The sequence below is a fragment of the Roseburia sp. AF42-8 genome, from assembly GCF_003435965.1.
Taxonomy (GTDB): Bacteria; Bacillota; Clostridia; order Lachnospirales; family Lachnospiraceae; genus Roseburia_C; species Roseburia_C amylophila.
Genome location: NZ_QTVB01000004.1, coordinates 57,672 through 115,342, shown reverse-complemented (window position 1 = coordinate 115,342; position 57,671 = coordinate 57,672). Strand labels below are relative to the sequence as shown.

Below are 57,671 nucleotides of genomic sequence, written 5' to 3'. Positions count from 1 at the left end.
TGTAACTTCTTTTTATTAAGTTCTTTTTCCATCACTTTAGTATACTACCATGATAAATCAGTAATGTAAATCATTTTCTATATTAATTTCAGGTTGTCAGCCGATAAATTTTAGACTAAAATTGGGCATATACCTGAATAATCCATAGGTACTTGCGAATGGGGAGAGTTTTTAAGGATAAAGAAATTTTGTGGCATTCGATGTACGTTTGATTTTTTTGGATGTGAAATGCCAACTGTTCTTAGTAGTCCATTTTTCTTTATTATAAACTGTCTTTTCACTTGCTTTGACAGAATATCGGCACTGTCTGTCAAAAGCGGATGCCACATAATGTCTGCAAGGGGCACTAGGAATTTCGGCATAATTCTGATTTCATCTGGCAACCGGCACATATTCACATCCATGTTCAAATGTGCCTCGCTGGTACATCCCTGCACCAGCGTTGCCTGTTGCCAGACGAAATTCCAAGTGCCCCTAACAGCCCTTAAAAGGCATCCGTACTTTGACGGACAGTACCAATATTCTGTTAAACATGGAAAAGACTGTTTTTATCCGAAAAAGAAAAATGGGCTACTTAGAACTGTGGCATTTCATCATCTTAAAATCAAATGTGCCACGAATGCCTTAAAACTTTTTTATCAGGAAATCCTCCCTCCCCTTTCACAAGCGCCTATGCAATCAATGATAAAGGAGACATTACACCATGAATATACCAAATGACCCAGTCATGTTATTAAGTTACATCAACACACAGCTTCGGGACTTCTACCCTACCTTGGACGAACTCTGCTCTGCCTTAAATCTTTCGAGGAACGAGCTTTGCAATAAGCTTTCCGCCATCGACTATGAATATGACGAGAAGGCAAACCAGTTTGTATAAATGTGGTCTGTTATGGTGGTAGGAAAGCCATATCTGCTGCAGCTACTTGGAAAATGTTCTTTCCCTCTCAGCATCAAAAATAACCACATTTATACCAACCGTTCTGATACACATAATGAAAGGAGTATCCCATGTCACTTTACGAAGACCTCTTGCAAAAACAGTTTCTGCCCCACGCCTACGAAGACTGGACAGATTATCGCAATGCCATCAGCAATTATCTGATTGCCTCTACTGCTGCTGACAGCTCCCTTGCCATCTTTGGTGCCGGCGGTTGTAACGACTGGGATTTATCGCTACTTGCCGGACACTTTTCATCGATTACTTTAATTGATAATAATCTTCCTGCCATGAAACAGGCTCTTAAACGCTATCAGTTGGAATCTTATCCTACCATTCACCTTGACGAATGCAATCTTACCGGTTTATACGGCAGTGATTACGAAAAATTCTGTGATACACTCTTTGAGCAGAAAAAGCTCTTTGGTGCATCCATTGATACGGAGCTTCCGGTCAGTACGGCACTGGCATATCTGCATCAGACTTATGAGAAAGCCAAAAAGCATGTCATACGCTATGGCAGTCATGCTTTTGATTATTCTGTAGCTTTTGGTCTTCACAGCCAGCTTAATAATATGGCTGCATGGATCTGGGATACCATTGCAGAAAGCTTTCGCTGGCAGGATGAACGGGTAACGGAATATATTGCCTCACAGACCGATAAGATTGTAAAACGGGTTAATGATACCATTTTGCTTTCTACCGGGAAAGACGCTTTCTTTGGAAATGAACGGACTTCTTCCCTTAATGATTCTCCCATAAGCGGCGCCATGGAATGCATTTTAGACATCAAAAAACGTTACCCCGGCTGCCAGGCAGCTCTCGTTCCATGGAATTTTAATCCGGAACTTGGGGTAACGTACGAAATGCTGTTACAACATGTAACACTATAAATCAATTCTATGACTGTACGAACTGGCTGTTATAAAGGGCTGCATAGAAGCCGTTCTTCCGAAGCAGTTCTTCATGATTGCCCTGTTCGATAATATGTCCGTCTTTCATAACCAGAATAATGTCTGCCTCTTCAATGGTAGACAGACGATGGGCAACGATAAAACTGGTTCTTCCCTTCATCATCCGGCCAAAAGCTTCCTGAATCTTCATCTCAGTTCGTGTGTCAATCGATGAAGTTGCTTCATCCAAAATCAGCATTGGCGGCAGGCAAAGCATAACTCTGGCAATGCAAAGAAGCTGTTTCTGTCCCTGGGAAAGATTGCCACCGTCCTCTGCAATTACCGTATCATAGCCCTTGGGCAGACGTTTGATAAAATTATGGGCATGGGAAGCTTTTGCTGCCTCCATGATTTCTTCATCGGTAGCATCCGGTTTTCCCATACAGATGTTCTCACGAATGGTTCCCTCCTTTAACCAGGTTTCCTGCAATACCATACCATAGCTGCTGCGCAGGCTGCTTCTTGTCATATCTTTAACCGGCACGCCGCTGACACGGATGATTCCGCTGTTGACATCATAGAACCGCATCAGAAGATTAATCAATGTTGTCTTACCGCATCCGGTCGGTCCGACAATTGCCACACGCTCACCCGGATTGACATGGAGATTAAAATCCTCAATCAGCTTCTGCCCCGGCTCATAAGAGAAGTAAACATGCTCTAAATCCACATCTCCCTTTACTTCCTCTAATACCACTGCATCTTCTGCATCCGGTACCTGTGCCTCTTCATCAATCAGCTCAAATACTCTTGCTGCACAAGCCAGTGCATTCTGTAACTCAGTTACGACACCGGAAATCTCATTAAAAGGCTTCGTATACTGATTTGCATAACTTAAGAAACAGGATAACTGCCCAACACTGATTCCACCATGGATAGCTGAAACTGCGCCAAACACGCCAACACCTGCATAAACTAACGCATTGATAAAACGGGTACTCGGATTGGTAATGCTGGAAAAGAATAAGGCACGAAGGGAATATTTTTCCAGTCTTCCATTAATTTCATCGAAACTTTCCAACGCCTCATCTTCATGGGAAAATGCCTGGACAATTTTCTGGTTTCCAATCATTTCATCGATTAAAGCAGTCTGCTCTCCTCTTGTTTCCGACTGCAGCTTAAACATGGAGAATGTTTTCTTTGCAATGAATCCTGCTACCACAAAAGACAACGGTGTTAAAAATACTACCACTGCCGTAATCTTTACATTGACGCTCAACATAAAGCCTAATGTTCCGACAATTGTTACCACACCGGTAAACAACTGGGTAAAACCCATTAGAAGTCCGTCTGCGAACTGGTCTACATCCGCAATTACGCGGCTGACTATTTCACCGTAGGAATGAGCGTCTAAATATTTCAGTGGAAGAATCTCTATTTTGCGGATAGCATCCTTACGGATATCCCGGACAATATTATAAGTCATCTTATTGTTGCAGACATTCATAATCCACTGGGCAGCTGCCGTAATCAGAATGACTACCACCATTTTCTTAAGGATCGGTGTAATATAAGTAAAATCCACTTTTCCTTTGTCTACGATATAATCAATGGCATCTCCGGTAAGAATCGGAATGTATAAGGTTAAAATTACACTGAGCACCGCTAATGCAATGGACAAACCTAAGAATAACCAGTACTTTTTCATATACTTAAGGATTCTTCCAAGGGTTTCCTTCTGTCTTGATTCCTTTTTCATATCAGTGTCCTCCTTCCGTCCTCTTAAACTGCGAATAATAGATTTCCTGATATACGCTGCAATCCTTTAACAATTCTTCATGGGTGCCGGTTCCTGCAACAGTTCCATCATCTAATACGATAATCTTATCGGCATACATAATGGATGCGGCACGCTGTGATACGATAAATACGGTCGGACGGTTTGGCATATTATGAATTGCCTGACGCAGTTTAGCATCGGTAGCATAATCCAGTGCAGATGAGCTGTCGTCCATGATAAGGATTTCCGGCTGTTTTACCAGTGCTCTGGCAATTGTAAGACGCTGCTTTTGTCCACCGGAGAAATTCTTTCCACCCTGTTCTACTTCCGCATCCAGCTTACCGTCTTTCTTATCTACAACTTCTGCTGCCTGTGCAACGGAAAGTGCCTGCTGCATCTCTTCTTCCGTCGCATCCTCTTTGCCCCAGGCAAGATTGCTTCGGACGGTTCCCGCAAACAGCACTGCTTTCTGCGGCACAATACCAATCTTATCTCTTAAATCCGTAATCTTATATTCCCGGACATCCATGCCATCTACCATAACCTGTCCCTCCGTGACATCATAGAAACGAGGAATCAGATTGACCACAGAGGACTTCCCGGAACCGGTTCCACCGATAATACCAATGGTATCTCCTGGCTTTGCTTTAAAATCAATGCCGGTTAAGGTATCTGCTCCGGCACCTTTATAACGCATGGAAACATTGCGGAATTCTACGGTATATCCGGTATCTTCCTTTTTGCTTCCATTTCCATCCACCAGGGAAGTCTCCATCTCAAAAATACTCTGCACGCGGTTTCCACAGGCAATTGCCTTGGTTACCGTAATAATCAGGTTTGCAAGCTTTACTAATTCCACCAGAATCTGGGACATATAGTTTACCAATGCTACTACTTCACCCTGGGAAATCTTTCCGATATTTACCTGAATTGCACCTGTCCAGATAAGAATAACCAGTGCCACGTTGATGATAATATAGGTAAGCGGATTCATCAATGCTGAAATTTTTCCTACGAAGAGCTGTACATCCGTCAGCCTCTCATTACTCTCATCAAAATCTGCAATTTCTTCCTGCTCTTTATTAAAGGCACGGATAACACGGCTTCCGGTCAGATTCTCCCTTGTTACTCCAAGGACTTTATCTAAAGATGCCTGCACCCGGCGGAACAACGGAATTGTAATTATCATAATTCCAAATACCACAACGGATAAAACAGGAATCGTTACCACAAAGATAAGCGCTGCCTTTACGTCAATGGTAAATGCCATAATCATGGCACCAAATACAATAAAAGGAGAACGCAAAAACAGACGGAGTACCATATTGACACCGGACTGTGCCTGATTGATATCACTGGTCATTCTGGTAATCATGGTATCCGTTCCTGCGGTATCCATCTCTGTATAGGACAATTTCTGAATATGGTCAAATAATGCATGACGTACCTTAGTTGCAAAACCTACTGCCGCTTTTGCTGCAAAATACTGTGCAGTAATGGAACAGGTCAGTCCCACTAATGCCAGCAAAATCAAGATTCCACACATTTTCAAGATGAATCCGCCATCTTTATTGCCAATACCGGTATCAATGATTGCTGCCATAACCAAAGGCACAAACAATTCAAAGGATGCCTCTAATAATTTAAATAATGGACTTAAAATGCTCTCTTTTTTGTAATCCTTTAAAAAACGCAATAACTTTCTCACTGTACCTGCTCCTAATTAACGATAATCTAATATTCCCTTTTTCCCATCTTTCTATGGCTGAATCTTATCTTTTTTAATCCATCCATATAAACTTTGGTTTCAGCCACAACCACACCGCTCAATGCAGTAACTGCAATCAGGTTCGGCAGAGCCATCAGTCCGTTGAAAATATCTGCAATGGTCCATACAGCAGATACTGTCATAAACGGTCCGATAAATACCGCTAAGATGTATAACCAGCGGTATGCTTTTACAACAGCCTTCTTATGTCCGGTCAGATACTCCAGACAGCGCTCACTGTAATAATCCCATCCTAAGATTGTGGTAAATGCAAAGAATACCAGACATACCATCAGGATAAAGGATGCTACCTGATTTGGGAACGGAAGTCCGAGCTGGAATGCCTTGGTTGTAACAGCAACACCTTCCAAGCCCATGTCCCATGCACCGGTAAGTACGATTGCAAGACCTGTCATGGTACAGATAATCAGTGTATCAATTACAGTTCCAAGCATGGAAACCAGTCCCTGTTTTACCGGATAATCGGTCTGGGCTGCTGCAGCCGCGATTGGTGCACTACCAAGTCCTGCTTCATTTGAGAAAATACCACGGGCAATACCTTTCTGCATTGCTACAATAATACTTCCCATTGCACCACCGGCTACCGCCTTAAATCCAAAGGCACTCTTTATAATAGTTGCAAATGCTGCTGGAACCTCTGTAATATGCATCACAATAATAATTAATACAACAACCACATAAGTCAGTGCCATAAATGGTACAATGACCTGTGATACTGTAGAGATTCTCTTAATTCCACCGATGATAACAAGCGCCACACAGATGGTAAGAATAATACCTGCAATAATTACAGTCCAGGAATAAGTTCTTCCAAAGAGGTCAACTGTCCAGGTGGTATCCGGGTCAAAGAAACCCTTTACTGCACTGGTAATACCATTAATCTGTGTAAAGGTTCCGATTCCAAATAAGCCTACACCTACACCAAAGAAGGCAAATAATTTTCCAAGCCATTTCCACTTTGATCCCATTCCATTTTCAATATAATAGAATGGTCCGCCGATGATATGACCATCTTCTGCCACCACACGGTACTTGATTGCCAGTAGACACTCACTATATTTTGTGGCAGTTCCAACCAGTGCTGCTATCCACATCCAGAATAACGCACCCGGACCACCTTCTACCAATGCAGTTGCTACTCCGACAATATTTCCGGTTCCTATGGTTGCTGATAATGCAGTGCAAAGTGCTGCAAAACTGGATACTTCGCCGGATTCGCCACTCTTTTCATTTTCAAACAAATATTTTACTGCTAATGGTAATTTTCTAATCTGAAGTCCCTTCAGGCGGATGGTAAGAAAAATTCCCACCAGAAGGATCAATACAATAAGTGGTACACCCCAGACAAAATTATCAATTTTACCAAGAATGCTGTTAATCTGGTCTAACATTTTTGTTCGCTCCTATTCTCTTTTGATTCCAATTTAAATGGTTAAATACACTTTAGCATAGCATAGTTATCAAGTGCAATCAATAATTCTATCTTTTTTTTCGCATAATTTGTATAAAAATACTCCTTTCGGGTTATATTACGGATGAGGTGATGACAAAATGATTTTAACCGAACAAGAGACTATGCTGTTAAATGATTTAAAACAGCAGGAAGAACTTTGCCGCGACAAATATGCCTTTTACAGCAGCGAAGCAAAAGACCCTGAATTAAAACAATTATTTGAGGTCATTCAGAAAGAAGAAGCAGAACACTATGACACCATCAGCAGTCTGCTTTCCGGTGATACGCCTGATGTTGGTATTGCTGCCCCGAAGAACTATCAGCCAAACGCTGCTTACCATGCATCCAGTGAAAATGCCGACAAGAAGCACGATGCATTATTGTGCAGCGATTCCATTTCCAGTGAAAAGTATGTATCTTCTGCATACAACAACGATTTATTCAGCTTTGCTTCTCCAAAAGTCCGTCAGATTTTAAACCATATCCAGACGGAAGAACAGCAGCATGCAGAAATGATTTACCGCTATAAAACTGTAAATCAAATGGCTTAACCTGCAGATGCATTGCAACTGTCAAAAAGGCATCGGAACAGGAAATTTTTCTGCTCCAATGCCTTTCATGCTTTTTATACTTATTATTTATTTTCGCTGCTCACGGTTCTTACATTTCATCTCATACATTCGCTCATCTGCCCAGTTAATATACTGTTCCATGGATGCCTCGGTATCCGGCTCCTTCTGGTAATAACCAATACTCATAGACAGACGGTACGGCAGCTTCTCATCCCTCTGCCACTGCTTTAACAAGGCTGTTATCTGAGCTTTCTTTTCTTCAGCCTGTTCCCAGCTTAAAGCATCAGAAACCACTAAGAATTCGTCCCCTCCATAACGGATAATCAGTTCCTTTTCACAGAACGCCTCCTGCAATGCCTCTGCTGCAAGGCAGATTGCCTGGTCACCCGCTTCATGACCAAACTCATCATTGATTTTCTTTAACCCATCCATATCAGCAAAGATAAATAACAATCGACGTCTGCTGGTATTTGCCTGTTTTACCATATCTACCACAAAACGGTTGATTCCCATCCGGTTATAAACTCCTGTCAGGCTGTCGCGGACTGCCATATTATCAATGTTACGGGCAGCATTCCGAAGTTCTGATACATTCTTTAACTTTTCCAATGCATTACTGATATTACGAATCCAGACATAATAATTTGGAATATGTTTTGTATCCAATGTACCGGTCAGTATCATATATCCCAGGCAATTATCCCTGAAATGAACCGGCATATAGAGATATTCCCCTGAACCTCTGCCATTCCACATTGCCGGGAACATCTGCTCACTGGTAAAAGAATAAAATTCCGGCATGCCGTCCTCATTATTTAATTTGGTTATGTATATCTTGTTTTCATAATCCCGGGTAATTGTGCGGTTACGTAAAATGCTGTTACCACGGCCGGTCATCTCATAATAAATACTCTTATTCAGGCACAGATATACATCCTCTGTCGTAAACTTTCCAATATTCTGACGGATACAGAAGATTAATTCTTCCAATGATTCGCACTCCATCATCTCATCTTCCATATTGTGTATCTGATAAGTATATTTTTCATTTTCTTTTTTTTCAAGGTATAACGTCTCTATCGCAGATGCCACACGCTTTTTGTCCTCTAAAACACAGCCACAGCTTTCATCCACTGCAACACGTGATGTCAAAATCAGTTTCTGTTTCTTCCCTGTCTCAATTTCCTGCAAAAGCAACTGCATAGCGGTATATCCCAGTGTCTCCTTGGGTCTGTCTACCGTAGTAATTCCCGGAATATAGCGCCGGGTATCATAAGAGCCATCAAATCCTGTTACTGCTATGTCCTGTGGCACCTGATATCCCAACTGTTTCAAACGGTTGCAGGCACCTAATGCCATCTCATCATTGGCACAGCAAAGTGCCCGTGGCATCCTTCCAGCCTCTTCCATGGCATCCACTACCTGTACGCCACTGTCAAAGGAAAAATCCCCATGCCATACCGCATAATCTTCTGCAGAATAGTTCTTTTCTTTCACAAAATCTTCAAATGCCTTCTGGCGGATATTACTCTCTTCATTTGTTGCATTTGCAGCTACAAAATGAATCGGATGATAGCCATGACTGTCAACATGTTCTACCATCTCCCGCATTGCCTTATAATTATCTATTCCAATCAGGCTTAAGCCTTCTACCTTTTCCTCAAAGCTTACTGCAGGAATGCCAGCGTGATGTATTCTTCGAATAATTTCCTCTTTTGTTGTTTTCTCCCAAATTGTATTGGTCGCAAAAATTACGCCATCAAAACGCGAAAGATTAGCCAGCGAATATATTTTATTTTCTCCAAGCACATGCTTGTCCGAAATCTCACTCCCTGCCTGACAGGTAAAAATAGAGATTGCATAGTTTGCTTCCTTTGCCTTACGAATAATACCATTGATTAATCTGGTCTGATATTCACTATTCCATCCAGCTAAAAAGACTGCAATATTACCCAGTTCTTCCATTATGTTCCCTCCAGCATATTTCTTTTATTTTACCACAAATATTCCGACTTTCCACCTGCTTTTTATGAAACTCTTTAAATTTATTTACCAGACATTTATCCCACATTCTCGTGCCTGCGACGGTCGCTTGCGGCATCTACCTTATACGCCGCAGTGTGCATCCTCACGGAGCGTTTTTTACTTTACAGGAAAGCAATTTCCTGTAAAGCAAAAAAAGACCTGCAAAATAACAGGTCTCTTTTTCTACATCTTCTTTATATATTTTCTTATAACTGCGTTGTTACGAAAATATCGTAAATTGCCTTGATGGCATTTTCAAAATCAGAATTACTTACTCCAATGATAATATTTAACTCAGATGACCCCTGGTCAATCATCTTAACATTGACATTTGCATGTGCCAGTGCTGAGAAGATTCTTCCGGATGTTCCTCTGGTGGAACGCATACCGCGTCCTACAACTGCAATCAGGGCGATGTTAGACTCTAATTCTACGCTGTCCGGCTTTGCAAGGCGGTGAATTGCAGATACAACTGCCTGTTCCTTGCCTTCAAATTCCGGCTGATGTACAAATACGGTCATGGTATCAATACCAGATGGCATATGTTCAAAATTAATACCGTTTTCTTCAAATGCAGAAAGCACTTTACGTCCAAAACCAACTTCTGAATTCATCATATCTTTATCAATATTTACAGATACGAAGCCTTTCTTTCCGGCAATACCGGTAATGGTATATTTGGACTGGTGACAGGTTGTTTCCACAATCCATGTTCCCTCATCTTCCGGTGCATTGGTATTACGGATGTTGATTGGAATACCGGCTTTACGGACCGGGAATACTGCATCTTCATGTAATACGCTTGCTCCCATGTAGGAAAGTTCTCTTAACTCACGGTATGTAATTACTTTAATTGGTTCCGGATTGTCAATAATTCTTGGGTCTGCAATCAGGAAACCGGAAACATCCGTCCAGTTCTCATATGCTGTAGCATGAACAGCCTTTGCAACAATAGATCCTGTAATGTCAGAGCCGCCTCTGGAGAAGGTCTTAACACTTCCGTCCGGCATGGAACCATAAAATCCAGGAACTACAGCACGTTCAACCTTGGAAAGACGTTTGCTCAACACTTTATCTGTCTTGTCTGCATCAAAGTTACCATCTTTATCAAAGAAGATTACTTCTGCCGCATCCACAAATTCATAGCCTAAATAGTTCGACATTACAATTCCATTTAAATATTCGCCTCTGGAAGCTGCATAATCAGAACCTGCCTTAGCTGCAAAGTTCTTCGCAATTACTTCAAACTCATCTTTCAGAGAAAGCTTTAAGTTCAGTCCGTTAATAATGGAATCATAACGTTCTGCAATCTTTTTTAATTCCTTATCGAAATCCTCATCATTTTCCGCCAGAGCATAACATGCATATAACATATCTGTTACCTTGGTATCTTTGGAATTTCGTTTTCCCGGTGCACTTGGTACAACATAGCGGCGTTCCGGGTCTGATGTGATAATCCTGCCTACTTTTGCAAACTGTGTTGCACTTGCAAGTGAACTTCCACCAAATTTAACTACCTTAATCATCGTCATTTGCTCCTTTACTATCTCATAACTCAAGATTGTATCTTATTTTTCCCCATTTGAAAAGAAGTAAATGTAATTTCCATTTAAAAATTTCAATTTAATTTCTATTCAATTTATGCTTCTTCCTGTTTTTTGGTCTTTAACAGTTTGGTAAAGCAGCTTGCTGCTACCATAACACCTAATACCATCAGAAGAACTGCAACAACGAGCTGCAAACCATCTACTAAGAATACTGCAGTTCCATTCATTACATTGCTTACCAGTGCAATGAATTTCTGAACCAGTGCAGTAAAAGTTACTGCCAGCATGCTTACCATTGGTACATACAGTGTCCAGCCGGTACGTCCGGTAGTCTTTAAGAATACAGCCAGTGCAATCAGAACAAGTGCTGCAAGTAACTGGTTTGCAGAACCAAACAGCGGCCATACATTGTTGTATCCGCCCAGTGTTAATAAGTATCCAAAGAATAAGGTTACGATTGTTGCGAAATATTTATTGGTTAATACTCTGCGGACACCACCCATTTTTGCAGGGTCTGTTGTATCCTCATAGAATAATTCCTGGAAGGACATTCTTCCGATACGTGCTACAGAATCCAGTGAAGTAAGTGCTAATGCAGATACACACATGGTCATAAATACAGTTGCCACATCATTTGGTACACCTAACATTTCAAGGAAACCGGCAACACCGGATGAGAAGATTGCAAATGGTGTTCCATCTGGTTTTGTACCATTTACAGCTACTGCACCAACAACGACCAATACGATAATTCCAAGTAATGACTCTACTACCATTGCACCATAACCAACCATAGGCATATCTTTTTCATTGCGGATGGTCTTAGATGATGTCTCAGAAGATACCAGACTGTGGAATCCGGAAACAGCACCGCAGGCAATGGTTACAAATAAGGTCGGGAACAGATAAGATTTGCTTCCGTCTGCTCCGGTTAAAACGAATCCGTTAAATGCATTTAACTGCATTGCAGGATGTGCAACTACTACACCAACAACTGCGCCAATAATCATACCAAGAAGCATAAAGGTTGTCATATAATCTCTTGGCTGCATCAAAAGCCACATTGGAAGTACCGATGCTAAGAATAAGTAAATCATGATAATGTAGATCCACATGGTCTTATTGGTATAGATTGGAAGTTTCATACCTACTGCAAACATTACTACGATTAATGCAATTGCAACGATACCTTTTACGATTTCGTTCATCTTTGGTGCTTTCTTTAAGATAATACCAAGGATAACTGCAACACCAATAAATAACATGGAAACGGTTGCTGCTGCACCGTTAGCATATACAGCATTACCATCACCTGCCGGATATGCATTGAAGGTTCCGGCAACCATATCTGTAAATGCTGCGATTACCAAAAGGGTAAATAACCAGCAGAATAACATGAAAAGTTTTCTTCCCATCTTACCAATGTACTTTTCAATAATCATACCCATGGATTTTCCCTCATTCTTAACTGATGCGTACAGAGCACCGAAGTCCTGTACTGCTCCGAAGAACAATCCACCAACTACTATCCATAAGAATACAGGTACCCATCCGAACACACTGGCAAGGATTGGTCCCGTTACAGGGCCTGCACCAGCGATAGATGAGAACTGATGTGAGAATACGGTAAATCTGGATGAAGGAACAAAGTCCTCTCCGTCTTCATATTTTACTGCAGGGGTTTCAGCTTTCGGGTCGATTCCCCATTTCTTAGCCAGCCAGCGTCCATAAAGTAAATAACCGGCAGCCAACAATACGATGGCTATTAATACAATAACTAAACCATTCATTTTCAAATTCCTCCTCATATGAATTATTTAATTATTGTTTTTACTCCCTTTTAAATTTAATGTCAAGGTCTAAATTTAATCAATTTTGTATTACTTTTTTAATCTATCCCTCCTTTAATCGTTGCTCTGTAATGCGTCATAGCCGGTCTCTCCGGTACGGATTTTCTGGGCGGAGCGAATCTCATAGCTGAAGATTTTGCCATCGCCGACCTCCCCGGTAAAGGCTGCCTTCTGTATGGCTTCGATGGTTTTCTGTTCCCATTCTTCGGAAGATACTACGATTTCAAATTTAATTTTCGGAAGCATCTGCACTGCCACTTCCATGCCCCGGACGATTTCTTTATATCCTCTCTGCACACCGCAGCCCATAACCTGCGATACCGTAATACCGTTGACTCCGATGGCATTTAATGCTGCTTTTACATCTTCGAATTTTTCTTCCCGCACAATTGCATCTATTTTAATCATCATATCTGATTATCTCCTTTTCTATCCTACTGGTCTAATCCGTTGAAGCTTGGATAAGCATTTTCTCCATGCTGTGTTACATCCAGTCCAAGCTGTTCTTCTTTTAAGCTCACACGAAGTGGAGTAAAGATTCTTACCACTGCTACACAAAGCAGGGTACCAGCCACTGCAATTACAATGGTAATTAAAATTCCTTCCAGCTGTGCCAGGAAAAGACGGTAATCTCCAAACACCAGTCCATCCCATTTTGCAGTACTGTTAATGGATTTCTGCGCAAAAATTCCGGTGGCAATTCCACCCCAGATACCGCCGATTCCATGGCATCCAAATGCATCCAGCGCATCATCAATTTTCAGTTTTTTCTTAATAAGTGCAACTCCGAAGTAACAAATCGGACTGACCAAAGCTCCGATAATAAATGCTGACCAGATTGGAACAAATCCTGCACCCGGTGTAATTGCCACAAGTCCTACTACAAGTCCGGTGGATGCGCCGACCAGGGTTGGCTTTCCTTCTTTTACAACATCAATAAACATCCAGGATAATAAGGCTGCTGCTGCAGAAATTGCAGATGTCATAAATGCATGGGCTGCCAGTCCATCGGCTGCCAGTGCACTTCCTGCATTAAATCCAAACCAGCCAAACCATAAAAGGGATGCTCCCAATACAACAAACGGGATATTATGAATACGATAAGTTACCTGCTCATAGCCACGTCTTCTTCCAAGTATGATTGCCAGAACCAGTGCGCTGATTCCGGAACTGATATGTACCACATCTCCTCCTGCAAAGTCAACAGAGCCAATCGCTGCTAAAAGTCCGCCCTCTCCCCAGACCATATGTGCCAGTGGATAATATACAACAAAGGACCATAGTGTTACAAAGAGAAACAGTGCCTTAAACTTCATTCTTCCTACTAAGGAACCGGTAATCAGTGCCGGTGTAATCATGGCGAACATCATCTGAAATGCACAGAATAAAAGATGTGGAATGGTATCTGCATAAGGTCCTGCCTCCCAGCCTACACCATTCAAGGCTATCCAACGGAAATCTCCGATGATACCTCCGTGGTTGCCACCAAATGCAAGGGAATAACCAAACAGTGTCCAAAGCACTACCGACAATCCCATGATTGCCACACATGCCATCATCGTGTTACATACATTCTTTCTTCGTACAAGACCTCCATAGAAAAATGCAAGTCCCGGTGTCATAAAAAACACAAGTGCTGTTGCAATCAGCATAAAGGCTGTATCTCCAGTATTCATATCTAATCCTCCTTCTTTTCACTTGAGAAACTCTTTATGCGAGTAGCGCACGAAGCAAAGCATGTGCCTTGGCACATTCTCGTGCCTGCAGCGGTCGCTTGCGATATCTGCCTTATACGCCGCAGTGTGCATCCTCGCGGAGCGTTTTTTACTTTACAGGAAAGCAATTTCCTGTAAAGTAAAAAAAGATGCCAAAAACACGTTTCCGTGTTTTTGACATCTTCGTCTACAGCTAGGACTATAGCACTTTTTTATCCCTATTGCAAGGGTATTTTTAAATCAATTAATTATTTTTTGTTCTTTTGCTAGTTTTTTTGTGATGTTTCCGGCTGTTTTCTCACCCAAAAGGATGCTTTATTTCATCCATTTATCTGCTTCTTCTTTCAGCCAGGAGTACCATGCTTCCATTCCCTCTCCGGTCTTTGCGGAGATTGGGAATATCTTAAGATTCGGATTCCGTTTCCATGCATACTCCTTTACCTTATCCATATCAAAGTCAAAATATGGCAGCACATCAATTTTATTGATAATAAGTGCATCGCATACAGTAAAGATTAATGGATATTTCAATGGCTTGTCGTGTCCTTCCGGTACGGACAAAATCATTGCATTCTTCACTGCTCCGGTATCAAACTCTGCCGGGCAGACAAGGTTTCCTACATTTTCAAGGATAGCAATATCTACATCCTCCGTGCCAAGCTCCTTCAAGCCCTGTCTGGTCATGTCTGCATCCAGATGGCACATACCGCCGGTATGAAGCTGCACAACCTTTGCCTTTGTCTTATCAGCAATCGTCCATGCATCTACATCGGAATCAATATCCGCTTCCATGACTCCTACCCGGTAGTCCTTTAACAGCTCATTGACCGTTGGCACCAGGGTAGAAGTCTTGCCACTTCCCGGTGAAGACATCAGATTTAAGAGAAATGTTTTCTCTCCCTTCAACTGTTCTCTTAAGCTGGCAGCATCCTTATCATTATTTTCAAATATACTTCTTTTTACTTCAATTACTTTCATTTCCAGTTCCTCAATTATATCTTATTTTACATCTGCTCTTGCCAGTGCATCTTTATAATACTTGAAGTCTGTAAATACTTCGTTGGTATACGGATTCTTCTTGTTCTTTACAGATTTGTAAATGATGTATCCTAAAGCAATGGCATTTACAATCAGTGCCAGTGCGCTGACGATTGTCATTGCGGTCGGATCTGCATTGTTCGAAGTTCCTGCTACAATGCCATTTACCGTTCCGTCTGCATACTGTCTGGAAATGGTTGCCCATGGATAATAGGTTGTTCCATCGGCAGCAGTCTCCTGAAACAGTGGAAAAATCTGGGCAAACATACACCAGATTGCCAGTGTATTTGCACGGTTCATAATCCAGCCACCCTTGTTCCAGATTAATGCTGCAATAGTAGGTGCTAAAAGCAGTGCTACACCACAGAACCAGGAGTGGGTTGGCAGACAATTGTAGGTATAAGCGAAGTTCCAGATATCATATACTACAATGTAAACCCAGATCATATCCGGCCAGATCATATCTTTCTTGTCTTTGGAGGAATATACTTTCCACCAACCTGTCATGCAAAGGATATTTAAGATTCCTGCGATTCCGTTCATTACGTTGTGCCAGCCACCATAGAGCCATACATCTTCGGAAGATAACCACCAGGAATACCAGCCGTTGATTGCAGATTCGAAATCGCTGGCTACTGCAATCAAAATATTAATTGCTACAATTACAAATGGGAATGCGCGGAACCACTGTTTCTTTCCAATGCCCCATTCATACTTAATCATCATAAAGCCGATACATCCGGCAAGTGCTGCATACAGTTTCGCATAATGGAACCAGCCATTCATATAAAGATGTGTCTGGTTATTTACTGCCCAGTCGATTCCCTGTCCGGCACATACTGCAATTACGATAAAATATACGGTAAGTGCAAGTGGAATTATACCGAACATAACAAGACCACCAAATTTGGTTCTTCTGGCGAACTCATTTAATAAAATAAGTCCGGCTAAGACCGCCAGCATGGCAATCCATTGATAAACTGCATTTCCTCCATAAACATGAAACAACATTTTTAACCCCTTCTTTCTTTTGTAATACTTTTATTCAGAAAATCTGCCTCAACAGGCTTCCATTTCTTTGATACTGCATTCATTTCCCGTCAGCAGATAGGTGTCATCACTCTTACAGTACGGACATTGTCTGCCGAATTTTACAGTCGGATAAGTCTTTTTGCAATTCTCGCACATGGTTACCGCCGGAAGCGTCTCGATACGCAGTTCCGATTCCGATAACAGGTCTGATTTCTTCCGGTAATAATCCCAGCAGTCTAAAAGGTATTCCGGGACAATTCCGCTGACTTCCCCGATTTCCAGAGTAACAGAGCCTATCTTCGTTACTTCATTTTCTTCTGCTACTTCCTTTAATGTTTTGGAAATATGAATGATAATTCCCAGTTCATGCATACACTCACATCCTGCTTTTTATTTCTTCCTGCCTTTGAATTTAATCTTAATCTCACGCTTTAACATATATGGGAAGATTGCCTTTAACTTGTCTTCTGATTTTACCATGCGGCTTGCATCCGGCAGGTCACGGCTTAAGTGGATGGCGTCAAATTCGCACTTCGTTGTACAGATTCCACAGCCGATACACTTATTCGGGTCTACTACGGTAGCACCACAGCCTAAGCAGCGGTTTGCTTCCTTCTGTACCTGCTCCTCGGTAAAGGTGCTTCGTAAATCATGGAAAGTATGCTTTGCATCTCCAGCCTTATGTCCCGGCACCTGACGTTTTGCATTGTCAAAGGTCTCAACTTTAATATTGTCTTTATCCAGCTCAATGAACTGTCTTCTGTTACGGCCCAAAGTAAGGCTCTGTCCTTCATGAACAAAGCGGTGTATAGATACACAGCCTTCTTTTCCTGCTGCAATGGCATCAATGGCAAATCTTGGTCCGGTATAGTTATCTCCACCGGTAAAAATATCCGGTTCTCCGGTCTGATATGTTACCGGGTCTGCCTTTAAGGTTCCGTTCGGATTAAATTCCACTCTGGTTCCTTCTAATAAAGCCCCCCACTTAATGGACTGTCCAATGGATAATAATACCTGGTCACAAGGAACGGTTAATAATTCTTCTTCGTCATATTTTGGTGAAAACCGTTTATTCTCATCCAGTACAGAGATGCATTTTTTGAATACCACTGCGGTTACTTTGCCATTCTCGGTAAGGATTTCCTTTGGTCCCCAGGAATTATTTACCACAATGCCCTCTTCTTCTGCCTCTGCCACCTCATCATCGGCTGCCGGCATAATATCTCTTGATTCCAGACAGAACATGGATACATCGGAAGATCCGGTACGAAGTGCGGTTCTTGCAACGTCTACTGCTACATTTCCTCCACCGATTACTACGGTCTTGCCGGATAATTTCACGCCTTCTTCATTTAAATTGACACGACGCAAGAAGTCTACTCCGGTTTCTACGCCTACGGCATCTTCTCCCGGTACTCCGGTCATACGTCCGCCCTGTGCACCAATTGCTATGTAAAATGCTTTATACCCCTGTTCACGCAACTGTGCTATGGTGATGTCCTCGCCAACTTCTACGCCGCACCTGAATTCTACCCCCATCTCGCGCAGCACATCGATTTCTGCATTGATCACATCTTTTTCCAGACGGAAAGATGGAATACCATTCATCAGCATACCACCCGGTCTTTTTTCTTTTTCAAATACAGTAACCGGATAACCCATTTTCTTTAAATAGAATGCGGCTGACATTCCTGCCGGTCCTGCTCCGATTACTGCTACCTTCTCCTCAAAAGGCTTTCCAGAATAATTCAACATTGGTGGAATATAACGCTTCTCTGCATGGAGCTCCTGTTCCGCAATGAATTTCTTGATTTCATCAATAGCTACTGCCTGGTCAATGGTTCCCCTGGTACATGCATCTTCGCAGCGGCGGTTACAGATTGCTCCACATACTGCCGGGAACGGATTCTCCGTCTTAATCAGCTTCAATGCATCCAGATATCTTCCCTGAGATGCCATTTTAATATATCCCTGTACCGGAAGATGTGCCGGACATGCTGTCTTACATGGTGCGGTACCGGTGTCATAACAGTTAATCTGGTTATCATCCCTGTAATTTGGATTCCATTTTTCCGGTCCCCACTTGGTGGTATCCGGAAGCTCCTGCTGCGGATAGGTAATATGTCCACCATCTTTGGTGCATAATTTCTGTCCGAGCTTTGCTGCACCAGCCGGACAGTACTCTACACATCTTCCGCAGGCTACACATTTCTCCGGCTCTACACTGGCACGGTATGCGGAGCGTGACATATTTGGTGTGTTGAAAAGCTGGGATGTACGCAATGCATTACATACACCGACTGCACAGTTACAGATTGCAAAGATTTTATCTTCTCCATCAATGTTCGTAATCTGATGGACATAGCCATTATCCTCTGCTCGCTGCAGAATCTCCATTACTTCATCATAATCAATGTAACGGCCCTTTCCAGTCTCTACACAGTAATCTGCCATATCACCGACACCAATACATAAATCATCCTCTAAGTCTCCGGTTCCCTCCCCACGGATTCGCTGTTGCCGTCTGCAGGAACATGCGCCAACGGAATATTTATCATATTTATTGAGCCAGTGGGAAATATGCTCCACGCTTGCCGACTGCTGGTTTGCCGGGATTGCTTTCTCTACCGGAATAACATGCATTCCGATTCCTGCTCCACCCAGCGGAACCATCGGTGTTACTTTCTCCAGCGGAAGTTTTGACATCTGTTCAAAGAAATCTGCAATCTCCGGATGTGTTTCCACCTGCTCTTTATTCATTACCATGAATTCTGCACAGCCCGGAACAAACATTGGCAGTATGTACTGCTTATGATGATCTTCATTTTCCCGGTTGTATTCAATCAGTCCGATGACACTCATCTGCTCTAACAGTTCTTCGGTCCGTTCTACGCTCTTCTTACATTTCTTTGCTACTTCTGCTGCGGTAGCCGGTACTCTGACTTTCATTGCCAGTGCAACTTCTGCCATCTCATCCGTTACCACTCCGGCAAGTCCCCAGTATTCCGGGTCATTTTCCGTAACTTTCACTCCGATTCGGTCTGTAATTTTCTGACCGAGTTTCAGAATCAATTCTCTTGGTTCTGCCATGTGCCCCTCCTTTGTATGATACCTGTATTGCTCCCCTCACAGGTTGTTTTTTGTCGTGATTCATCACAGTATTTGTATATATTATACAATATTCGGTTATTTTTATCAATAATTATCACACTTTTCACAATAGTTCTTCATAAAAAAGAAACTGTGTCTTGTGAATTTTATACACAAAACACAGTTTCCTGTTTCTTTTGATTTTCTCACTGTTTGAAACTCATTTTCTAAAATCAGTTTCCAAAATTCTTATTTTCTATTAATCCAGTGGAATCAGTTTTTCTTTTCCACCCATATATGGCTGCAATGCCTTTGGAATATTTACGCTTCCGTCCGCATTGAGGTTGTTCTCTAAGAACGCAATCAGCATACGAGGTGGTGCAACTACAGTATTATTTAAGGTATGTGCGAAATATTTATTTCCATCCTTGCCTTTGACACGGATTTTCAGTCTTCTTGCCTGTGCATCGCCTAAGTTAGAGCAGCTTCCTACTTCGAAGTATTTCTTCTGACGTGGAGACCATGCTTCTACGTCACAGGATTTCACTTTCAGGTCTGCTAAATCTCCGGAACAGCACTCAAGGGTACGTACCGGAATATCTAAGCTGCGGAACAAATCTACGGTATTCTTCCAGAGCTTGTCATACCACTCTTTGGACTCTTCCGGCTTACATACAACAATCATTTCCTGCTTCTCAAACTGGTGGATACGATATACACCACGTTCTTCAATACCATGTGCTCCTTTTTCTTTACGGAAACATGGAGAGTAGCTGGTCAGGGTATATGGAAGTTTTTCTTCATCATTGATGGTATCAATGAATTTACCAATCATGGAATGCTCAGAAGTACCAATCAGATACAAATCCTCGCCTTCGATTTTATACATCATGGCATCCATTTCATCAAAACTCATAACACCGGTTACAACATTGCTCCGAATCATAAATGGTGGTACACAGTATGTGAATCCACGGTCAATCATGAAATCTCTTGCATAAGAAATAACTGCAGAATGTACTCTTGCAATGTCTCCCATCAGATAGTAGAAGCCATTTCCCGCAACTTTTCCTGCTGCGTCCAAATCAATACCATGGAAACGATCCATGATATCGGTATGATATGGGATTTCAAAATCCGGAACAACCGGCTCACCAAATTTTTCAATTTCTACGTTACAGGAATCATCTTTTCCAATCGGAACAGATGGGTCAATGATGTTTGGAATTGTCATCATAATCCTGGTAATCTTTTCCTGTAAATCTTTTTCCTGCTCTTCTAACTCTGCAAGGCGGGCTGCATCTTTGCTTACCTGCTCTTTTAATGCCATAGCTTCGTCTTTCCTGCCCTGTCCCATCAATGCACCAATCTGCTTGGAAATACTGTTACGGTTTGCACGTAATGCATCTGCTTCCTGCTGTGCACTTCTTGCCTGCTCATCTAACTCAATTACCTCGTCTACCAGTGGCAATTTGTGATCCTGGAATTTCTTCTTAATGTTCTCTTTTACGATGTCCGGATTTTCCCGTAAGAATTTTAAATCAATCATCTTTGTTCTCCTTCTTTGATATCATGTGCTTTTTTTGAAAATTTTATAGGATTGATTCGTAAGCATGCGGCGGTCGCCAAATCTGCATGCAAGCATGCGATTTTTCTCGCTACTCGCATAAAAAATGCCTTCCATCCCATGCATTTTCATACATGGGACGAAAGGCTTATCTACCGTTCCGCGTTGCCACCCATTTTGCCGCATCTCTTTTTACGTCTTCTCTTCTTTGCCTGCGACCACTTCATTGCGTATCATAAGGGGTACGAACCCGTGGCTTTCACCACCAGCCTCCGAAAGTGGACCAATTGCTTCCTAATACCGGCTCACACCAGCCGCCGGCTCTCTGAATTATTCCGTCAATCTTAGCTTTCGTCAAACGCTGTTTTTATTCTGTTTCCTATTATAGCGCGGGGATTGGATTTACGCAAGGGGATTCTACAATCCTCTGATTATATTTAAGTAATCCTGGCGTTGGTCAACAACAGCATAGATTATAACTCTTTTATTTTCTTCATTTATCTTATAGAAAACCAGATTTTTTTCCAATATCAACACCCGATACCCTTGTCTTTTCAATACAAGATAATGCGGTTCTCCCCCCTTTAATGGATGAACCGCCAAATCAAGAATATTCTGTTCCAGTTCTTCTAATTTTTCCAGTGCAACCTTATTACCAAAATTTTCGGCTATATACAATACGATTTTTCTAATCTGCGCATCTGCCGTTTCTGTACGAACAACTTCATATTTCAATAATTCTATTCCTCCCCAAGCATTTGTCTTAAATCATCAAATGTTTCACGAACCGGTGCTACTCTACCATTCTTTACATCATCTTCCGCTTCTGTAAGAATTTCCAAAAGTTCTATTCTTGACTTCATTCTTTTATATTCCTCATACGAAAGAGAGACTGTATCACCCCGACCGTTTACTGTGATTATAACCGCTTCATTTTTTTCTCTGCATTGTTTTGAAATTTCACTATAATGATTTCTTAAATCTGCAGATGGTCGTATTGTTTCCTGTAATGCATGCATAAAAACACCTCCGCCTATATTATAGTCACATCATATCATAATTTGACTATGTTATCAAGTTTTCCATTCGTAAACCATCGTAAACCATCGTAAACCATCGTAAAACCATAAAACCCATAACAAAATTCGGAAGGAATTTTTGTTACTTTTTACTATATCCATGTTCATTTCTGGAAAAAGAATGTGCCTTGGCACATTCACGGTCTAAGCGATTTTTCTTTTAACAAAATTTTTGCAGTTCTTTATATCTAAAATACTGTGTTACTGAAAAATGTGATGAATGTATGGTTAGTCGATAACGGTGACATCTTTATCCCACAAAAACTCTCTATGTCCATTCCAATCAACCCCATAAAAGGTAGCCGCCTCTGTATCATTTTCAAAAACTTCTAATACATCAAACTCTGTTCCATTTTCCACCAAAAAGTATTCACTATATACTTCACTGCTTGGCTGGTCTGTTAAATATGCTCCATTTGAATTCGTAACCTTCACCCGAAACAGCACCGGCTCCTCTGTTTCTGTCTCCGTCACTGCCTCGGTCTCTGTCACGATCTCATTTTCTACCTTTGCCTCCGTTGCTGTCTCGCTCTCTGTCTCAGTTGTGACAACTGCTTCGGTCACTTCTGTGGCGGCTGGATTTGCCTGCTCTTTCGTGCTGCCACAGGCTGTAACTGATATTGCCATAAGTATCGTTAATACTCCTGTCATAACTTTTTCCGCTATTGCTGTTGAAATCTTTCTGTTTTTCATAAATGTCCGCCTTTCCTTTTTATCTTCCTGTTATCATTTGAACTGCTCTCTATTTTAGTACATATATTTACTAAAATCAATAGTAAACATCTTTATTATGATAAATTAAAAAAGTCCTCTGCAAGACATATTATTTTTAGGATATATTCTGGATTTTTTGAGAATTATATAAATTTATTTTTGAAAAATTCCGGATTTATTTTTAGATTTGGAGATTATATGGATTATATACAGCGAATGCGTAATTTACGCGAAGACCATGACAAAACCCAGCAGGAAATTGCCGACGTTCTCGGAACTTCCCAGACCATGTACGCCCGCTATGAGCGTGGTGCTAATGAGCTTCCTATCCGCCATCTTCTGAAGCTCTGCCATTACTATAGTGTTTCTTCCGATTATTTTCTTGGTCTTTCTGATATAAAAACAGCCCATTTACGCCATAAAAATGCAACATAAAAGAGAGGAAATTTCATCTTCTGAATTTTCCTCTCTTTTTTACATCTTGTCCTATAGGTCTACATTTTTCTATTTTTTACTCGTGACGCAATGCCTCGATTGGGTCTAAGTTTGCTGCCTTATAGGATGGCAGAAGACCGAAAATAATTCCGATAATCATGGAGAATACCACGCCGCCTACGGCTGCCGGTGCACTGATGGCAACCGGTGTGGTACTAAGTTTTGAGATAATCTCAGCTAATATGATTCCCACCAGAACTCCAATCAATCCGCCTAAACTGGTAAGTACTGCTGCCTCGGTTAAGAACTGTCCTAAGATAACAGACTTTCTTGCTCCGATTGCTTTCTTCAGACCAATCTCACTGGTACGCTCCGTTACGGATACCAGCATGATATTCATTACACCGATACCGCCAACCAGAAGGGAAATTCCGGCAATCCAGATTAACATGGTATTGGTGGACTGGCTCAACTGCTGAATTTGTTTTGCCTGCTCCAGTAAGTCTTCGGATTTGTACTTAATGGTATCATCCGATGTTGCAAGATAGCCATTTAAAATATCGGCACTCTTCTTTCCTGCATTGGTCATATCGCTGGTGCTCTTTGCTTTAATGAGAACCTGCTGTGGTTCGTCATAACGATAGATAATCGGCCAGGTTACAGATGGTACATAAATCTTACCACTGCTGTCCTGGGAATAAGTATAATAATCATCCATGGAATTGATAACCGGTTCGAACTGCTCGCTCTTGGTTGCAATTCCTACAACAATATATGGCTGCTGCTTAATCTCAATGGTCTTTCCAATTGGATTCTCGCCCTGAAATAATGCTTCTGCAGAATCTTCATCTAAGATTGCGACCTTTGCAAAATCACTGTAGTCCTCTTCGGTAAAGCAGCGCCCGCTCTTCATAATCATTCCCGCAGTATTAAAGTAGCCATTGTCTACTCCCATAATATAACCGCCGGAAAGAGAAGTATTTTTATAGTATGCTCCATCATAATCCTGTCTGGAAAGGAATAAAGATGCATCCTCTACTTCATCCAGATCTTTAATCTGCTCCAGTGCTTCATTTGTAATTACCGGAATTCCACCCGGTACACTTCCATAGGAAAAATCCATGGAATAATCTCCCTGATACAACTGCACTGTAACATTGTTATCGCCTGCGCCAATCAGGTTCTGCTCAATCTGTTCATTCGTTCCTTTAATCGTAGATACAATTGCAATAATTGCTGCAATACCAATAATAATACCCAGCATAGTTAAGAAGGAACGCATCTTGTGTGACCAGATACCCTGAAAAGATAATCTTAAATTTTCTAACATGTTCGTCCCTCCTACTAATACATTTCAGTTCCGGAATCTTCATCCTTATTGGTTTTGACTCCTTCTTTTGCTGTCTTGCCATATGGAAAAGCAAGATAATCATCCATTGTAACTCCGGATTTGATTTCTACTGCATATCCGTATATGGTCTTTCCTGTCTTCACATACTGCTTTACCAGATGACCGGTTCCATCATCCTTCATGACATAGCTCTTACCATCTTCCTTACGCACATACGCTTTATCCAGATAAATCTTATCAGAAGCATCTTCATCTCCGCCAAGATTGATGGAAAGGCTTAAGTTATCTCCATTGCTAAGTCCGGTACTGTCTTCAATATATGCAGTATAACCATAATAGGAGGCATTTGGATTACCACTGCCATAATATCCATTTGCATCTTCCGGGTAATCATTAATCTCTGTTATCGTTGCATCGAATACCATTCCGGTGCTCCAGGAGGTTGCTGTAACACTCTGTCCCACCTTCACCTGTTCCAATGCAAGCTCATTTAGTATTCCTTTTACATATAGACCATCCGAACCGGAAAGTGTCAAAAATGCACTTCCATCATTTGGAAGATTATCCGGATCTCCTGCTTTCTTTACGGTACCATTAAACTCAGCATAAACCATTCCATCTTCTGACTGGCTTTCCATCTGTTTCAACGCAAGCTCCGCTTTTCTTTTATCCAGATCAAGCTTAGTCAGTTCTTTTTCTTTATCCGCAATCTCTTTTGCCAGTTCATCTGCCGTATATCCGCTCTGCTGGTTATCATCCGGTACAGATGGTGTATCCGGTACAACCGGTTCGACCGGGGTATCCGGGATATCCGGCTCATTAATTACTTTACTTCCATCAATAACATACCATTTTGCATCCGGGTCTGCTTCCTCTAAAGCTGCACCGACTTTTGTCCATGCACTGATTAAGGTTCCGGCTACGGTATTTCCGTCATGAATTTCAAATACCGCAACCTTCCCCTCACTTTTCAATGTATTCAGATAGCTTCCATAGACATATGCTTCCTTTGTACATAAGAAGCGGTATGGATTCTCCTGGCTTCCATCTCCGGTATATGGCTGCGCCGTTGTTGAAATATAATTATAGGCATCTCCGTTCTTCTCTTCTACCGTATCCGGTGTGGTTACAGAAGTATCCGTAGATGGTGTTTCCGGTGCTGATGGTGTCACACTGTCTACAGACGGTGTACTTGTTGTGGTATTGCTGACCGGCTTGGTATTTTTAAGCTTTTCCAATTCCTTCTGTGCTACAGCAATATTATTTTCGGTCGTCTGGATGTCTAATTTCTTCATCTCAATTGCAAGGTCAATATTGGTCATATCATACTGTAACAGTGGGTCACCTTCGGATACTTCCTGTCCTTCTGTTACAAATACTTTCTGAACGGTCTGCTCTGTGCTGACATAAACATCCTGCTGCTGTCCATTGGTCACGGTTCCGTCACTTTCCATGCTGTCACCCCAGAAACCGGTATTTAACATGGATACTGACTGTACCTCTGCTACCAGCTTACTGTTCTGGTATGCCCGGTATCCTACTACTCCTCCGGTGATTCCACCTCCGGTTAAAACTACGATTAGAATTGCAATTATAACTTTCTTTTTCATGCCTTGCCCTCCTCATCGTCTGTAAATATTTCTCCGTCTACTATATGGAGGATTCTCTTTGCCTGCTTTGCAATATTAATATCGTGGGTAATCATGACAATGGTAACGCCCTCATCATTCAGGCTCTGGAACAGTTCCATAATCTGTTTACCGGATTTCTGGTCCAATGCTCCGGTCGGCTCATCCGCCAGTAAAATCTTCGGATTATTTACCATGGCACGGGCAATTGCCACTCTCTGCTTCTGTCCACCGGAAAGCTGTGTCGGGCGGAATCCGGAACGGTCTCCTAAGCCTACACGCTCCAATGCCTTCTGTGCTCTTTCTTTCCGTTCTTTCTTCTTTACACCGGCATAGCTCAGCGGAAGTGATACGTTATCCAGTGCACTTTCCCTTGGCATCAGCTGAAAACTCTGGAATACAAATCCAATACTGTTCAGTCGGACAGCCGACATCTCACGGTCTTTTAAGTTTAAGACATCCTTTTCTGCCAGTTCATAGGTTCCGGAAGTCGGTCTGTCCAGACATCCGATAATATTCATCAATGTTGTCTTTCCGGAACCGGACGGTCCCATGATAGCAACATATTCTCCTTCTTCTACCTGTAAAGATACATCCTTCAATACCGGAACTACCAGTTTATCCTGATTGTAATCTTTATAGATATGCTGCAGATTCAGAATCATTCAACCACCTCCGAATCTGTCGCACCTGACTCGCCGCTATCTGTTAATTCAGTTCCGGCTTCATCATATATTCCTTCGTCCATGTATTCGGTTCCGTCAGTATTATACATGCCTTCATCCATAGATTCAGTTCCGGCTTCATCATACATTCCCTCATCCATACCGGAATCATCTGTAGATTCCTGATTGTATAACGGAGAAGAATAATCTACTTCTTCCATATTGGTAACTGCAGCTACACCCTCATACAGTCCCTGCATCGGGAATGCAATCAGGTCATCTTCAGAAAGTCCGGATTTAATCTCATATTCACCCAGATTTTCATCATGCTCGCCTAATTCCACTTTACGTTTTTCCAGACGGTTCTTCTTATCTGCTGCCCACACATATGGGTCTCCATCATCCTGCACAATATAATAGTCATACAGCCAGAGTCCTTCCTTTTCTTCAACCTCGCCCTGTCCGTAATCCGGCTCTATATATAAATGCTGTCCTAACATCAGTCCGTCTGTACTGTCCAAAGTAACATAGAATGAATACTTGGACGCAGAATCTCCGGAGCTGCTTCCATCATACATATAAGAAGAATTACTGTCAGTCTGCGTGCTTTCAGTATCAATCTTGGAAATACTTCCTGTCCAGGTCTGCGTCTCATCTAATCTGGAACGTAAAATAACCGGTGTTCCCTCAGATATTGTTCCTACAGAAGTCTCATCAATCGTTCCCTTTACACGGTACTCGCCTGTAGCTAATATTTTCATATATGCTACAGTATTTCCATTGGAATCCACCCCGTTTTCATTGATTTCTTTTACAACACCAGCCATCTTACTGGTTACTTCTGAGTTGTCGATGGATTTCTGGTATTTGTCAATCTCTGCCTGTTTGCTTTTCTTGTTATATTCTGACTGCTTAATGGAAGTCTGCAGAGTCTGAATCTGTGTGGTATATTCAAACTGCTGGTCTTCCGGTGCACTTGCTTTTTCTTTCTGTAATTCTGCAATCTGTGCATTTGAATTTGAAATGTCATTTGCAATGCCTTCCATCTCAAGCTTTGCCTGGTCTATCTGCATCTGCAAATCCTCTGTATCATAGGAAAATAATACGGTTCCCTCTTCTACTTCATCACCAACAGAAACGTATACTTCCTTTACCTTACGTTCGGAATCCTTATTTATCTCTAAGGTCTCCTGTGGTTCTACCACACCACTGTAACGGTTATTGACTCCTGCTGACTGGTTCATGATTGCAGATACTTTTTCTACATATACCTTGTCTGCCGAATTTCCACCACTGCTCTTTCCTCTTAGGAAATAGAATCCTACTCCGGCTGCAACTACTGCAGCTGCAATAACTCCAATAATAATGCCTACCTTCTTTTTGCTCATCTGTCTCCTCCTGAATAATTCCTTTTTTCTGCCTTTTACCTGTAGAAGCTGCCGTTGGCAGTTTCTCAGGAATGCCTGACAATCGAAAAAATAGCCGTAAAGCTTTCATACTTTACGACTATTTTATCATTTTCTTATCTGAAATACAGCATGGATAATTCCTAAGATTCTTAAGAAATCATTAATTTCCTGACGAAATTTTTTGTAATTTATTTCAAAGGATATTTTGCAGTTAACTCTGATACGATTGCTCTTGCTTTTTCAGAAGCTGTTTCACCCTCTTTAATCATCATGGCAATTGCTTCTGCAATCTTATCCATATCCTCTGTATTCATGCCTCTTGATGTAACAGCTGCAGTACCGAGACGGACGCCACTGGTTACAAATGGAGACTTTGGATCATTCGGAATGGTATTCTTATTACAGGTGATATTTACAGAGTCTAATAATTTTTCTACTGCCTTACCTGTCAAATCATAATTAGTAAGGTCTACTAACATCAGATGGTTGTCAGTTCCGCCGGATACAATCCTGATGTCACGGCTTAATAATCCCTTGCAAAGTGCCTGGGCATTATCAATAATACCCTGCTGATATACCTTGAATTCCGGCTGTAACGCTTCTTTTAAGCAGACTGCCTTTGCTGCAATGACATGCATTAAAGGTCCACCCTGGATTCCCGGAAATACTGCCTTATTAAAGTTATATTTATCTGCTGCTTCCTGATTGCAGAGAATCATTCCGCCTCTTGGTCCTCTTAAGGTCTTATGGGTTGTTGTTGTTACAACATCTGCATATGGGATTGGGCTTGGATGAAGTCCTGCTGCAACAAGTCCTGCGATATGTGCCATATCAACCATAAGAACTGCACCACAGGCATCTGCGATTTCACGGAATTTCTTGAAATCAATGGTTCTTGCATATGCAGATGCACCTGCAATAATCATCTTTGGCTTACATTCCATTGCAATCTGCATAACATTGTCATAGTCAATGAAGCCTTCATCATTTACACCATAAGGCACAATATGGAAATATGTTCCGGAGAAGTTTACCGGACTTCCGTGTGTTAAATGTCCACCATGGTCTAAGTTCATTCCCATTACGGTATCACCCGGTTTTAAAATAGCAAACTGTACAGCCATGTTTGCCTGTGCACCGGAATGTGGCTGTACATTTACATAGTCACAGCCAAACAGCTCTTTTGCTCTCTCAATTGCCAGGTTCTCTACAATATCAACGCAGTCACATCCACCATAATATCTCTTTCCCGGATATCCTTCTGCATATTTATTGGTCATTACACTGCCCATTGCTGACATTACTGCCGGGCTTACCCAGTTCTCAGATGCGATCAGCTCAATGTGGCTGTTCTGACGGTCAAATTCTTTGGTAATGGCATCTGCAACTTCCATGTCCACTGCCTGAATATCTTCTAATGTATACATGTTTCTTCTCCTTCTCTATGTGATTTTCTTTAGGCGATTGCGAAAGGGGACAGCTTTTCTTTCAAAATTTTGCTATGAAAGGGGATTTGGAGTCTGCACTGAAATCCCGCAGTTCTAAAAGGCATGTTTTGCGTAACGCGATAAAAACATACACTTAAGAACTGCTGGCATTCCAGTACAAATAACTTCAAATACCCTTTTATATCTAAAATTTCAGAAAGTACATCTATCCAATTTCGCAATCGCCCAATATATTTACTTTGAGTATCATTATAAGTGATAGCCTGATTCAACGCAACTGTAATTTTACGCATTACCGTAAAAAAGTGCATTTTCAGAAATCTTTTCCAATTTCCTTTTCTAGGTGTCGTATTTCATATTATACTGCCACTTAAATATGGCAGTTCCAATGATTACAATATAGCCTGCAATACTGAGGACATCCGGTATCTGATCCAGGAACAGAATGCCAAGAAGTGCTGCAAAGACAATCTGGGTGTAATCAAAAACAGATATCTCTTTTGCCGGTGCTTTCGTATATGCTGTGGTAATGCAGATCTGTCCGCCTGCTGCACATACGCCAGCCAGCATAAGGCAGACAAACTGTGTCATGCTCATAGGCTTATATCCGATGATAAAAAATGGCAATGTGACAACACAGGAAAAGAGTGAAAAACAAAGGACAATAACCGGTCCCTTCACTCCCATTTTTCCCAATTTACGCACATAGGTATAAGCAATTCCTGCACCCAGTCCGCCCAGTGCTCCAATCAGTCCGTAAACAAACTGTATATCAAAGGATGGCTTAATGACAAGTAGTGCTCCGGTAAATGCCAGCACAACTGCTCCCCATTCTACTTTATTTGCCTTTTCCTTTAAGATAAAGGTTGACATAATAATTGCAAAGAAAGGCGATAACTTATTTAACATATTGGCATCTGCAATATTCAGCCGGTCAATGGCATAGAAATTACAGATTAATCCTACCGTTCCGCAGAAGCTTCGCATGAAGAGTCCGCCCCAGCTTTTCTTTGGTGCATAGAATGGCTCTTTTGCCCGGATGAGCAGAAAAGCTGCCACAATGGCAGCTACTGCATTTCGGAAAAAAGCCTTTTCCATCGTAGGCAGGTCTCCTGACAGCCGGACAAAAAATGTCATCAGTGCAAAGAAGAAGCCTGCTCCTATAATAAATAAAATTCCCTGTCTTTTTTCCTGTTTCATATGATTCTTTCTATTCTGCAAGCAGTTTTTCTACGCTTGCAAGTTTGACGCAAAGTACAAAAATTTTAGTTGCTGTCTCAAGTTCTTCCATAGTCGGGAAGCTTGGTGCAATACGGATAACAGAATCCTCCGGGTCTTTTCCATAAGGGAAAGGTGCTCCTGCCGGTGTCATAACAACGCCTGCTTCTTTTGCTTTGGCAACAACACTCTTTGCACATCCCGGTAAAGTATTAAAGCAGATGAAGTATCCACCCTTCGGGCTAATCCAGGAACCGATTCCAAGCTCGCCTAATTCATCCTGCAATGTTCTTTCTACCATTTCAAACTTCGGACGCATAATTGCTGCCTGTTTCATCATATGTGCATTGATTCCGTCAATATTTTTGAAATAACGTACATGACGAAGCTGATTAATCTTATCATGTCCGATGGTCTGCATCGTAAACTGTTTTTCAATGAACTCAAGGTTTGCCTTAGAGGTTACAATTGCTGCGATACCGCTTCCTGGGAAGCTTACCTTTGATGTAGAGCAGAATTCATATACCATATCCGGGTTGCCGGCTTTCTCACATTCGCTGATGATATCTAAAAGGTCATCCTGCTCATCTTCATAGAGATGATGTACTACATAGGCATTGTCCCAGTAAATACGGAAATCTTCTGCTGCCGGCTTTAATGCTGCCATACGGCGGACAGTTTCATCGGAATAAGTAATTCCCTGCGGATTGGAATATTTTGGTACACACCAGATTCCTTTGATGGAATCATCACTGCTTACCAGACGCTCTACCATATCCATATCCGGTCCTTCAGAAGTCATCGGTACATTTACCATTTCTACACCGAAAAATTCTGTTACTCCGAAATGACGGTCATAACCCGGTACCGGACATAAGAATTTTACTTTATCCAGTTTGCACCATGGTGTACTTCCCATGACACCGTGGGTAAAGGAACGGGATACGGTATCGTACATAACATTTAAGCTGGAATTACCGTATACAAAGACATGGTCAGGTGTGCTTCCTACCATATCTGCAATTAATTTTCTTGCTTCCGGAATTCCTTTTAATTCTCCATAATTTCTACAGTCTGTACCATCTTCTGCAATTAATTCACTGCTGCTGTTTAATACATCCAGCATCGGCATAGCAAGGTCGAGCTGGGTTGCTGCCGGCTTTCCTCTTGCCATATTTAAAGAAAGACCCATTCCCTTGTATTTTGCATACTCTTTTTCAAGACCTTCCTTTACCTTATACAATTCTTCTTTTGACATTTCCTGATAAGACTGCATCTTATTCCTTCCTCCTGTATCATTCATCATTTTCTTTTAACCAGTGAAGCCACTGGGCGATTTCTTTTTCTTTTCCATTGTCGGTCGGCTCATAAAATACCGAATCCGTCAGCCCGTCCGGAAGATACTGCTGTCTGACATAGTGATGCGGGTAATCATGAGAATAAAGATAACCCAGACCATGTCCTAATTTTCCGGCGGATTTGTAATGTGCATCCTTTAAGTGATTTGGTATCGGTGCCGTTTTGGTATGTTCTACCACATCCATCGCACGATTCAGTCCCATATAGGATGCATTACTCTTTGGTGCACTTGCCACATAGGCAACTGCTTCTGCAAGAATAATCTGTGCCTCCGGCATACCGATGCGTTCTACTGCCTGTGCTGCAGAAACCGCTACATTCAATGCCATCGGGTCTGCTGTACCAACATCCTCTGCCGCGCTGATCATGATTCTTCTTGCGATGAAACGGATATCTTCTCCTGCATATAACATTCTTGCGAGGTAATAAAGGGCTGCATCCGGGTCTGTTCCACGGATACTTTTGATAAATGCAGAAATCGTATCATAATGATTATCGCCTGCCTTATCATATTTCACTACACGCTTCTGGATACATTCCTGTGCCACATCGATTGTAATATGGATAAGTCCGTCTTCGCTTCGTGGTGTGGTTAAGATTCCAAGTTCAATGGCGGTAAGGGCTGCCCTTGCATCTCCATTGGCTACATCTGCCATGAATTCCAGTGCATCCTCATCGATGACTGCCTGATATGCACCCATTCCTTTTTCCTTATCAGTAACTGCCCGCACCAAAAGCTTCTTAATATCTTCTTTTTCCAGTGCATGCAGTTCAAAAATAATGGAACGGGATAGTAAAGCTCCATTGACTTCAAAATATGGATTTTCCGTTGTGGCACCAATCAAGATAATCGTTCCGTCTTCTACAAAAGGCAGAAGGTAGTCCTGCTGTCCTTTATTAAAACGATGAATCTCGTCGATGAAAAGAATCGTTTTCTTTCCATACATTCCCTGATTGTTCTTTGCCTGCTGCACCACTTCCTCCATGTCCTTCTTTCCTGCAGATGTAGCATTCATCTGAAGGAATTCAGCACTGGTGGTATTGGCAATCACTTTTGCCAGCGTGGTCTTTCCGGTTCCCGGCGGTCCATAGAAAAGAATAGAACTTAACTTATCTGCTTTAATGGCACGATATAACAACTTGTCCTTTCCGATAATATGTTCCTGCCCGACTACTTCGTCTAAGGTCGTGGGACGAAGTCTTGCCGCAAGGGGAGACTCTTTTTCCATATTCTGTTCCCGCATGTAATCAAATAAATCCATTTTTGCTCCTTGCATAATTTCAAAACGAATCTTGCATTTTTACTCTTATTTTTCTTCATTTTTATACTTTTTTGGTTTCAAAATGACATTTGAGCTTTAAAATAATTCATTTCATCCTAAGATACCATACCTTAATTTTCGCCTTTTGACAAGTCTATTCTGGTATTTTTTCTCGATTTTCCAGTGAAAACACACCAAAAATCCATTGAAACATTCTTTTTTCTCAAGGTAACTCAAATATCAGCTTATCTACCGTTACAAATTCATAACCCTGTGCCTGCAGCCGGTCAATAATCTCAAAGGCTGCCAGCATACTGCTGTCATAACCGTCATGTAATAAAATAATATCACCATCTTTGACATCCGTCATTACTTTATTGACGACTTTTTCCTTATTCTGCACCTCCCAGTCCCTTGGGTCTACATCCCAGAGCACCTCTATCATATTCATCTGACAGTCCAGATTCTTCTGGGTGCTTCCGAAAGGAGAACGCAAAAACTGCGGATATTCCCCGGTAATCTGATAAATGGCATCATTGGTCTTTCGAATCTGCTCACAGGCATCTTTCTTCGATAAGATGCCAAGGTTCACATGGGTATAGGAATGATTTCCTATGATATGCCCATCATCCTGAATTTTCTTTATCAAATCCGGATATGCCTCTGCTTTCTCTCCGATTACAAAAAAGGTTGCTTTGACATTGCGCTCCTTCAGCCCTTCCAGTAAATCTTTCGTACATTCCGGGCTTGGTCCATCGTCAAATGTCAATGCAACCTCTTTTATTCCACTTGTTTTCTTTATATTCATGCTCTCTGCATTTACCAGATGATTGACACGAATCCGACAGGCTCCGGCGGCAATTACCAATACCGCCAGTGCCAGATTCATCCATATCAATGCTTTTCGGATTCGACTCATTTTACACCGTTACTTTTCTGCTCTCCTGACAATATATGCAGCAACTGCATTTCTTATTATGTCAGGCTTGAACCATTTCAGGCGGTCGCCGGTTTTGCGCTGGCAGTCAGTTCTCCATCGGTAAGGTCGATAAGAATGGTATCTCCCTCTCTGACTTTATCTGCAAGAATCAATTTTGCAGCCAATGTCTCCACATATTTCTGCAGGAAACGTTTCAGCGGTCTTGCACCATATACCGGGTCATAACCTTTCTCGGTAATATAATCCTCGGCAGCCTTAGTCAGTTCCACTTTCAGTTCACGGTCTGCAAGACGTTTATTCAGATCTTCCATCAGTAACTTGATAATGTTGCCGATGTTGTCTTTGGTCAGCGGCTTGAACATAATAATTTCATCCAGACGGTTTAAAAATTCCGGCCGGAAGTTACCCTTCAGTTCTTCCATGACAGCTTCTTCTGCTTCCGGACGAATCTCGCCATTTTCGTCAATGCCCTCCAACAGATGCATGGAGCCTAAGTTAGAAGTCATGATAATAATGGTATTCTTAAAGTCTACGGTACGTCCCTGGGAATCGGTAATTCGTCCGTCATCCAGTACCTGAAGCAGTACATTAAAGACATCCGGATGTGCTTTTTCCACCTCATCAAAGAGGACTACGGAATACGGTTTCCGGCGGACTGCCTCCGTCAGCTGACCACCTTCATCATAGCCTACATATCCAGGAGGTGCTCCAATCAGACGGGAGACGGAATATTTCTCCATATACTCGCTCATATCGAGACGGACCATATTGGATTCATCATCGAAAAGGCAGCTTGCTAATGCTTTGGCAAGCTCTGTCTTACCTACACCGGTTGGTCCTAAGAACAGGAAAGAACCGATTGGCTTGCTCGGGTCTTTGATTCCGGCTTTGGAACGGATGATTGCTTCTGTTACCTTGGTAACGCCCTCGTCCTGTCCAATGACACGTTTATGCAGTTCTTCATCAAGGTGCAGTGTCTTATTTCGTTCGCTCTCAGTCAGTTTTGCTACCGGGATTCCGGTCCAGCGGGAGATAATCTTTGCGATTTCTTCTTCGCTGACACTTTCATGTACCAGTGATAAATCTTCACCTTTGACTTTTTCTTCTTCAATTTCCAACTGCTGCTGTAACTGCGGCAGCTTACCATATTTTAATTCTGCCGCTTTATTTAAATCATAGCTCTGCTCTGCCTGCTGGATTTCATTTTTCAGGCTTTCCAAATCCTCACGCAGCTTCTGGACTTTCTCTACGGATTTCTTTTCATTGTCCCACTGTGCCTTCTTATTCTGGAACTCACTCCGAAGCTCTGCTAACTCTTTCTGTAAGTCTGCCAGACGCTCCTGGCTCAGACGGTCATCCTCTTTTTTCAATGCAGTCTCTTCAATCTCTAACTGCATGACACGACGGTTCAGTTCGTCTAACTCGGTCGGCATGGAATCAAGCTCTGTCTTAATCAGTGCACAGGCTTCATCCACCAGGTCAATTGCCTTATCCGGTAAGAACCGGTCTGAGATATAACGGTTCGAAAGCACTGCTGCGGAAACCAGTGCACTGTCGGTAATCTTTACTCCATGGAATACTTCATACCTCTCCTTTAATCCACGCAGGATAGAAATAGTATCTTCTACCGTTGGTTCGTCTACCATAACCGGCTGGAATCTTCGTTCCAATGCGGCATCCTTTTCAATGTATTCCCGGTACTCATCCAATGTGGTAGCACCGATACAATGCAGTTCTCCACGGGCAAGCATTGGTTTTAAAAGCTGTCCGGCATCCATGGCTCCATCGGTTTTTCCTGCACCAACAATGGTATGCAGCTCATCGATAAAGAGGATAATCTGTCCTTCGGATTTCTTTACTTCATCCAATACTGCTTTCAGACGTTCCTCAAATTCACCACGGTATTTTGCTCCGGCTACCAATGCACCCATATCCAGTGCAAAGAGCTTCTTATCCTTTAATCCTTCCGGAACATCACCACGTACAATCCGTTGTGCCAGTCCCTCTACAACTGCGGTTTTACCTACACCGGGTTCGCCAATCAGTACCGGATTGTTTTTCGTCTTACGGGACAAAATACGCACTACATTCCGGATTTCTGCATCTCGTCCGATGACCGGATCCAGCTTCTGGTCTCTCGCCCTCTCTACCATATCATAACCATATTTATTTAAGGTATCATAAGTAGCTTCCGGATTATCGGAGGTCACACGCTGGTTGCCACGCACCGTAGACAGTGCCTGCAGGAAACGGTCTCTTGTAATACCATATTCCTTAAAAATTTCCTTTAATGCAGGGTTCGGATATCTTAATAAGGATAAAAACAGATGCTCTACAGAAACATAATCATCTCCCATCTGCTTTGCCTCATCCTCTGCACTAATCAATACCTTATTCAATGCCTGGCCGACATAAACCTGGCCGCCGGACACCTTGGTTCTTGCTTCCAGATGGCGGATTGCATTGTCTACAAAATGCTCCTTCTGGATTTCCATTTTCTCGATCAGTTTTAAAATCAGTCCATCTTCCTGCTGCAGTAATGCCACTAAAAGATGTTCCTGCTCGATTTCCTGATTGCCATATTCATATGCTAATTTTTCGCAATCCTGGATTGCTTCCATTGACTTCTGTGTAAATTTCTGAATGTTCATATCTTTCACCTCATTTCCCACTGTGCTATGAACGAATTCCTGTTATTTCTGTTTCCAAGCATAAATATAGCACGCATTATTAGCACTGTCAAGATGTGAGTGCTAAAATTTTCAGACAATTTTTGTTAATTACTATTTTTCTTATATTTAAAAGGAATTCAGCAGTCCTTTCAGCCCTTCCTCTTTATAAACTCCCTTATAATATGCAACTTCATCTTTTATCATCTCATCAATCACCTGCATTCCAAGAAGTTCCACCGGTGCCTTATCATCTGTAAGAATATAATCGCCCTTTTCATAGGAAACGGTATCTGCCAATACCTCTGTCATCATTCCCTTTAACTCCTGATTTTCAAGCTTGGAAATGTTGTTAGAAAGATTCTTTAAAATTTCTCCATTGTCGGATGCAAACAGTTCCCGGTTTGTAGAGCCTGCCACATCCACAGTATATTCTGTTCCAAATACACTTCCTATGGTGTCGGAAAGATACTGGTTAATATTTCCTTCTTTCTGCCCACGCATGTTCATATTCACCACCATTACGCCATTTTTATTTAAATGCTCTTTTACCAGCGTAAAAAATTCAACGGAAGACATCTGAAACGGAATCGTAATATCCTGATAAGCATCTACCATAATGACATCGTATTTCTTATCGGATGCATTTAAAAATGCTCTTCCATCATAAGTCGTTACCGGCACATCCTCCGAAAGTGAAAAATACTGTCTGGAAAGCTTTGTAATCTTCTCATCAATTTCAACACCTTCCACATTCATATCTCCAAAATATTTCCGGCACTGGGTTGCATAAGTACCGGTTCCCATTCCAAGAATCAGCACATCCATGTCTGATATTTCTTTGTCTTTTAACATAAGCGGTGCCGCCATGGCATAATCATAATACATGCCGGTCAGTTCATCCTGCTTCATATACACAGACTGCACACCGAATAACACATTGGTGGATAAGGACACCTTGTCCTGATTTTCGTATACCTGAAGATAGTTATATACGGATTCCCCCTCATAGGTCAGATTATTTTCCCAGAATGCAAATGAGTCGGAATATCCAAACCCGCAGCACAGTGCAAATATCAGAATAGATGCAACTATTTTCTTCTTTCCGGTATGCGCATTGATAAAATATACGATGGATAATGCCAGTAAAATTCCCGCAAAGATAAGAAATGTAACGGATGTTCCTACTGCCGGAATTGTCACAAAGGTTGGGATAAAGGTTCCAATGATGCTTCCGATGGTGTTAAATGCCCCTAAGGTACCTACTGTCTTTCCGTTGTCATCTAAATTATCAACAGAATATTTTACCAGGGATGGTGTTACCGTTCCCAACAGAAACAGCGGAAATACGAAAATTACCATGCAGGCTGCAAAAGCTGCAATAATCAGGAAATTATTATTTACCGCAAAGATTAAAAGGGCTGATATTCCTATGATAATATATTTTCCCACTACCGGAATTAATGCAATCCAGATTGCGGCAATGATAATTCTTCCATACAGTTTATCCGGGTTCGGTGATTTGTCTGCCGTCCTTCCGCCATAAATATTTCCCAATGCCATGGCAATCATAATGGTTCCGATAATGATTGTCCAGACTATCTGGGAAGAACTAAAATATGGTGCAAGTAATCTGCTTGCGCCTAACTCTACTGCCATCACTGACATTCCTGCAAAAAATTCCGTCAAATACAAAAATAACTTTTTCATATACACCTCTTTTATTTTCCTTCAATATCAATCATAAGATACTCCGACTTACATCCCGTTTTAAACTTAATCGCCCAGTCGGAAATTCCTGATGTTACAATAAAATTCGTATTTTCTCTCTGCTCATATCCATAGACACGGTCATCCGGTGTCATTTTCGTAAGATTCTCAATGGTCATCAGCGGGAATAGCTGTCCACCGTGGGTATGTCCGGAAAGAACCAGATCCACATTGACATTCTGCTGCGCTGCATAATCCTGTGGCTGATGGTCTAATACAATGGAGAATTTATCCGGATCAAGGTTTGCCGTCAGTTCTTCCATTGTGGCTCTTTTTTTCTGCATATTCTTCGGATTTATCCTGTCTTCCTATTATATAGAATTTATCCGCAATCAGTTCTACCTCATCCTGCAGAACATGTACCTGATTTTTTTCTAATTCCACTATCAAATCATTTCCATCATAGCCCCGGTATTCCGGCGGATAATATCCTTTATCATGATTTCCAAAGACATAATATACACCATAAGTCGTATCAAGCTCTCCTAATGCTTTGCAGCAGGCTATCATATCTTCTTTTGTCGTATCATCATCCACAAAGTCTCCCACAATCAGAACCACATCCGGGTGCTACTCCTCTATGGTTTTCATATGCTCGGCAAAGCCTTCCCCATGAAAAGTTGTCCCTACATGGGAATCTGCAAATACTGCCACCCGAAGGCTTCCTACTTCCTTATCCGTCTGAATCTGATAGTCCGTCTCCCATACATGATGTGCCAGATACCAGCCGCTTCCAAGATATCCTATGGTAAATACAAGTGCCACAGCTCCGGCATAATATCTTTTCAAAGATTTCTTCCGGCGTTTTTTATCAGTGCAAAAATTCCGTCACTGATAAGCCAGAATATAATCAGATGCAGAATGCATACTATAGCATACCATAGCATTCATCGAACCCCACGCTACCCAGAGTATTACGGTGATTCCACATACCAAAACCGCACTAATTAGGATGCGCAGCCACTTTTTTCCTTTTGTTATTTTATTCAGGAAACCAAATTTTCCAATCCGGTTTATCAGATAGATGATTCCTGCAAACGCACTGAAAAACAGTACTATCATTAGTATTGCCCACATCTTTTAAATCCTCATTCCATCCTTTTTATTCATTATCTGTTTATCCGTCTATCATTCATCTACTCATTTATCTGTTTAATCAATTTTATCAGCTCATCCACGTCTTCCATTGTCGTTGCCCAACTGGTTGCAAAACGAATTACCGTATGCGTCTCATCCTTTTTCTCCCAGAAGCTGAATTCAACTTTTTGCGCAAGCTTTTCCATAAATGCATTGTCTACCACACAAAATACCTGATTAGTGGGAGCATCCAGATAAAGCTCAATTCCATTTTCCTTTAAGCCTTCCCGAATCTTATCTGCCGTTGCAATTGCCGGCTCTCCGATATGCTCATACAAATCATTTTCAAATAAGACATCAAACTGGATGCCAAGTATCCGTCCCTTAGCAAGCAGTGCTCCATGCTGTTTTATAATGGTAAAGAAATGCGGAATAAGTCCTGGCTTCGGAAATACCACTGCCTCTCCAAACAATGCACCGCATTTTGTTCCTCCGATATAAAAGGCATCGCAGCATGCTGCAATATCTTCTAATGTCACATTATTCGCCGAACAAGCCAGTGCATAAGCCAGTCTTGCTCCATCTAAATAAAGTGGAATACCATTGCTGCGGCATACTTTACTTAATGCTTCTAATTCCTGCCGGTTATATAAGGTTCCATATTCTGTCGGCTGGGAAATGTATACCATTCCCGGCATCACCATATGATCACGGTTGCCATCCTCTTTAAATTTATTTAAGACTTCTTCTACCTTTTCTGCGCTGAGTTTTCCGTCTGTCTGCGGAATCGTCAACACTTTATGTCCACCCGCTTCAATAGCTCCTGCCTCATGGGAACTGACATGTCCGGTCTCTGCCGCAATCACTCCCTGATAGGATGCTAACAGAGCACCAATTACCGTGGCATTGGTCTGTGTTCCTCCCACCAGAAAATGCACCTCTGCCTTCGGTGCATTGCAGGCCTTCCGAATCTTTTCCCTTGCAGTTTCCGAATATTCATCCAGTCCGTATCCGGCACTTTTTATCAGATTTGTCTCCGCTAACTTTTTTAGAATTGCCGGATGAGCTCCTTCCATATAATCACTTGCAAACGCTAACTGTGCTGCCATTTTTCTACTTCCTCTCTCTATTCTATACTGACATAGATTCTTCTATGATTTTTCCTACTTCCTCCGGTTTGATTTCCACAATCTCTGCTATCTGTTCTAAGGTATAGCCCTTCCTGTGCATATTGGTAATTACTTTTTTGTTTGTTTCTCTTAATGTCTTTTCTGCAGCCTTTTCTGCTGCTCTTTCTTCTATTCCTTCACTCAGATTACACATCAGGTTCACTTCCTCTCTCAATTCTTCACTTACCGGAATCTGATATTCCAGTTCTATCATATTTAATTTTTCTTCTGCTTCTATTTCATTTGACAAAAGTGTGCTTATCAGCCGATGCAGCTCATAGCGTTCCTCTCTTTTGGGAACTTCATTTGTTACACCAAGCAATACAATATTCAAAAGGTTTATATTTCCTTCCCAGTCATATTCATTTACGATATCTTCTTTCATCAGATGAATATAACTCATCGAATTCATATCCATATTCATGCAAATCCAGATACTAAATACCCGTTTTATGTCACCATAATCCGAATGCCAAAAATCACGTTCCTTTTGGGATGAAATAAGCCTGCTTACATAGAATATCGCCCGGTTCTATGGGCACAACACCAACCTGTGGTTCTCCTTCAATATACGGTATCACATCCTTGGGATTCATACCTTTAAATTCATCCACGGTATTCACCAAAATATGCGCCAGAATACTTTTTTGTCCTAAGAGTCTTTTGGCACATTCATCATATTGTGCCCGATTTCTTGCCGCTTTTACTGCATTTGTAATTTCGCTGTTCAGGTTAATAGCCTCCTTTGTTTCCGATTCCTCTCTCAAACCCTTCACAAAGTATGCTCTATTGAATATCAATCCAATTTCATTATACGGTTCCATCCTATCAGACGCAAATAAATTTTTCATAAAGAACTCCCGGAACATCGTTTTTCCGATACTCCGGGAGTCTGCTATCTTTTCTTCTATCATATATTGTCTAAGTTTCTGATTACATCAGTTTACGGAATAAAGCTTTCAAATCCTCTACATTTGTATCCTTTGGATTGCCCGGTGCACAGGCATCAGCAAAAGCGGATTCTGCAAGGAATTCTAAGTCTTCTTCCTTTAACGCCTCTAATTTTGTTGGAATTCCAACATCTACAGATAACTGCTGTACCGCATCAATGGCTGCCTTTCTGTATTCTTCTACAGACATGTCATCTACGCCTTTTACACCCATTGCTCTTGCAATCTCACGATATTTCTCACCAGTGCATTCTGCGTTGTATTCCATTACGATTGGAAGCATCATTGCACAGGCAACTCCATGTGGAGTATCATATACAGCACCTAATGTATGTGCCATGGAATGTGCAATTCCAAGTCCTACATTAGAAAATCCCATTCCTGCAATATACTGTCCTAATGCCATTCCTTCACGGCCTTCTTTTTCATTGGCAACTGCACTTCTTAAAGATCTGCTGATAATTTCAATCGCTTTCAAATGGAACATATCAGTCATTTCCCATGCAGCCTTTGTAGTATATCCTTCAATGGCATGTGTCAGTGCATCCATTCCGGTGGAAGCTGTCAGTCCCTTTGGCATAGATGACATCATCTCCGGGTCAATTACTGCGATAACCGGCATATCATGCGGGTCTACACATACAAATTTTCTCTTACGCTCTACATCTGTAATTACATAGTTAATGGTAACTTCTGCTGCAGTTCCGGCTGTTGTCGGTACAGCAATAATCGGAACACAAGGCTTCTTTGTCGGAGCTACACCCTCTAAGCTTCTGACATCCTCAAATTCCGGATTTGCAATAATGATACCAATTGCTTTTGATGTATCCATAGATGAACCACCACCAATTGCAATGATATAATCTGCTTTTGATGCTTTAAATGCTTCCACACCATGCTGTACGTTCTGAATGGTAGGATTTGCCTTAATATCTGAATAGATTTCATAAGCAAGTCCTGCTTCATCCAATACATCGGTTACTTTGGATGTTACACCAAACTTAATCAAATCCGGGTCAGAACAGACAAATGCTTTCTTAAATGCTCTTGCCTTTGCCTCGTTTGCGATTTCTTTAATTGCTCCTGCGCCATGGTAGGAAGTCTCGTTTAACATAATTCTGTTTGCCATTTTATCTTCTCCTTTGTCCTTTATTGATACCTCTATTTTACCAATGAAAGCGACAAATAAAAAGTTACAAAAAGGCAACTCTGTCACTTGATTTTTCAATATCTGTCATGGACAAATTCCACTCTCAATCATCATCCGTCACCACTATATCATCTGCAATTTTTCAAATACTGCTTTCAGTTCTGCCGGCACCGCTTCCGTCAGTGCCTTTGCCAGTTCCCTCGGTGTAGTCTTCTTTCTTCCAAGCACCCACTGAATTGTCATATAAACTGAACCCTGGCAATACATTTCCAGAAGGAAATGAAGATGCTCCGATAATTTCTGTCCTGATTTCTTTTCTATTTTATCCGTATAAAACCGGGTAATCAGTTCAAAATCATGGTCTCTTAAGCAGTTCTGGCTGTCTGATTTAAATGCAGCCCGGAAAAATAATTTTTCCTGTTCAATATATTCAAATTTCTTTACCAGCCCCTCATATACCGTCTTTCCCTCTCCCATATGTTCAAAGGATTCTGCTAAAATTTTGTCAAAATACCAGTTTATCAGATCATATTTATCCTGAAAATGACGGTAAAATGTCTGTCTTGTCGTTCCGCTCAGTTCCACAATCTGCCGGACTGTAATCCGTTCTATCGGCATCTTCGCCATACACTGCTTCATGGCATCTGCCAGCCGGTATTTCATCTGTTCTGCTTTCTGAACATTCTGCCCCATGCCTTCTCCTCCACTTACTCTGCCAATCTACTATCGTCAGCATAGCACCAACCTGTGAAAAAGGCAACCTGACCCTTTTCGCCTATAAAGTTTTCCTGCGTTTCCAACGCCAGATTACAATAGAAAGGAGAACTGCCACATAATCCGTCAATGCCTGTCCGTAGATAACACCGTGCAGACCGAGCAATGCATTCAAGCCGTAAAGCACCGGAATCAAAAGTACGCCCTGTCTCAATATAGAAAGAATCGTTGCCGGAAGTGCATTTCCGGTAGACTGCATACAGTTCATATTCATAAATAAAATGCCAATGACCGGACCGGAAATCATATAAGCAATCAGCATTTCCACACCATAATTTATGACCTCTGTATCAGAAATAAACAGGCGGATAATCGGCTCCCGGAAAAAGAAAAACAGTGCTGTCGCCAATACACCTACAATCAGACAGCATTTCTTCGTATAACGTTCCACTGTAATAAAACGCTCCCTGTTCCCTGCACCGTAACTATAGCCTAATAACGGTTGTACTCCATTTGCCAGTCCCATCTGTAAAAATGTGATAAACATATTTGCCTTAAATACAATTCCAATAGCCGCTACCGGTGCATTTCCATATGCCACCAGAATCTGGTTTAAAATAATCGTAGAAATGCTCATCAATGCAGAAAAAATAGCTGTTGGAAGTCCTGCCGAGCATACCTGGGACAGAATTCTGTCCCCACATTTAAAATACCGGAATGCCATAGACATGTTCCTGCTCTTTCTACAGAAATACCAAAGATAATATACACTCGCCATTATATTTCCAATAGTCGTTGCAATGGCTGCGCCTGCTGCACCCATACCAAATCCACTGATAAATATCGGGTCTAAAATAATATTGGCCACGGTTCCTATCATACTTCCTGTCATAGCTTCCCGGCTGGCTCCGTCCGCACGCACAACAAAGCTTGCTGCCGCAGACCAGATAATAAACGGTGCACCATAAGAAATGTATGTTGTGTATCCTTTCGCCAGTTCATAAGTATCTGCATCTGCTCCAAACAATTGTAAAACCGGCTGCATTCCAACCAGTAAAATTGCAGCAAAAACAATTCCCACGATAAGTGATGCATAGGTAATAAAAGAAGAAACCTGCTTTACTCTTTTTTCCTTCTTTTCGCCCAATGCCATAGATGCCGCTGCGCTTCCGCCCATACCAAACATATTGGCAAATGCCATGAATAATATAAAAATCGGATTCGTCAGACTGACTGCTGCCACCTGCAACGGATCCCCTGTCTGCCCTACGAAAAATGTATCCGCCATATTATAAACGACAGTAACCAGACTGCTGATGACACTTGGAATTGCCATCTTTGCTACTGCCTTCGACACCTTCATGCTGCCCATTAATTCATTTTCGTCCATTGTAACCCTTCCTTTCTGCCGGTAAAATCTGCTTCCCAAAGACACTCATCGGCCTCTTGTAACTTTAAATTTCTCATTCCAGATTCCGAAGCATCTTCTCGGCAATTCTTAAAAATTCTTTTCTTTCTTCTTCCGTAATTCCCTGTAATAAAAGTTCTTCCGATTCCGTAATTTCCTTTCGCAGAATATGTTCAATCTTCCGCGCCTGTTCTGTAAAAACAATCTTCTTATATCTTCCATCCTCTGATTCCGGCACCCGGCAGATTAGTTCTGCCTGCTCAAGATTCTTTAAAGTCTCTGTTGCAGTAGACGGACGCAAGCCAAATTCTTCCTCAATCTCTTTCTGGTATACCGGATGGTTTTCTGATTCCACCAGAATATAATTTAAGATGTTACCCTTTGCTCCGCTGATTCCGATAGATTCCTGTATTTTCTTAGAACGTCTGCGGAGCCGGTTGGATATTTTATTAATTACCTTTCCTGTTTCCATGGCAAATCTGTTCCTTTCTTTAAACTTATTACTATTTCTAATTAGTTCGGTTCCTAAGTATTTTAGCCAGATTTTATTCCATTGTCAACTTTCTATTTTATCTACTCTATTTCTTCATGCATAATATTCCTTTTCCCGGCTCATGCTAATGCCGATATATAAACTTTTTCTTAGGCGATTATAGAAAAAGAAGTAAAGAATTTTATTTCCAAATTTTAAATATAGAAGGGCATTGGAAGTAATTTGTGCTGAAATGCCCTTCTATAGTAAAAATTTTGAAAGAAAAATATATCTTTTCGCAATCGTCCAAAAAATTTTCTATAAAAGGAGATTATCGTATGGGAAATAACATGGATTTAAATTATGAAATGTTCTGCTATCAGTGTGAACAGACAGCCGGTGGCAAAGGCTGTACAAAGCTTGGCGTATGCGGAAAGACACCGGAAATTGCCAACCTGCAGGATTTACTTATTTTTCAGATAAAGGGAATCAGCTGCTACGGAAAAGTGCTGGTGGAGCAGGGACAACATATGGACAAATCGATTGTAAGCTTTATTGAAAATGTACTTTTTACGACACTTACCAATGTAAATTTTGATGCAGATGTACATGTGGCACTGCTCCGGCAATCACAGCAAATCAAAGAAGAGCTTCACAATTTGGTAGGTGAAATTTCGAATTCCACACTCCATGCCACCTATCATCTGCCGGATTCAAAAACGGATATGTTAAAGGATGCTCCTATGGCGGGCATTATGTATGACAAATCCTTAGACCCAGACATCCGCTCCCTCCGTCAGACTATTCTCTACGGTTTAAAAGGTATCAGTGCCTATGGTCATCAGGCAAGAGAATTAGGTTACTTCAGTGATGAAGTGGATGACTTTTATATACTGGCATTAGAAGCCATTACCGATGACCGGCTGACTGTCGAAGACCTGATCCGTCTGACCATGCGTACCGGTGAAATGGCTATTGAAGTCATGAAAAAACTGGACGATGCCAATACCACTATTTATGGCAATCCTTCCCCGCATAAGGTAAATGTTACTATTAAAAAAGGGCCATTTATCATTGTCTCCGGCCACGACTTAAATGATTTGGAAATGCTGTTGAAGCAGACGGAAGGCACCGGCATCAACATCTATACCCATGGTGAAATGCTGCCCTGCCACGGTTATGATGGACTGAAAAAATATTCTCATCTTGTAGGTAACTTCGGTGGAGCCTGGCAGGATCAGCAGAAACAGTTTGACAACATTCCCGGCTGTATCCTGATGACCACCAACTGCCTGATGCGCCCGAGAGATTCCTACAAAGACAGGATTTACAGCACGAATGTAGTAGGCTGGGATGGTGTAAAACATGTCGGTCGGAAAGAAAATGGAGACAAAGATTTCAGTGAAATCATAAAACAGGCAATTGAACTTGGCGGTTTTCAGGAAGACCAGCCGGCAAAAGAGATTCTGGTAGGTTTCGGACACCACGCTGCCTTAAGCTATGCCCCACAGCTTGTGGAAGCTGTTAAAAGCGGACAAATCCGCCATTTCTTCCTTATCGGCGGCTGTGACGGTGCCCGTCCGGGTCGAAATTACTACACTGACTTTGCCCAGATGGTTCCATCTGACTGTATGATTCTAACGCTTGCCTGCGGAAAATACCGTTTTAATAAACTGGATTTTGGTGAAGTAGCCGGACTGCCACGTCTTTTGGATGTGGGACAATGTAATGATGTCTACTCTGCCATCCGCATTGCTACTGCGCTTGCAGATGCTTTTGAAACGGACGTAAACGGACTTCCACTGTCACTGATTATATCCTGGTATGAACAGAAAGCGGTTGCTGACCTACTTGCCTTTTAAGCCTTGGCATTCATGATATTTATTTAGGTCCAACGCTTCCTGCCTTCATCAGTCCAAATGTGCTGCAGTATCTTACCGATACCTTCCACCTGAAACCAATCAGCAATGCTTCCGATGATATCAAAACCTGTCTGAAACAGAGCCTGTAAACAAAAACCTCCTTACCAGTTTTCTGGTAAAGAGGTTTTTATTTATGCAAAATCTATTTTCCTGTCTGATTTGCAATGCAGACGCAATACCATTTATCATCTGTCTGACTGACATCATGATTACAGTTGATAATCGGATGATTCAGGTCATTTGGTGGAATGTAACGCACCACACCGATTCTTCCATCGGACATCTGTACCTTTACATCCCGGTAATTTTCCACCATATTTTTCACAAATAAGTCTACCAGGCGTTCATCCAGTCCCGGAAATTCACCCTTTTTAAATTTCTCCAACACATCAAAAGGAATCATGGATTCCTTATAACTTCTCTGGGAAATCATGGCATCATACACATCGGAAATGGCGGTAATCCTTGCCAGCAGAGAAATCTCATCTCCTGCAATCTGATCCGGATAACCCTTTCCATCCAGCCGCTCATGATGATGTCTTGCCGCTAACCGGATATCTTCATCTACATTATCCCAAAGCAGCTCATATGAATAAACGGGATGAGCTTTTATGATTTCAAATTCTTCTTCCGTAAGTCTTCTTGGTGCATTTAAGATTTCTTCCGGTATCTTCGTCTTTCCGATATCGTGCACTAATCCGGCGCATACCAGCTTTTTAATCACCGGTTCCGGAAGCTTCAGCCACTGCCCGATAACACCATTGGTAAATGCTACGTTCAGGGAATGGCGCTGCAAATTCTCATCCATCTCTCTCGGTGCATCAATACACTGAAATATTTTAGGGAAATCCAATACCTTAATCTTAGTAAAAATATCCTTTGTAACAGTCTCCGTTGCTTCCACATTAATTTCGGAAGCATTTCTGGTTACAGAAAAAATACTGTCTACATCGTTTTTTAATGCTGTATAGCCGACTGCTTCTTCGTATACTCTCTGCAATGCAGCTCTTGGTGCTTTTCCACTGTTGAGAATTTCCTGATAAGTTTCCTCACTGGTTGTAATATATCCACCACGTTCAAACTTGGAAAGTTTATCTAACCGGTCCTGTGTCAGGACTTCGCCCCGTTTCAAAAGCAGCACCGAACCTCTGTCATTATAAATATCTCCGGAAAGTTCCAGGCCTTTCCATAAAAAATCAATTGGAATTTTTCTAAGTCTCATTCTGTCACTCCGCCCTTATATATTCCTGTCACGAATCATCATGCAGCCATACTCTTCTGTCTTAAGATTTGCATTCTGTATCCGGACAATCCGATATGTCTTCTGTAACATTGTATCTCCAAGTTTCACGCAAATCCGCAGTTCCGTTCCAACTGTCCCGCTTCCTGCCATTGTCTGAATCAGAATTCCATTTCCACTGATATTACAGGTTTCCATTTCAATTGGCTTCTGCAATTCAATTAATGTTCCATCCACAATAACAGATTCTATATATCCCTTTTCTTTTAAGGGATAACGGGCATGCTTCCGCTTCTCACCATTCTTACTCCTGCCCAGCTCGATTTCTACTTCATTGGCAATTATAACCTTCCGAAGATTACCGGTAGCTTCTACCAGGCTCCCATTCGGTCCAAATATGATAACCGTCACTGCATGCTCCATCCGGTTGTCCAGGCTTCCTGCACTAACCTTTACTACTTTACGGATCGGATCATAAGATTTAATTCTTGTATCTAATACCCTCTTCCCGCCGGCAATTTCCTTTACAATAATCCGGCAGCCATTTAACTCCATCATTCCTGCCATAATTTGCATTTCTCCCTGATACTGTTGTTCACCTATTATCCATATCTCATTTCTGTTTGATATATTTTATCACGCCTATCCCGGTTTGAAAATATTTTTACCAAAAATAATAGTATAAAACCAGTTGCACAATCAGTATAAATGGCATTCCTATTACAAAGTACCAATGTTTTGTCTTATGACGGAACAGATACATACCTGCCCATGTCCCAATGCTTCCTCCCAGTATGCTTACCAGAAATAATGTTTTTTCCGGAATACGCCATTTATGACAGATGGCTCTGCGTTTATCTATTCCCATGACGGATAGCCCGACAATATTTGCAATTATTCCATATGCAATTGCTATTTTCTGAATTGTATTCATTCTTTTCTCCTTTTTCAAATATTAATTTTTGGCAATTGCAAACGGAAATAATCTTTGCTGGAAAATATTACGGAGATTTACAGCGGATTATCTTTATCCGTTATGAAATGCCAGCAGTTCTTAGAATGCGTGTTTTTCTTGCATATAAACTGTCTTTCCGGTTGCTTTGACTGAATAGCTGCACTGTCCGTCGAAAACAGATGCCGCATAACGCCTGCAAGGGGCACAGGGAATTTCGGCATAATTATACTTTCATCTGGCAACCGGCACAAATTCACGTCCATGTTCAAATGTGCCTCGCTGGTACATCCCTGTACCAGCGTTGCCTGTTGCCAGATGAAATTCCCAGTGCCCCTAACAGCCCTTATCAGGCATCTGTACTTCGACGAACCGTGTAGCTATTCTGGCAAACATTGGAAAGACTGTTTTCATAACCAAAAGAAAAACACGCATTTTAGAACTGTGGTATTTCATAACGAAAGATAATCTGCTGCGAATCAACGTAATATTATTGTAACAAATCTCTTCTATCCTTTTGCAATCCCCGGATATTAATTTTTAAACAACGCCCAAATGTAAAAATCCCCTCTTCCAAATCAGAAGAGGGGAAATCATTTCTGTTACTTATGCATTCTTCTTTGCAAAGCGTGTTTTGAATACAAACCACAGCTCCGTTGCAATACAGATAGAAGAATAAGTTCCGCTCACAATACCTACCATAAGAGGAAGTGAGAAGTCTTTAATAGATGCAACTCCAAGGATATAAAGCAGGAATACCATTACAAAAGTTGTAATTGAAGTATTTAAGCTTCGGGAAATTGTCTGGGAAATGGAGCGGTCAGCTATTTCGGTTAAGCTTTCCTTATCCACATTTCTTACCAGATGCATATTCTCACGGATTCGGTCAAAGATAACGATGGTATCATTGATGGAATATCCGATGATTGTCAGCATTACTGCAATAAATGTGCTTCCTACAGACAGCCGCAGCAGAGAGTAACAGGTTAAAATAACCAATACATCATGAATCAGTGCTAAAATAGCAGAGGTTGCAAAACGAATGTCTTTAAACCGGAACCAGATATAAACCAGCATACAGATTGTTGCAATTACTACTGCCCAGACTGCATCTTTTGTCATTTCACCACTGATCGTGGAACTGATATTAGTAGAGGAAACAGTTGAAGTATCTACACCAAGATTTTCTTCTAATGTAGTATTTAACTGCTCTCTTTCGTCCAAATCAAGGCTTCTGGTCTTAAATACAACCTGTGTACTTCCTTCTACCTTCTGAGCCTGTACACTGGAATCTCCAGTCACATCCTCAATCAGAGGAATTACTTCAGAATCTAATTCTGCAAGAGTATAATCTTTACCCATATCTACGGTTGTAGATGTACCACCGACAAATTCAAGGCTTAAGTTCAATGCGCCCTTGCCATTGGCTTTGTTTACGCCCATTCCCACAAATCCGGCAATGATAATTACTGCTGAAACAATAAAGAATACGTGGCGTTTTGCAATAAAATGCATTGGACGGCGGTCTTTCTGTCTTCCATAGAATTTTGCATCACGGAAACCAATTACATACAGTCCATGTAATACCAGTCTTGTTACAACTAATGCGGTAAACATAGATAAAACGATACCGATTGCCAGTGTATAAGCAAATCCTTTTACGAAACCGCTTCCCTTAAATGCCAGCACTGCTGCAGCAATCAGGGTGGTGATATTTCCGTCTAAAATTGCAGATAACGCTTTCTGGAATCCGGTCTTAATCGCTGTCGAAACAGTCTTGCCGGATGCAATTTCTTCCCTGATACGGGCGAAGATAATAACATTTGCATCTACCGCCATACCAATGGAAAGGATGATACCTGCGATACCCGGAAGGGTAAGTGTAATTTCAAAAAGATAAATAACTGCAACTACCATTGTAGTATAAATTCCAAGTGCTATGGTTGCTGCCACACCGGAAATCCAGTAGTAAGCAATCATGAATACCGCAATCAGGGCAAGACCGATTGCTGCTGCCTTTAATGCCGTTGAAATTGCTTCTGTACCAAGCTGTGCTGCCACTATCTGGGACTGTAACTCAGATAACTCTAAGGAAAGAGAACCGATACGGATATTAGAAGCTAAAGTCTCTGCTTCTTCATAGGAACTCATTCCATCGATTACTGCGCTTCCGCCGGTAATTGCTTCTTTTACACGAGGTGTACTGATTGCCTCATCATCGTATACAATTGGGCAGACCTTTCCAACGTTGGCAGTGGTTGCATCTGCAAATTTCTGTGCGCCTTCATCGGTAAGTGTAAGCTGGACCACATACTGCTTGTTGCCAAGGTTGTCCTGCTGTGTTGCAGCCTGTGCATCCTTTACATCATTACCAGTCATGTAAACATTTCCGTCCGGATCCCGGAACTCTAAGGAACCCGGTTTTCCAAGTTCGTCCAGAATCTTGTTTGCATCCTTTACTCCTGGAATTTCAACGGTGATACGGTCATCACCTTCCTGATATACAGATGCTTCTGTACTGTAGCCTTCCACACGCTTCTGAAGCTTGTAAATAGTATCCTTCATCTGCTCGGAAGTCGGATTCTCGGATTCCACCTGATATGTGATGCTGACACCACCTGCCAAATCCAATCCAAGCTTAATGTTCTTATCTTCACCCTTTCCGGTTGAAGATAAGATGATAGACGCATAATACGACAGTCCTGCTAAAACCAAGAGAACTGCAAGTAATATGGCTACGCCCTTACTTTTCTTCATTTTTTTCTTCCTTTCTCCTGACTTAAATTTCCGCCTCTGCGGCTTTTATCATAATTGCGCATTCCACACGTTTCTTCTGTAATGCACAACCAATGTCATAGGTATTATGAATATCACCATGGAAATTATAAGAGTTCGCTGCACATCCACCGCTACAGTAGAATCTTGCAAAACACTCTCTGCATTTTTCCTTGGAATAAACATTACAGCTCTTAAAGGAATCCCGGATATCGGTACGTTTTAAGCCTTCAAAAACATTTCCCATCAGGAAATCTTCATTTCCAACAAACTGATGACATGGATATAAGTCTCCCCAAGGTGTTACTGCCAGATACTCGGTTCCGGAACCACATCCGGAAAGTCTCTTGGCAACACAAGGACCGCCCTCCAAATCAATCATAAAGTGGAAGAAGTTGAATGCTTTTCCTTCTTTTTTCCGTTTTACCATCTCTTTTGCCAGTGCATCATATTCTGCAAAAAGCTGTGGCAGGTCTTCCTCACGGATGGCATAATCATCTGTCTCCTGTGCCACAACCGGCTCTACGGAAATCTGCTTAAATCCAAGGTCTGCCAGATGCAGTACATCCTTGGAAAAATCTAAATTATGATGGGTATAGGTTCCACGCACATAGTAGCGTTCCTGATTTCTGCTGTCTGCAAATTTCTGGAATTTCGGAACAATCACATCATAGCTTCCCTGTCCGCCGCGGAATGGACGCATATAATCATTGACTTCTTTTCTTCCATCAATACTTAATACAACATTGTCCATCTCTTTATTGGCGAACTCCATGATGTCATCATTTAAAAGAACACCATTCGTGGTCAGTGTAAACCGGAAATTCTTATTATGTATTTTTTCCTGCTCTCTTCCGTATGCCACTAAATCTTTTACCACCTGGAAATTTAAGGTAGGTTCTCCACCGAAGAAGTCCACCTCTAAGTTCCGGCGATTGCCGGAATTGGCAATCAGGAAATCCAATGCAGCTTTTCCTACTTCGTAGGACATTAACGCACGTCTGCCGTGATATTCTCCCTCTTCTGCAAAACAGTATCTGCAGGCAAGGTTACAATCATGGGCAATATGCAGACACAGTGCTTTTACTACAGTAGGACGCTTTGTTACATCACCGATGTATTCTTCATAATCATCCGGTGTGAACAAATCTCCGTTCTTCTGCAATTCCTCTATCTCTTCAATTGCTTCTTTTATCTCCGCCTCATCATAGGTCTTATTCAGTCTCTGTATGATTTCTTCACGGCTTGTCTCTTCCCACAATGCAATGACATCATAGGTCAAATCATCCACAATATGGATGGCGCCGCTGTTTACATCCAGGACAATATTATAGCCGTTGTTTTTATACTGGTGAACCACTACAATATTTCCTCACTTTCTTACAACATTATAACGACCGTCCGCGCAGGCGTACGGTCGTTTCGTTCGTTCTCAATCTGAACTTTTGGTAATTATTTGCAATGCTCGCAAGTCTGGTTTCCTACAGTACAGGAAGTCTTGCATGCTGACTGACAAGATGTCTGGCACTCGCCGCATCCGCCCTTCTTTACTGTATTCTGTAACTTTCTTGTATTCAGGGTCTTAATATGTTTCATCTCGTTATCTCCTTTCGAAAAAATACCTCTAGTTAGTATAACACATAGTCTTTCATAAGAAAAGCACTTTTTTTAACTGAGCATTCCGCCCACAGTTCCCGAAGCAGTGCATAAAATCAGTGTTGTAAGGATGTGCTGCATCCCGGAATCCAGTCCCTTTTTCAATATCAGGGACACAATGAGCAGCACCGCAAAATATAATAGCCCCATCACGGCTCCCCACAGATATTTCCGGCTCTTCTTAATCTTTCCAATGATGAAGCCGCCGACAAATCCCACTACAATATAGCTTATGATAATGCTGATATTTACCGCAGCTTCGCTTAATTCCATTTTATATAAGACTGCCGCCAGAATAAAAAGCAGTATTCCCGTCAGAATATACATGACCAGCAACACTTTGCCCATTGTCGTAAAAAGATTTCCTTTTCCTGCCACCTTCTCTTTTCCCATATATCCTCCATCCATCTTCGTACCCTGCGTCTGTATCCGTAACTTATTTTTTATATCATGTTCCGGATACATTTTCGCTTTGTACTATATATGAAAAAAAGATTTATATTATGTATAAAAATGTCTCCTGCCGCTTAACTTTCCAATCACGGATAAAAATACCAGAAATGCCGGAATATTTTTCCATCCTGTTTTATCTTCTCTGTTTCCTGAAAGCCAAGTTTATGAAGCAGTCCCAACGATGCTTCATTCCCCGGCTCCACCAGACAGTCAATTCTTCGAAATTCAAGATTATTTTTTACCCATGCCATGATTGCCTGACAGACCTCATATGCATAACCCTGCCTCTGGTATTCCGGTGCAATGACATAGCCCATCTCAATAATTTCTTCTTCTCCTAGCATGCGATAGTCGATTCCGGCTCTTCCAATCAGCCGGTGGGTATCTTTTTCCCTTACCAGCCACATGCCATATCCATAGTAGCCATACATATTTTCAATATATGCTCTCTGGTACTCCTCCTCTTCCTGCCTTTCGTAAAGGGGCTCGATATAATCGGTGATTCCCTTCTTATTATATAAATCAAATAAATCGTCCATGTCATCTAACGTAATCTCTCTCAGATAGCACCGCTTTGTCTCTAGTATCCGCCACGGCAAATGATGCTTCCGCTGAAATGTCCGAAGTAAAAATTCTGTGTCCACTTCTTCCAGTCCAAGAAGCAGCATATCCACATTGCTTAAAGGCATCTGTTTTGAAAAATCCGGTACTTCATAGCCAATGATGGTAAGCTGGTCTGAGTCTGCATCTGCATCCTTTTTCGCCCATGCCACTTCTTCCGGTTCTGTTGCAAGCAGCATACATTCCTCCGGCTTTACATGATGTCCGCTCAGGAAAAATGTGATATCTTTTTCCAAATCAGCATCTGTAAAAAGAAGTTCCACTTTTTTCTGCTCTGACAGTTCTTTTTGTAGGAAGCTAATGCATGTTTCTCTTCTTCAGAAATTTTTTCTTCTAATGTTTCTTTTCGTATGATACAGTTCCAGTTTACAGTATTCCAGTGACACATATTTCCTTCTCTCTTTCTTTACAAAAAAGCCTTTTTCCGCTATAGTAGAACTACATTCTGTTATGCAGGATGAATTCAATGAACAGAAATGAGGTATCTTACAATGGCTCAGAATCCTATTATTACATTTGAAATGGAAAACGGAGATATTATGAAAGCGGAATTATATCCGCAGGTTGCTCCTAACACAGTAAATAACTTTATCAGCCTTGTCAACAGGGGATTTTATGATGGACTTATCTTCCATCGTGTCATCAACGGTTTTATGATTCAGGGTGGTGACCCGGAAGGAACCGGAATGGGCGGTCCAGGATATGGTATCAAGGGTGAATTTGCACAGAATGGCTTTGCCAATGACTTAAAGCATTCTGCAGGCGTTCTTTCCATGGCTCGTTCCATGATGCCAAACTCTGCCGGCTCCCAGTTCTTTATCATGCATAAGGATGCTCCACACTTAGATGGTGCTTACGCTGCTTTCGGTAAAATCATTGAAGGCATGGATGTGGTAAATAAAATTGCAGAAGTTGCAACCGACTACAGTGACCGTCCAATGGAAGACCAGCGAATGAAAACCGTTACCGTAGAAACCTTTGGTGTTGATTACGACGAACCGGAAACCGTATAATGCCATCGCAACAGCCGTATCAGTGTATACACTGGCGCGGCTGTTGTTTTTTTGCAAAGCTTCTCTTTTTATTCTTTCAGTTTCCGGTAAAGCTTCTGTACAAACTGCACATCCTCTCTGGTAAGTTTCTTATGGCTATACGCTGCCACTTCAAGAATCTGAAGATAACGCTCCTTTTCTTCCATGCTCCAGCCCCCATAATTTAAAAGCTGTTCCCTGAATGTCCGGTCGGATTGTACTTTTGCATTTACAATGCCCTTCCGCCGTAAAATGCGATAAATCTGGTTCGAATTCCAACGGATGATACGCTTGTAACTATGTGTTCCCTTCTTCCGTTTTCCTTCTATCTCTCTTAAGTAATACCAGATACCTGCTGCAAGAAGCAGAATTATGATTACCACAACAATCAAAATGACCTTTAAACGGCTTTCCTTTTGATTCTGTTTTCCTGCCTTATTGCCATCCTGCATGGAATTTTCTGTATTCCGGTTTTCCGTGCCCTGATTTTCCGTATCCGGGTTTTCTGTATCCGGGTTTTCTGTATCCTGACTTTCTGTATTCTGATTTTCCGTATTTTGCATTCCGCTGCCGGATAAATCCGACTGACTGTCATCTTTGGAACTGTCCTGATAATCACTTCGCTCCAGCGTAATTAGGTCTGCTGTTCTGCCATCATTCATCCGGATGGTAATGCTGTCACTTTCCTGCTGAATCTCCAGACGGTCAATGCCGGTTTTATTTCCCGGCGTCATTTCCACCGGCACCCAGCCAACACTGTCTATATAGATTTCCGTCCAGGCATGTGCCTGATTATCAAGAACCTCTGCCGTATAATTACCATCACTGTCCTTCTTAAACTTC

52 protein-coding genes and 1 pseudogene (1 of these 53 only partly in view) are annotated in these 57,671 nt (G+C 41.7%); 6 read left to right on the top strand and 47 right to left on the bottom strand.

The genetic code is table 11. The annotated features are described in order from the left end of the window. Positions 1 to 703 precede the first annotated feature (703 nt). Together DW059_RS03105 and DW059_RS03100 are read left to right on the top strand one after the other, a co-directional pair. Positions 704 to 880: a DUF4250 domain-containing protein gene (locus DW059_RS03105; protein WP_117697598.1), complete on the top strand. Its 177-nt coding sequence runs from the start codon at positions 704 to 706 to the stop codon at positions 878 to 880. Positions 881 to 1,011: 131 nt separating this feature from the next. Further along, positions 1,012 to 1,833 (top strand): hypothetical protein, encoded by an 822-nt coding sequence (locus tag DW059_RS03100; protein ID WP_117697596.1) that lies wholly within the window; start codon positions 1,012 to 1,014, stop codon positions 1,831 to 1,833. 7 nt (positions 1,834 to 1,840) lie between these two features. Here the strand turns inward: DW059_RS03100 and DW059_RS03095 are convergent, their stop codons facing one another. Genes DW059_RS03095 through DW059_RS03085 form a run of 3 tightly spaced genes read right to left on the bottom strand, consistent with a single transcriptional unit; the run spans position 1,841 to position 6,793 of the window. Next, positions 1,841 to 3,592: an ABC transporter ATP-binding protein gene (locus DW059_RS03095; RefSeq protein ID WP_117697594.1), complete on the bottom strand. Its 1,752-nt coding sequence runs from the start codon at positions 3,590 to 3,592 to the stop codon at positions 1,841 to 1,843. A 1-nt stretch (position 3,593) separates the two neighbouring features. Further along, positions 3,594 to 5,321: an ABC transporter ATP-binding protein gene (locus DW059_RS03090; protein ID WP_117697592.1), complete on the bottom strand. Its 1,728-nt coding sequence runs from the start codon at positions 5,319 to 5,321 to the stop codon at positions 3,594 to 3,596. Between the two features lie 26 nt (positions 5,322 to 5,347). After that, positions 5,348 to 6,793 carry an alanine/glycine:cation symporter family protein gene (locus tag DW059_RS03085; protein ID WP_117697590.1) on the bottom strand — a complete coding sequence of 482 codons (1,446 nt, stop codon included), beginning with the start codon at positions 6,791 to 6,793 and terminating at the stop codon, positions 5,348 to 5,350. 160 nt (positions 6,794 to 6,953) lie between these two features. On the opposite strand from DW059_RS03085, the gene DW059_RS03080 reads away from it, so the two are divergent. Beyond that, entirely contained in the window at positions 6,954 to 7,406 is a 453-nt protein-coding gene (locus tag DW059_RS03080; protein WP_117697588.1) for a ferritin-like domain-containing protein, read from the top strand. Positions 7,407 to 7,493: 87 nt separating this feature from the next. Here the strand turns inward: DW059_RS03080 and DW059_RS03075 are convergent, their stop codons facing one another. The 13 genes from DW059_RS03075 to DW059_RS03015 all read right to left on the bottom strand — a co-directional run bounded on the left by DW059_RS03075 (position 7,494) and on the right by DW059_RS03015 (position 23,063). Further along, the gene (locus DW059_RS03075; RefSeq protein ID WP_117697586.1) at positions 7,494 to 9,392 is read right to left on the bottom strand and encodes a diguanylate cyclase; all 1,899 of its coding nucleotides are present in this window, start codon (positions 9,390 to 9,392) and stop codon (positions 7,494 to 7,496) included. Positions 9,393 to 9,658: 266 nt separating this feature from the next. Then, entirely contained in the window at positions 9,659 to 10,978 is a 1,320-nt protein-coding gene (locus tag DW059_RS03070) for an aspartate kinase (RefSeq protein ID WP_117697584.1), read from the bottom strand. Between the two features lie 113 nt (positions 10,979 to 11,091). Beyond that, on the bottom strand, positions 11,092 to 12,789 hold the full coding sequence (locus DW059_RS03065; RefSeq protein WP_117697582.1) for a carbon starvation CstA family protein: 1,698 nt from the start codon (positions 12,787 to 12,789) through the stop codon (positions 11,092 to 11,094). Between the two features lie 114 nt (positions 12,790 to 12,903). Beyond that, positions 12,904 to 13,260 (bottom strand): P-II family nitrogen regulator, encoded by a 357-nt coding sequence (locus DW059_RS03060; RefSeq protein ID WP_022243940.1) that lies wholly within the window; start codon positions 13,258 to 13,260, stop codon positions 12,904 to 12,906. A 23-nt stretch (positions 13,261 to 13,283) separates the two neighbouring features. Next, the gene (locus DW059_RS03055) at positions 13,284 to 14,525 is read right to left on the bottom strand and encodes an ammonium transporter (protein ID WP_117697580.1); all 1,242 of its coding nucleotides are present in this window, start codon (positions 14,523 to 14,525) and stop codon (positions 13,284 to 13,286) included. Positions 14,526 to 14,879: 354 nt separating this feature from the next. Then, positions 14,880 to 15,542: a hydrogenase nickel incorporation protein HypB gene (gene hypB, locus DW059_RS03050; protein WP_022243938.1), complete on the bottom strand. Its 663-nt coding sequence runs from the start codon at positions 15,540 to 15,542 to the stop codon at positions 14,880 to 14,882. Positions 15,543 to 15,563: 21 nt separating this feature from the next. Further along, entirely contained in the window at positions 15,564 to 16,613 is a 1,050-nt protein-coding gene (locus DW059_RS03045; protein WP_117697578.1) for a DUF5692 family protein, read from the bottom strand. 48 nt (positions 16,614 to 16,661) lie between these two features. Further along, positions 16,662 to 17,006, bottom strand: coding sequence for a hydrogenase maturation nickel metallochaperone HypA (locus tag DW059_RS03040; protein ID WP_117697576.1), 345 nt, complete (start codon positions 17,004 to 17,006; stop codon positions 16,662 to 16,664). Between the two features lie 18 nt (positions 17,007 to 17,024). Beyond that, a complete protein-coding gene (locus DW059_RS03035) occupies positions 17,025 to 19,724 on the bottom strand; it encodes an FAD-dependent oxidoreductase (RefSeq protein ID WP_117697573.1) in 2,700 nt (899 codons plus the stop codon). 259 nt (positions 19,725 to 19,983) lie between these two features. Continuing rightward, positions 19,984 to 21,273, bottom strand: coding sequence for a serine--tRNA ligase (serS, locus tag DW059_RS03030; RefSeq protein WP_117697571.1), 1,290 nt, complete (start codon positions 21,271 to 21,273; stop codon positions 19,984 to 19,986). Positions 21,274 to 21,708: 435 nt separating this feature from the next. Next, positions 21,709 to 22,026 carry a type II toxin-antitoxin system RelE/ParE family toxin gene (locus tag DW059_RS03025; protein ID WP_117697569.1) on the bottom strand — a complete coding sequence of 106 codons (318 nt, stop codon included), beginning with the start codon at positions 22,024 to 22,026 and terminating at the stop codon, positions 21,709 to 21,711. A gap of 5 nt (positions 22,027 to 22,031) precedes the next feature. Continuing rightward, positions 22,032 to 22,310, bottom strand: coding sequence for a type II toxin-antitoxin system Phd/YefM family antitoxin (locus DW059_RS03020; protein ID WP_117697568.1), 279 nt, complete (start codon positions 22,308 to 22,310; stop codon positions 22,032 to 22,034). A 288-nt stretch (positions 22,311 to 22,598) separates the two neighbouring features. Further along, complete coding sequence (locus DW059_RS03015; RefSeq protein WP_117697566.1) at positions 22,599 to 23,063, bottom strand: hypothetical protein; 465 nt, start codon at positions 23,061 to 23,063, stop codon at positions 22,599 to 22,601. A gap of 219 nt (positions 23,064 to 23,282) precedes the next feature. On the opposite strand from DW059_RS03015, the gene DW059_RS03010 reads away from it, so the two are divergent. Then, complete coding sequence (locus DW059_RS03010) at positions 23,283 to 23,519, top strand: helix-turn-helix domain-containing protein (RefSeq protein ID WP_117697564.1); 237 nt, start codon at positions 23,283 to 23,285, stop codon at positions 23,517 to 23,519. Positions 23,520 to 23,595: 76 nt separating this feature from the next. Here DW059_RS03010 and DW059_RS03005 read toward each other — a convergent pair whose 3' ends face one another. The 22 genes from DW059_RS03005 to DW059_RS02900 all read right to left on the bottom strand — a co-directional run bounded on the left by DW059_RS03005 (position 23,596) and on the right by DW059_RS02900 (position 46,178). Beyond that, complete coding sequence (locus tag DW059_RS03005) at positions 23,596 to 24,849, bottom strand: ABC transporter permease (protein ID WP_117697562.1); 1,254 nt, start codon at positions 24,847 to 24,849, stop codon at positions 23,596 to 23,598. Positions 24,850 to 24,863: 14 nt separating this feature from the next. Then, positions 24,864 to 26,480 carry a biotin/lipoyl-binding protein gene (locus DW059_RS03000; RefSeq protein ID WP_117697560.1) on the bottom strand — a complete coding sequence of 539 codons (1,617 nt, stop codon included), beginning with the start codon at positions 26,478 to 26,480 and terminating at the stop codon, positions 24,864 to 24,866. Next, positions 26,477 to 27,163: an ABC transporter ATP-binding protein gene (locus tag DW059_RS02995; RefSeq protein WP_117697558.1), complete on the bottom strand. Its 687-nt coding sequence runs from the start codon at positions 27,161 to 27,163 to the stop codon at positions 26,477 to 26,479. The genes DW059_RS03000 and DW059_RS02995 overlap by 4 nt, the downstream gene beginning before the upstream one ends. Continuing rightward, positions 27,160 to 28,551: an efflux RND transporter periplasmic adaptor subunit gene (locus tag DW059_RS02990; RefSeq protein ID WP_117697557.1), complete on the bottom strand. Its 1,392-nt coding sequence runs from the start codon at positions 28,549 to 28,551 to the stop codon at positions 27,160 to 27,162. Before DW059_RS02990 ends, DW059_RS02995 begins: the two co-directional genes overlap by 4 nt. Positions 28,552 to 28,760: 209 nt before the next feature. Continuing rightward, positions 28,761 to 29,999: a serine hydroxymethyltransferase gene (gene glyA, locus DW059_RS02985; protein ID WP_117697555.1), complete on the bottom strand. Its 1,239-nt coding sequence runs from the start codon at positions 29,997 to 29,999 to the stop codon at positions 28,761 to 28,763. Between the two features lie 360 nt (positions 30,000 to 30,359). After that, the gene (locus DW059_RS02975; protein WP_117697551.1) at positions 30,360 to 31,220 is read right to left on the bottom strand and encodes a DMT family transporter; all 861 of its coding nucleotides are present in this window, start codon (positions 31,218 to 31,220) and stop codon (positions 30,360 to 30,362) included. Between the two features lie 10 nt (positions 31,221 to 31,230). Beyond that, a complete protein-coding gene (locus DW059_RS02970) occupies positions 31,231 to 32,514 on the bottom strand; it encodes an aminotransferase class I/II-fold pyridoxal phosphate-dependent enzyme (protein WP_117697549.1) in 1,284 nt (427 codons plus the stop codon). A 19-nt stretch (positions 32,515 to 32,533) separates the two neighbouring features. Further along, a complete protein-coding gene (locus DW059_RS02965) occupies positions 32,534 to 33,859 on the bottom strand; it encodes a replication-associated recombination protein A (protein WP_022243922.1) in 1,326 nt (441 codons plus the stop codon). A 223-nt stretch (positions 33,860 to 34,082) separates the two neighbouring features. Then, positions 34,083 to 34,778: a polysaccharide deacetylase family protein gene (locus DW059_RS02960; RefSeq protein WP_022243921.1), complete on the bottom strand. Its 696-nt coding sequence runs from the start codon at positions 34,776 to 34,778 to the stop codon at positions 34,083 to 34,085. A 77-nt stretch (positions 34,779 to 34,855) separates the two neighbouring features. Beyond that, entirely contained in the window at positions 34,856 to 37,450 is a 2,595-nt protein-coding gene (clpB, locus tag DW059_RS02955; protein ID WP_117697547.1) for an ATP-dependent chaperone ClpB, read from the bottom strand. A 147-nt stretch (positions 37,451 to 37,597) separates the two neighbouring features. Continuing rightward, the gene (locus tag DW059_RS02950; RefSeq protein WP_242986069.1) at positions 37,598 to 39,178 is read right to left on the bottom strand and encodes a spermidine synthase; all 1,581 of its coding nucleotides are present in this window, start codon (positions 39,176 to 39,178) and stop codon (positions 37,598 to 37,600) included. A gap of 11 nt (positions 39,179 to 39,189) precedes the next feature. Next, the gene (locus DW059_RS02945; protein ID WP_118172956.1) at positions 39,190 to 39,522 is read right to left on the bottom strand and encodes a hypothetical protein; all 333 of its coding nucleotides are present in this window, start codon (positions 39,520 to 39,522) and stop codon (positions 39,190 to 39,192) included. Beyond that, entirely contained in the window at positions 39,476 to 39,799 is a 324-nt protein-coding gene (locus DW059_RS02940) for a hypothetical protein (RefSeq protein WP_117697543.1), read from the bottom strand. Before DW059_RS02940 ends, DW059_RS02945 begins: the two co-directional genes overlap by 47 nt. Positions 39,800 to 39,808: 9 nt before the next feature. Next, on the bottom strand, positions 39,809 to 40,027 hold the full coding sequence (locus DW059_RS02935; RefSeq protein ID WP_117697541.1) for a hypothetical protein: 219 nt from the start codon (positions 40,025 to 40,027) through the stop codon (positions 39,809 to 39,811). A gap of 39 nt (positions 40,028 to 40,066) precedes the next feature. After that, positions 40,067 to 40,315 (bottom strand): hypothetical protein, encoded by a 249-nt coding sequence (locus DW059_RS02930; protein ID WP_117697539.1) that lies wholly within the window; start codon positions 40,313 to 40,315, stop codon positions 40,067 to 40,069. Between the two features lie 59 nt (positions 40,316 to 40,374). Then, positions 40,375 to 41,424, bottom strand: coding sequence for a threonine aldolase family protein (locus DW059_RS02925; protein ID WP_117697537.1), 1,050 nt, complete (start codon positions 41,422 to 41,424; stop codon positions 40,375 to 40,377). A gap of 22 nt (positions 41,425 to 41,446) precedes the next feature. Continuing rightward, complete coding sequence (locus DW059_RS16920) at positions 41,447 to 41,902, bottom strand: hypothetical protein (protein ID WP_330408236.1); 456 nt, start codon at positions 41,900 to 41,902, stop codon at positions 41,447 to 41,449. A gap of 61 nt (positions 41,903 to 41,963) precedes the next feature. Beyond that, positions 41,964 to 42,335, bottom strand: a complete 372-nt coding sequence (locus DW059_RS16915) for a hypothetical protein (RefSeq protein WP_330408235.1) — start codon at positions 42,333 to 42,335, stop codon at positions 41,964 to 41,966. An 82-nt stretch (positions 42,336 to 42,417) separates the two neighbouring features. Next, positions 42,418 to 43,563: a lactaldehyde reductase gene (fucO, locus tag DW059_RS02915; RefSeq protein ID WP_022243917.1), complete on the bottom strand. Its 1,146-nt coding sequence runs from the start codon at positions 43,561 to 43,563 to the stop codon at positions 42,418 to 42,420. A 144-nt stretch (positions 43,564 to 43,707) separates the two neighbouring features. After that, complete coding sequence (locus DW059_RS02910; RefSeq protein ID WP_242986068.1) at positions 43,708 to 44,277, bottom strand: TetR/AcrR family transcriptional regulator C-terminal domain-containing protein; 570 nt, start codon at positions 44,275 to 44,277, stop codon at positions 43,708 to 43,710. A gap of 82 nt (positions 44,278 to 44,359) precedes the next feature. Further along, complete coding sequence (locus tag DW059_RS02905) at positions 44,360 to 45,688, bottom strand: MATE family efflux transporter (RefSeq protein WP_117697641.1); 1,329 nt, start codon at positions 45,686 to 45,688, stop codon at positions 44,360 to 44,362. 73 nt (positions 45,689 to 45,761) lie between these two features. Continuing rightward, entirely contained in the window at positions 45,762 to 46,178 is a 417-nt protein-coding gene (locus DW059_RS02900) for a MarR family winged helix-turn-helix transcriptional regulator (RefSeq protein ID WP_022243914.1), read from the bottom strand. Between the two features lie 338 nt (positions 46,179 to 46,516). Between DW059_RS02900 and hcp the strand changes: the two are divergent. After that, positions 46,517 to 48,189: pseudogene (hcp, locus tag DW059_RS02895) on the top strand (hydroxylamine reductase). Positions 48,190 to 48,242: 53 nt separating this feature from the next. On the opposite strand, the gene DW059_RS02890 reads toward hcp, so the two are convergent. The 8 genes from DW059_RS02890 to DW059_RS02855 form a co-directional block, all read right to left on the bottom strand. After that, on the bottom strand, positions 48,243 to 49,322 hold the full coding sequence (locus tag DW059_RS02890) for an HD-GYP domain-containing protein (RefSeq protein WP_117697536.1): 1,080 nt from the start codon (positions 49,320 to 49,322) through the stop codon (positions 48,243 to 48,245). 15 nt (positions 49,323 to 49,337) lie between these two features. Then, complete coding sequence (locus DW059_RS02885) at positions 49,338 to 49,907, bottom strand: PilZ domain-containing protein (protein WP_158551983.1); 570 nt, start codon at positions 49,905 to 49,907, stop codon at positions 49,338 to 49,340. Positions 49,908 to 50,004: 97 nt separating this feature from the next. Next, on the bottom strand, positions 50,005 to 50,274 hold the full coding sequence (locus tag DW059_RS02880; RefSeq protein WP_117697532.1) for a DUF1294 domain-containing protein: 270 nt from the start codon (positions 50,272 to 50,274) through the stop codon (positions 50,005 to 50,007). Between the two features lie 624 nt (positions 50,275 to 50,898). Then, positions 50,899 to 53,049 (bottom strand): protein translocase subunit SecD, encoded by a 2,151-nt coding sequence (gene secD / locus DW059_RS02875; RefSeq protein ID WP_117697530.1) that lies wholly within the window; start codon positions 53,047 to 53,049, stop codon positions 50,899 to 50,901. A 22-nt stretch (positions 53,050 to 53,071) separates the two neighbouring features. Next, positions 53,072 to 54,427, bottom strand: a complete 1,356-nt coding sequence (gene scfB / locus DW059_RS02870; RefSeq protein WP_022244182.1) for a thioether cross-link-forming SCIFF peptide maturase — start codon at positions 54,425 to 54,427, stop codon at positions 53,072 to 53,074. A 92-nt stretch (positions 54,428 to 54,519) separates the two neighbouring features. Next, positions 54,520 to 54,663 carry a six-cysteine ranthipeptide SCIFF gene (scfA, locus tag DW059_RS02865; RefSeq protein WP_022244181.1) on the bottom strand — a complete coding sequence of 48 codons (144 nt, stop codon included), beginning with the start codon at positions 54,661 to 54,663 and terminating at the stop codon, positions 54,520 to 54,522. Positions 54,664 to 54,735: 72 nt separating this feature from the next. Further along, a complete protein-coding gene (locus DW059_RS02860) occupies positions 54,736 to 55,116 on the bottom strand; it encodes a TIGR04086 family membrane protein (RefSeq protein ID WP_022244180.1) in 381 nt (126 codons plus the stop codon). A gap of 146 nt (positions 55,117 to 55,262) precedes the next feature. Beyond that, complete coding sequence (locus tag DW059_RS02855) at positions 55,263 to 56,060, bottom strand: GNAT family N-acetyltransferase (RefSeq protein ID WP_147326022.1); 798 nt, start codon at positions 56,058 to 56,060, stop codon at positions 55,263 to 55,265. Between the two features lie 228 nt (positions 56,061 to 56,288). Between DW059_RS02855 and DW059_RS02845 the strand changes: the two genes are divergently transcribed. After that, the gene (locus tag DW059_RS02845; RefSeq protein WP_117697524.1) at positions 56,289 to 56,810 is read left to right on the top strand and encodes a peptidylprolyl isomerase; all 522 of its coding nucleotides are present in this window, start codon (positions 56,289 to 56,291) and stop codon (positions 56,808 to 56,810) included. A gap of 68 nt (positions 56,811 to 56,878) precedes the next feature. On the opposite strand, the gene DW059_RS02840 is transcribed toward DW059_RS02845, so the two are convergent. Then, positions 56,879 to 57,671, bottom strand: the 3' portion of a protein-coding gene (locus tag DW059_RS02840; protein WP_117697522.1) for a transglutaminase-like domain-containing protein. Its footprint extends 1,898 nt past the window's final position; the window shows 793 of its 2,691 coding nt (coding positions 1,899–2,691); its start codon lies off the right edge, out of view; its stop codon occupies positions 56,879 to 56,881.

Bases quoted from the DNA above. Each gene is read 5' to 3' on its own strand.
- DW059_RS16920 (WP_330408236.1), bottom strand. From the start codon at position 41,902: ATGGATATGAATTCGATGAGTTATATTCATCTGATGAAAGAAGATATC.
- fucO (WP_022243917.1), bottom strand. From the start codon at position 43,563: ATGGCAAACAGAATTATGTTAAACGAGACTTCCTACCATGGCGCAGGA.
- glyA (WP_117697555.1), bottom strand. From the start codon at position 29,999: ATGTATACATTAGAAGATATTCAGGCAGTGGACATGGAAGTTGCAGAT.
- DW059_RS03045 (WP_117697578.1), bottom strand. From the start codon at position 16,613: ATGTTGTTTCATGTTTATGGAGGAAATGCAGTTTATCAATGGATTGCC.
- DW059_RS02995 (WP_117697558.1), bottom strand. From the start codon at position 27,163: ATGATTCTGAATCTGCAGCATATCTATAAAGATTACAATCAGGATAAA.
- DW059_RS03000 (WP_117697560.1), bottom strand. From the start codon at position 26,480: ATGAAAAAGAAAGTTATAATTGCAATTCTAATCGTAGTTTTAACCGGA.
- DW059_RS02925 (WP_117697537.1), bottom strand. From the start codon at position 41,424: ATGGCAGCACAGTTAGCGTTTGCAAGTGATTATATGGAAGGAGCTCAT.
- DW059_RS03070 (WP_117697584.1), bottom strand. From the start codon at position 10,978: ATGATTAAGGTAGTTAAATTTGGTGGAAGTTCACTTGCAAGTGCAACA.
- DW059_RS02900 (WP_022243914.1), bottom strand. From the start codon at position 46,178: ATGGAAACAGGAAAGGTAATTAATAAAATATCCAACCGGCTCCGCAGA.
- clpB (WP_117697547.1), bottom strand. From the start codon at position 37,450: ATGAACATTCAGAAATTTACACAGAAGTCAATGGAAGCAATCCAGGAT.
- DW059_RS03055 (WP_117697580.1), bottom strand. From the start codon at position 14,525: ATGAATACTGGAGATACAGCCTTTATGCTGATTGCAACAGCACTTGTG.
- DW059_RS02910 (WP_242986068.1), bottom strand. From the start codon at position 44,277: ATGGGGCAGAATGTTCAGAAAGCAGAACAGATGAAATACCGGCTGGCA.
- DW059_RS02880 (WP_117697532.1), bottom strand. From the start codon at position 50,274: ATGAATACAATTCAGAAAATAGCAATTGCATATGGAATAATTGCAAAT.
- DW059_RS02885 (WP_158551983.1), bottom strand. From the start codon at position 49,907: ATGGCAGGAATGATGGAGTTAAATGGCTGCCGGATTATTGTAAAGGAA.
- DW059_RS02930 (WP_117697539.1), bottom strand. From the start codon at position 40,315: ATGTGGGCAATACTAATGATAGTACTGTTTTTCAGTGCGTTTGCAGGA.
- DW059_RS03065 (WP_117697582.1), bottom strand. From the start codon at position 12,789: ATGAATGGTTTAGTTATTGTATTAATAGCCATCGTATTGTTGGCTGCC.
- DW059_RS02970 (WP_117697549.1), bottom strand. From the start codon at position 32,514: ATGCAGTCTTATCAGGAAATGTCAAAAGAAGAATTGTATAAGGTAAAG.
- DW059_RS02945 (WP_118172956.1), bottom strand. From the start codon at position 39,522: ATGCAGAAAAAAAGAGCCACAATGGAAGAACTGACGGCAAACCTTGAT.
- DW059_RS03040 (WP_117697576.1), bottom strand. From the start codon at position 17,006: ATGCATGAACTGGGAATTATCATTCATATTTCCAAAACATTAAAGGAA.
- scfA (WP_022244181.1), bottom strand. From the start codon at position 54,663: ATGAAACATATTAAGACCCTGAATACAAGAAAGTTACAGAATACAGTA.
- DW059_RS02845 (WP_117697524.1), top strand. From the start codon at position 56,289: ATGGCTCAGAATCCTATTATTACATTTGAAATGGAAAACGGAGATATT.
- DW059_RS02960 (WP_022243921.1), bottom strand. From the start codon at position 34,778: ATGAGTCGAATCCGAAAAGCATTGATATGGATGAATCTGGCACTGGCG.
- secD (WP_117697530.1), bottom strand. From the start codon at position 53,049: ATGAAGAAAAGTAAGGGCGTAGCCATATTACTTGCAGTTCTCTTGGTT.
- DW059_RS02975 (WP_117697551.1), bottom strand. From the start codon at position 31,220: ATGAAACAGGAAAAAAGACAGGGAATTTTATTTATTATAGGAGCAGGC.
- DW059_RS03095 (WP_117697594.1), bottom strand. From the start codon at position 3,592: ATGAAAAAGGAATCAAGACAGAAGGAAACCCTTGGAAGAATCCTTAAG.
- DW059_RS03010 (WP_117697564.1), top strand. From the start codon at position 23,283: ATGGATTATATACAGCGAATGCGTAATTTACGCGAAGACCATGACAAA.
- DW059_RS03100 (WP_117697596.1), top strand. From the start codon at position 1,012: ATGTCACTTTACGAAGACCTCTTGCAAAAACAGTTTCTGCCCCACGCC.
- DW059_RS03085 (WP_117697590.1), bottom strand. From the start codon at position 6,793: ATGTTAGACCAGATTAACAGCATTCTTGGTAAAATTGATAATTTTGTC.
- DW059_RS16915 (WP_330408235.1), bottom strand. From the start codon at position 42,335: ATGAAAAATTTATTTGCGTCTGATAGGATGGAACCGTATAATGAAATT.
- DW059_RS02965 (WP_022243922.1), bottom strand. From the start codon at position 33,859: ATGGATTTATTTGATTACATGCGGGAACAGAATATGGAAAAAGAGTCT.
- DW059_RS03035 (WP_117697573.1), bottom strand. From the start codon at position 19,724: ATGGCAGAACCAAGAGAATTGATTCTGAAACTCGGTCAGAAAATTACA.
- DW059_RS03020 (WP_117697568.1), bottom strand. From the start codon at position 22,310: ATGCATGCATTACAGGAAACAATACGACCATCTGCAGATTTAAGAAAT.
- DW059_RS03015 (WP_117697566.1), bottom strand. From the start codon at position 23,063: ATGAAAAACAGAAAGATTTCAACAGCAATAGCGGAAAAAGTTATGACA.
- DW059_RS02860 (WP_022244180.1), bottom strand. From the start codon at position 55,116: ATGGGAAAAGAGAAGGTGGCAGGAAAAGGAAATCTTTTTACGACAATG.
- DW059_RS03080 (WP_117697588.1), top strand. From the start codon at position 6,954: ATGATTTTAACCGAACAAGAGACTATGCTGTTAAATGATTTAAAACAG.
- DW059_RS02990 (WP_117697557.1), bottom strand. From the start codon at position 28,551: ATGAGCAAAAAGAAGGTAGGCATTATTATTGGAGTTATTGCAGCTGCA.
- DW059_RS02950 (WP_242986069.1), bottom strand. From the start codon at position 39,178: ATGAAAAAGTTATTTTTGTATTTGACGGAATTTTTTGCAGGAATGTCA.
- DW059_RS03060 (WP_022243940.1), bottom strand. From the start codon at position 13,260: ATGATGATTAAAATAGATGCAATTGTGCGGGAAGAAAAATTCGAAGAT.
- hypB (WP_022243938.1), bottom strand. From the start codon at position 15,542: ATGAAAGTAATTGAAGTAAAAAGAAGTATATTTGAAAATAATGATAAG.
- DW059_RS02890 (WP_117697536.1), bottom strand. From the start codon at position 49,322: ATGAGACTTAGAAAAATTCCAATTGATTTTTTATGGAAAGGCCTGGAA.
- serS (WP_117697571.1), bottom strand. From the start codon at position 21,273: ATGATTGATTTAAAATTCTTACGGGAAAATCCGGACATCGTAAAAGAG.
- DW059_RS03075 (WP_117697586.1), bottom strand. From the start codon at position 9,392: ATGGAAGAACTGGGTAATATTGCAGTCTTTTTAGCTGGATGGAATAGT.
- DW059_RS03005 (WP_117697562.1), bottom strand. From the start codon at position 24,849: ATGTTAGAAAATTTAAGATTATCTTTTCAGGGTATCTGGTCACACAAG.
- DW059_RS02905 (WP_117697641.1), bottom strand. From the start codon at position 45,688: ATGGACGAAAATGAATTAATGGGCAGCATGAAGGTGTCGAAGGCAGTA.
- DW059_RS03105 (WP_117697598.1), top strand. From the start codon at position 704: ATGAATATACCAAATGACCCAGTCATGTTATTAAGTTACATCAACACA.